Source organism: Burkholderiales bacterium (assembly GCA_015075645.1).
Classification (GTDB): domain Bacteria; phylum Pseudomonadota; class Gammaproteobacteria; order Burkholderiales; family Casimicrobiaceae; genus VBCG01.
The window spans coordinates 115,343-173,013 of the sequence record JABTUF010000005.1 but is presented as its reverse complement, the minus strand read 5'-3'; the positions used below and the strand labels follow the sequence as shown (position 1 = coordinate 173,013).

The window sequence follows — 57,671 nt, the reverse complement described above, 5'->3', positions numbered from 1 at the left end:
GCAGCTCGAGCGCTCGAGCGCGGGCCTGCGGATGGGCGAACTGTCGCGCCGGCTGATGGTGAGCGGCGGCAACGTGACGGGTCTCGTCGCCCAGCTCGTCGCCGAAGGGCTGGTCGAGCGGTCGAGCGAGCCGGGCGACCGGCGCACGAGCGTCGTCCGGTTGACGGTCGCCGGGCACGAGTCGTTTCGCGCGATGGCGCGGGAACATGAGCGCTGGGTCGTGGAGATGACGGGCGGCCTCGACGCGGCGGACCGCGCGCGGCTCCACGCGCTCCTCGGCGGTCTCAAGGATTCGGTCCGCGCGGTCGAACCGGACGACGACGCGCGCGCGGCCAGGCGACCACTCGGGAAGGATCGTCGATGATGATCGGGCCGCCCGTGACGTGGCCGCGCGCGGCCGGGCAGGCGAGGTCGGCGAGACCTGCCGCGGCCGGCCCATCGAGGAGGACGCTCCGATGACCACCGCACACACCGACACGTTCGCGCGCGACCGTCTGCCGCCGCGAGAACAATGGCCGGACCTCGTATTCGACCTGCCGGAGCTCCGCTACCCCGAGCGGCTCAACTGCGCGACCGAACTCCTGCGCGGCGCGATCGCGCGCGGGCAGGGCGACCGTGTCGCGATCCGTTCGCCTGCCGGCGTGCGGTGGAGCTACCGCGACCTCGATGCGCAGGCGAGCCGCATCGCGCGCGTGCTGGTCGAGGACCTGGGCGTGGTGCCGGGGAATCGGGTGCTGCTGCGCGGGCCGAACAGCCCGCGCTTCGCCGCCTGCTGGTTCGCGATCATGAAGGCGGGAGCGATCGCGGTCGCGACGATGCCGCTGCTCCGCGCGAAGGAGCTGACCGACATCGGGACCAAGGCGGAGGTCTCGCATGCGTTGTGCGACGCCCGACTCGCCGACGAGTTGATCCAGGCACGGCCGCAGATTCCGACGCTGCGCCGGGTCGCGCTGTTCGAGACCGACGCGCACGAAGGCGTCGACCGGCGCGCCGCATCGAAGCCCGCGGGCTTCGACGACGTCGCGACGGCCGCCGAGGACGTCGCGCTGATCGCGTTCACCTCGGGGACCACCGGCAAGCCCAAGGGCACGATGCACACGCACCGCGACGTGATCGCCGCCTCCGACTGCTGGCCGAAGTACACGCTGAAGGCGTCGCCCGACGACGTGTTCACCGGCAGTCCGCCGCTCGCCTTCACCTTCGGGCTGGGCGGGCTCCTCGTGTTTCCGCTGCGCATCGGCGCCTCGACGCTGCTGGTCGAGCGGCCCGCGCCCGAGGCGCTCTTCGACGCGATCGCGACCCACGGCGCGACCGTGCTGTTCACCGCGCCGACCGCGTACCGCGCGATGGCGCCGATGGCGAAGGACTACGACCTGTCGCGGCTTCGGAAGTGCGTGTCCGCGGGCGAGGCGCTGCCTGCCGCGACGCGGAAACTGTGGAAGGAGGCGACCGGCATCGACATCGTCGACGGCATCGGCACGACCGAGATGTTCCACATCTTCATCTCGCATCCCGACGACGACGCGCGCGCGGGCGCGACCGGCAAGCCGGTGCCCGGGTATCGGGCCTGCGTGCTGGGCGACGACGGCCGGCCGCTTCCGCCCGGGAAGGTCGGACGGCTGGCGGTCAAGGGGCCGACCGGCTGCCGCTACCTCGACGATCCGCGGCAGACCAACTACGTGCAGGATGGATGGAACCTGACCGGCGACGCGTACTACGTCGACGACGACGGGTGGTTCGTCTACCAGGCGCGCGCCGACGACATGATCGTGTCGGCCGGCTACAACATCGCCGGGCCGGAGGTCGAGGCATCGCTGATGGGGCATCCGGCGGTCGCCGACTGCGGGGTGGTGGCCGCGCCGGACGAGGAGCGCGGCATGATCGTCAAGGCCTATGTCGTGCTGAAGCCCGGGCACGAGGGCGGTGACGCGATGACGAAGCTCCTGCAGGAGCACGTGAAGGCGTCGATCGCGCCGTACAAGTATCCGCGCGCGATCGCCTACGTCGAGACGCTGCCGCGCACCGAGACCGGCAAGCTGCAGCGCTTCAAGCTCCGCACGATGGCGAAGGAGGGTGCGGCATGAGCGCGTGTCGCTGCGAAGATCGCATTGGAGTGTCGGGAGGGGACGGCGAATGAAGATCCTGCAACCGCCCGGGTGGGCGGCCCCGAAGGGCTACGCGAACGGCATTGCCGCGCGCGGGACCTTCGTCGCGATCGGCGGCCAGATCGGCTGGAACGCGGAGCAAGCGTTCGAGACCGACGATTTCGAGGCGCAGGTGCGCCAGGCGCTGCAGAACATCGTCGCCGTGCTCGCGCAGGCGGGCGGACGGCCCGAGCATCTGGTGCGCATGACCTGGTACGTCGTCGACGCGGACGAGTACCTGGGCGCGTTGCGCGAAGTCGGGCGCGCGTACCGCGACGTGATCGGGCGCCACTATCCGGCGATGACCGCGGTGGAGGTGGGCCGGCTGATCGAGCCCCGGGCCCGGGTCGAGATCGAGGCGACCGCGATCGTGCCGGACGCGGAGGCGCGTTAGCGCCGCCGGCGCGCTCCTTCGCGGACGTCTTCTGCGTACAATGGCGCCTCCGCAGCCATGAAGCTCTACGACTATTTCCGCTCGTCCGCGGCCTACCGCGTGCGGATCGCGCTCAACCTGAAGGGGCTCGCGCCCGAGCGCGAATTCGTCCACCTGCGCCACGGCGCGCAGCGCTCGGACGGCTACCTCGCGCTGAACCCGCAGGGCCTCGTGCCCGCGCTCGCGCTCGACGGCGGCGAGGTGCTGACGCAGTCGCTCGCGATCCTCGAGTACCTGGACGAGACGCATCCGTCGCCGCCGCTCCTGCCCGCGGGCGCACAGGCGCGCGCGCGCGTGCGCTCGATCGCGCTCGCGATGGCCTGCGACATCCACCCGCTCGGCAACCTGCGCGTGCTCCAGTACCTGCTGAAGACGCTCGGCGTGTCGGCGGAGCAGAAGGACGGCTGGTACCGGTACTGGATCGACGTCGGATTCGAGGCGCTGGAGCGCCGCCTCGCGCGCGATGCGGCGACCGGGCGTTTCTGCCACGGCGATGCGCCGACGCTCGCCGACGTCTGCCTCGTGCCGCAGATGGCCAACGCCCGGCGCGGCAGCGTCGACCTCGCACCCTATCCGACGCTCGTGCGGATCGACGCGGCCTGCCAGGCGCTGCCGGCGTTCGCGAACGCCGCGCCGGCGAAGCAACCGGACGCCGAATGATTCGCCTGCCGGGCCGCGGGTGCCGGAGTCATCGTTGAAGAGCCCGATTCCGCTCTGGGAGCACCCGAGCGTGCCGGTCGACGGCAGCGACGCGCGCTTTCCGGTGCGTCACGTCTACTGCGTCGGGCGCAACTACGCCGAGCACGCCGCCGAGATGGGCGGCGACGCGACGAAGGAGCCGCCGTTCTTCTTCGCGAAGGCGGCCGACGCGATCCTGCCGGTCGCCGCCGCCGAGGTCGGCACCATGCCCTACCCGCCGGCGACGGAGAACCTGCATCACGAGGTCGAACTGGTCGTCGCCATCGGCCGGGGCGGTGCGAATTTCACGTCCGAGCACGCGCTCGCGCTCGTCTACGGCTACGCGGTGGGACTCGACATGACGCGGCGCGACCTGCAGAAGGTCGCGAAGGACGCGCGGCGGCCCTGGGACACCGCGAAGTCCTTCGCCTGCGCGGCGCCGATCGGCGCGATCCGCACCGTCGAGGCGGGCGGCCACGCGAGGCGCGGCGCGATCACGCTCGACGTCAACGGCGTGCGGCGACAGGTGGGCGACCTCCGCGACATGATCTGGGACGTCGCGCACACGCTCGCGTTCCTGTCGCGCTATTGCGAACTCCTGCCGGGCGACCTCGTCTACACAGGCACGCCGGCCGGGGTCGCGGCCGTGGTCCCGGGCGATTACCTCGACGCGCGCATCGAGGGGCTGCCGCCGCTCACGGTCGGGATCGTCGAGGAGCGGCGATGACGTCCTGGTACGGGATGTCGCCCGAGGAGATCGAGCGCGGCTACAACAACCGCGCGGCGGTGCCCGACCATCCGCAATGGTTCGCGCGCTGGGGCGAGTTGTCGGCCAGGGCGTTCGCGACCGAACACGTCCTGCGCGACCTCCGCTTCGGTCCCGGCCCGAAGGAAACGCTCGACCTGTTCCTGCCGCGTGGTGCGGCTCGCGGCACGTTCCTCTTCCTGCACGGCGGCTGGTGGCGCTCGCTCGACAAGGACGTCCACGCGCTCGTGGCGCCGCCGCTGACCGCGCAGGGCATCGCGGTGGCCGTGGCGAACTACGACCTGTGTCCGCAGGTGACGATCGCGGACATCGTCGAGGAAGCCTCGCGCGCCGTCGCCTGGATCGCGCGCGAAGGGCCGAAGCACGGGACGCCCGCGCGTCCGCTCGTCGTCGGCGGACATTCCGCGGGCGGGCAACTCGCGGCGATGATGCTCGCGCGCGACTGGACCCGCGAGGGTTTCGGGGCGCATCCGGTCGCCGGCGCGGTGTCGCTCTCGGGCGTGCACGACCTGCGTCCGCTCGTGCACTTCTCCGCCAACGTCGACCTCAATCTCGACGACGCGGAAGCCGCGCGCCTGTCGCCGGTCCAGCTCGCGCCGGCCTGCGACGCGCCGATCGTCATCGCGGTCGGCGGGCGGGAAACCGGCGAGTTCCTGCGGCAGGCCGACCTCCTGTGGGAGGCGTGGCCGCGCAATCGCCCTCGCGGGATGCCCGGTCCGCTCGTCATTCCGGACCGGCATCATTTCGACGTGGTCGTCGACCACGCCGAGGCGGGATCCGCGCTTACGCGCGCGACGCTCGCGCTCTTCGACGGGCGTCGCGCGGTCTGACCCGCGCGTTCGACGCGCCCCGCCGGTCGTCAGCGGCGCCCGCCGAAGCGTCCTCCGAAGCCACCTCCGCCCCCGAAGCGTCCGCCGAATCCGCCTCCGCCGAAGCGATCCCCGCCACCGAATCCGCCGAAGCGATCGCCGCCGCCGAATCCGCCGAAGCGATCGCCGCCGCCGAATCCGCCTCCGCCGCCGAAGCGATCGCCGCCGCCGAATCCGCCGCCGCCACCACCGCCGAAGCGGTCGCTGCCGGAAAAGCTCGAGAACCGGTTGTCGCCGTTGTCGCGCGCCTGCGATTCGCGGTTGGCCCACGACGTGTCTCCGCTCGCGCTCGACCAACCGCTCGACGAGTGCTGCTGCCAGCCGCTGCCGTCGTTGTGGTAGACGTTGCCGTTCACGTCCGCGTACTTGTCGTTACCGACCGAAGCGGACGCCCAGGAGTTGGTCTTGCCGGTGTACGCGTTCGTCGACGTTCCTCCGCCGACGTGGGCGTCGCCCATCGGGCCTGCCGTCGTCGCGCCCGCGCGGTTGTACGTGCTGCCGGCGGCGGTGGTGCCCGAGACCGCCGAGCCGGTCGAACGCTGGCCGGTGTAGGTGTTGTAGTTGCCCGCCCGCGCGACCTGCCCCGACCCGCCCGCTGCGCCGTTCACCGTGCGGTCGAAGCCGCGCGTGGCGTTGCCGGTCCACGCGTTGTACTGGCGGCCGGCGTTGATGTTGCCGGTCGTGCCGGTGCGGGCGTTCGCGTAACTGCCAGAGAACGAAGTCCCCGCGACGCCGCCGCCGCCGTACCACGAGCGCGTGCCCGAGTAGGTCGTGCTGCCCCAGTGGCCGTAGACGTTCGCGCTCGCAGTCGCGCAGCAGCCGTAGCCGCCCCAGTACGCGGGGTGATAGTAGGCGCCGCCCCAGTAGGGCTCCATCCACGCGGCGGTGGCGAGCCCCATCGCGAAGCCGAACGTGTATCCGACGTAGGGGTTGTAGATCGGCGCCGCGGCGACGCCGTAGGTGTAGGGCGGCGCGTACCAGACCGATCCGATCCACGGCGTGTAGGCGTAGCCGGTGCCGTAGACAATCGTGCCGTAGGGATTCACCACGGTGCCGAGGTAGCCCGGCGTGTAGCCGACGTACACGACCTGCGGCGTCGAGCCGTAGACGTGGACGTAGGTGACGTAGTAGATCGGCGAGGACGGCGGGATCGAGTAGATCGCGACCGGCACCGAGGTCGCGACCGACCACGGTCCGGTCAGGTTCGACGCGGTGAACCACACGCCGGCCTCGACCGCGTAGAACGCGGTGGGCGTGGCCTCGATGATCGGCACCGAGGAATTCGTCACGTAGGTGAGCGAAGTTCCCGCGATCGACGCGTACTTCGGCGCGCCGTCGAAGCTCGGCGTGAACTTCGGCCCGTTCCTGAGCGGGACCGTGGCGGTCTGCGGGATCGTGTCGGCGATCACCGCCTCCTCGGCCTGAGGCGTGCCGGCCACCGTCGGCAGCACGGCACCCGCGAGCGAATGCGGCGGGATCTTCGCGAAATCCGCCGGAAGCGCGTTGTTCGCGACGAACTGCCACGGACCCGACATGCCGGGTCCGCGGAACCAGCGGCCGGCGAGCAGCGCGTAGGTGCGGTTGTCCGCGGTGTGGACGATCACGTCGCTCGTCGTGTTCGACGCCCACAGGAGCCCGGTGCCCACGATCGGCACGAAATCCGGCGCGCCCTGGAACACGATGAGTTCCGCCGGCTGTTCGCTCGTGTAGATCGTCGGAATGCCGTTGTCGAGCGAGGGTTTCGGGTTGGCGTTCGGCGGCCCGTCGAGGAGATCGACCGTGTGCGCCTTGCCGAGGGTCGAGGCGATCGCGTCCGCATCGGCCTGCAGGAGCATGCCCATCACCGCGCGCGACCAGGGGCCGGCGAGCGAGTCGGCCTGCAGCCAGCCGCCGTGCACATGCAGGAAGTACCGGTCGCCGAGTCCGCCCTGCAGGATCAGCGCCTTGGTGTTGACGACACGCTGGAAGCGCGAACTCTGGGGCACCGAGGTCATCACCGGCGCGCCGTCGATCGGCACGAGGATCGCGGGGGACTGGCTGACGATCACGCGCGGCGGCGTGTTCTGCACGGCGACCGTGGGCGGCTTGACGCCGACGAGCGCGAGCGACGACTCGAGTCGGTCGAGCGCGATCGTGCGCAGGTCGCTCGCGAACCGCTTCTGCAGGTCGGGCAGGTAGGACTGCCCGCGGCCCGGCAGCGTCGGGAAATCGAGCTTCGTGATCTTCAGGTTCTCGAAGACCACCATGCGTCCGATCTTGTCGACCTGCGTACGTGTGGTCACGAACGCCACGCCGAAGGTCTCCGCCGTCGCGCCGGTCGGCTTGATCGCGAGCGCGACGCGGAAATCGAGCTGGTTGCCGGTCCAGCGGTTCACCTGCGGCTGATAGATCAGGACCGCGGCGTTCGCGATGCTCACGTCGCGGGGCCAGGGATCGGCCGGCAGCGGAGCGGCCTGCGCCGGCTGCTGCGCCGTGACCGGGGTGGCATGAGGCAGGACCGCCAGCAGGCAGGCCAGGGCGAACAGCGGGAGCAACAGCGAGCGTGCCTTCATCGTGGAACCCCGGGGAGTGAAGCAGGATGCCCGCGATCGCGGCGCGCGGGTGCGCCCGGAGGTTATCCGGTTCGGGCAAGGCCCGGCTTGTCATTTGGCGTCAGGTCGTCGGCAATCCGGGACACTTGACAACTGACCGGCGGTCATTTACTGTGGGCAACAACTGACTCGCGGTCAGTTGAAGCCGATCCGGCTTCACCGCGAGCGAAGGCGACGATCATGGCGGTTCGGCAGCGCGCGATCCAGGCGGAGGACAAGGAGGAGCGCAACCACGCGCTCCTCGACGCGGCCGAGCGGCTGATGCTGCGCTCGCCCGACCGCGTGCCGAGCGTGGCCGAGGTCGCCGACGACGCGGGGCTCGCGAAGGGCACCGTGTACCTCTACTTCCCGAGCAAGGAGGAGTTGCTGCTCGCGCTGCACGAGCGCAACGTCGGCGGCTTCTTCCGCGCGCTCACCGCCCTGCTCGAAGGCGGCGAGCGCGTCGACTTCGACCGCGTGCTCTCGCTGACGCACGAGCACATCGTCGCGCCGCCGCTGTTCCTGCCGCTGGCGTCGCGCTGCTTCGGGATGATGTCGCAGTCGATTCCCGAAGCGTCCGCAGGCGCGTTCAAGTTGCGGATGGCCGAGCGCCTCGAGCACGCGGGCGAAGGGCTCGAGCGGCACTTCCCGGCGCTCGCGCGCGGGCAGGGGCTCGAACTCCTGCGGCACAGCTACGCGCTGATCCTCGGGCTGTGGCAGATGGCGGGCTCCGCGGTCTGTCCGGCGGGATCGCAAGGCGCGGTGCCGGCCGCCCTCGCGTTCAGCTATCCCGACGACCTCGACCGGGCGTTGCGCGCCCTGTGGCAGGGTGCGATGGGTGCGGCGACGGGGGATGCTTCGCGGGGTGCGCGATGAAACTGCGGCTCGCGTTGCTGCTCGTCGTGGGGTCGCTGCTCGCGTCCTGCGCGCGGCAGGATCCGCCGGTCGAGCCGGTGCGTCCGGTCATGCTCGCGCGTGTCGCGGTGGGCTCCGTGGCTGCGCCGTCGGTGTTCGCGGGCGAAGTGAAGGCGCGGCACGAGTCCGACCTGGGATTCCGGATCGGCGGCAAACTCGTCGCGCGTCCGGTCGACGTCGGCGCGCGGGTCGCGAAGGGCGAGGTGCTCGCACGGCTCGATGCCGCCGACGTCACCCTGCAGGCGCAGGCCGCGAAGGCGGCGGTCGCGGCGGCAACGACCGAATACGACTACGCGAAGGCGGAGCACGACCGCTACGCCAACCTGCACCAGTTGAAGTTCGTCAGCGCGAGCGCGCTCGACCAGAAGCGCAACGTGATGAACGCGAACGCCGCGAAGCTCGACGAGGCCCGCGCGCGACTCGCCGTCGCGAACAACCAGGCGGCCTACGCGACGCTCGTCGCCGACCGCGACGGCGTGGTGACCGCGGTCGGCGCGGAGCCGGGCCAGGTCGTCGCCGCCGGCCAGACGGTGGTGCGCCTCGCTCGCGAGGACGAGCGCGAGGTCGCGATCGCGGTGCCCGAGAACCGGCTGAACGAACTCAGGGCGGCGCAGGGGCTCGCGGTCGTGCTCTGGGCGCATCCGGACCGCGCGTACGCAGCGAAGGTGCGCGAGATCGCTCCCGCGGTCGACGCCGCGACGCGGACCTTCGCGGTGCGCGTGACGATCGAGGCGCCGGACGGCTCGGTCCGCCAGGGCATGACCGCGAACGTCGTGCTGCGGAGCGACGCCGGAGCCTCGTCCACGCTGGTGCCGTCGGCCGCGATCACCCACGCCGCCGATGGCAGGCCCGCGGTGTTCGTCTACGACCCGAGATCGGGGCAGGTGAACCTGCGCGAGGTCACGCTCGGCGCGTTCCGCGAGGACGGCACGGTCGTCGACGCGGGGCTCGCCGACGGCGAGTGGGTCGTCGCCGCCGGTGCGCACAAGCTGCGCGCCGGACAGGTGGTGAAGCCGTGGGAGGCGGACGGCTCGCCCGCGCCCGCGACCGCCGCGTCCAACGCCCCGCGCGGCTGAACGACCGTGGACCGGACCCCGCCGCCCGCGACGGGCGATCGCGCGCGCTTCAACCTGTCCGAATGGGCGCTCGCGCACCGTCCGCTCGTGCGCTACCTGATCGTCGTCTGCGCGATCTTCGGCGCGTTCGCCTACGCGATGCTCGGCCAGTCCGAGGATCCGCCGTTCACCTTCAAGGTGATGGTGGTGAAGACGAACTGGCCCGGCGCCTCCGCCCGCGAGGTCGAGGAGCAGCTCACCGACCGCATCGAGCGCAAGCTGCAGGAGGTGCCCGGCGTCGACTGGGTGCGCAGCAACAGCAAGCCGGGCGAATCGCTCGTGTTCTTCGCGGTCAAGGATTCCGCGCCGGCCGCGCAGGTGCCGGAGACCTGGTACCAGGTGCGCAAGAAGGTCGGCGACATCCGCGGCACGCTGCCCGCCGGCATCCAGGGCCCGTACTTCAACGACGAGTTCGGCGACACCTACATGGCGATCTACGCGATCGCGGGCGAGGGGTTCGCGTACCGCGACCTCAGGACTTTCGGCGACAAGGTCCGCGCCGAGCTCCTGCGGGTCCCGGAGGTCGCGAAGGTCGACTTCATCGGGGCCCAGGAGGAGAAGGTCTTCGTCGAACTGGCGAACGCGAAGCTCGCGACGCTAGGCCTCGCGCCCGCGCAGATCGCGCAGACGCTCGCCGCCCAGAACGCGATCGCGGCGGCGGGAACGCTCGAGACGTCGACCGACCGCATCGTGCTGCGCCCGTCGGGGGCGTTCGACTCGCTCGACGCGATCCGCGAAACCTCGATCCGCGCCGGCGGACGGGTGTTCCGGCTGGGCGACATCGCCACGGTGACGCGCGGCTACGCCGATCCGCCGAAGCAGCGGATGCGGGTGCAGGGCCGCGAGGCGCTGGGACTCGGCATCACGATGGCCGCGGGGGGCGATGTGATCCGGCTCGGGCGTGCGCTCGATCAGCGGATCGGGCAGCTGCGGGCGCAACTGCCGGTCGGCGTCGACATCGTCGAGGTCGCGAGCATGCCGGTCGCGGTCGACCGCTCGATCCGGGAGTTCGTGCGCTCGCTCGCGGAGGCGGTGCTGATCGTGCTCGCCGTGTCGCTCGTGAGCCTCGGCCTTCGCACCGGGCTCGTGGTCGCGGTCTCGATCCCGCTGGTGCTCGCGATGACCTTCCTCGGGATGTGGCTCCTCGACATCGGACTCCACAAGATCTCGCTCGGCGCGCTGATCCTGTCGCTCGGGCTGCTCGTCGACGACGCCATCATCGCGGTCGAGATGATGGCGATCAAGCTCGAGCAGGGTTTCGACCGCGTGCGCGCCGCGGGCTTCGCCTACACCTCCACCGCGTTCCCGATGCTGACCGGGACGCTCGTCACCGTCGCGGGCTTCCTGCCGATCGCGCTCGCGAAGAGCTCGACCGGCGAGTACACGCGCTCGATCTTCCAGGTCTCGTCGCTGGCGCTCGTGGCCTCGTGGATCGTGGCGGTGGTCGTGATTCCGTACCTCGGGTACACGATGCTGCCGTCGGGCGAGGCGCTGCACCGTCCGTCGTTCATGGCGCGGCTTCGCGCGAGGCTCCTGCGGCGTCCCTTGCCCCTGCCCCGTGACCACGGGCCGGGCGACCCGGAAGCGGTGTACCGCACGCCGTTCTACCTGCGACTGCGCGCGACGATCTCGTGGTGCGTCGTCCATCGCTGGATCGTGATCGGCGCGACGCTCGCGGCGTTCGCCGCGTCGATCGCGTTGTTCCGGTTCGTGCCGCAGCAATTCTTCCCGTCGTCGTCGCGGCCGGAGCTCATCGTCGACCTGCGCCTGCCGGAAGGCAGCTCGGTCGAGGCGACGCTCGCCCAGGCGAAGAAGATGGAGCGGATCCTCGAGGGCGAGGACGGCGTCGCGAGCTTCGTCGCCTACGTCGGGGCCGGCAGTCCGCGCTTCTACCTGCCGCTCGACCAGCAGCTCGAGCAGGCGAACCTCGCGCAGTTCGTCGTCGTGGCCGCGACGAACGCCGGGCGGGAGCGGCTTCGCGCGCGGCTCATCGAGCGATTCGCGAGCGACTTCCCCGAGTTGCGCGGGCGTGTCTCGCGGCTCGAGAACGGGCCGCCGGTCGGCTTCCCGGTGCAGTTCCGCGTCTCGGGCGAGGACATCGGCGAAGTGCGCCGCATCGCACGCGAGGTCGCTTCGGTAGTGCGCGAGGATGCCGGAACCTCCGACGTGCAGTTCGACTGGGACGAGCCCTCGAAGACGATCCGGCTCGTCGTCGACCAGGACAAGGCGCGGCTCCTGGGCCTCACGTCGCAGGACGTCGCCGCCTTCCTGAACAACGCGGTGTCCGGCGTCACGGTGACGCAGTTCCGCGAGCGCGACCAGCTGATCGACGTGGTGATCCGCGGGACGCGCGACGAGCGCGCGCGGGTCTCGTTCCTCAAGGACCTCGCGATGCCGTCGCCGTCGGGCAGGCCGGTGCCGATCACCCAGCTCGCGGAGCTGCGCTACGAACTGGAGGATGGGGTGGTCTGGCGGCGCGACCGCCTGCCGACGATCACGGTGCGCGCCGACGTTCGCGGTGACGCGCAGGGACCCGACGTCGCGCGCCGCATCGACCCGAAGCTCGCGGGCTTGCGCGCGGCGCTGCCGCTCGGCTACCGCATCGACATGGGCGGCGCGGTCGAGGATTCGGCGAAGGGGCAGAAGTCGATCGCGGCGGGCGTGCCGCTGATGCTCGTCACGATCCTCACGCTCCTCATGATCCAGTTACGGAGCTTCGCGCGCACGCTGATGGTCGTGCTGACCGCGCCGCTCGGGCTCATCGGCGTCGTCGCGGCGCTGCTCGCATTCGGCCAGCCGTTCGGTTTCGTCGCGATGCTCGGCACCATCGCGCTCTCCGGCATCATCATGCGCAACTCGGTGATCCTGGTCGACCAGATCGACCGCGACATCGCCGAGGGCGCGAGCGCGCGGGACGCGATCGCGTCGGCGACGGTGCGCCGCTTCCGTCCGATCGTGCTGACCGCCGCGGCGGCGGTGCTGGCGCTGATCCCGCTCACGCGGAGCGACTTCTTCGGGCCGATGGCGGTCGCGATGATGGGCGGCCTCGTCGTCGCGACCGTGCTGACGCTCGTGTTCCTGCCCGCGCTCTATGCGGCGTGGTTTCGGGTGGGTGAGGCACCCGCTTCGGCGGACGAGCCGCCGCGCCGGCCCGGCGAGCTGCATCCGGCGCGCCATCCCGCGGCGGCGTGACGCTGGCCGCGGAGTAGAATGAGCGTTGCCCACCGGGGAGTCGCATCATGGCGCTTGCTTCCGTTCCGGAGATCGTGGCCGAACTCAAGGCCGGCCGCATCGTCGTGCTGGTCGACGACGAGGACCGCGAGAACGAGGGCGACCTCGTGTTCGCCGCCGATTTCGTCACGGCCGAGAAGGTCAACTTCCTCGCGAAGCACGGCCGCGGCCTGATCTGCATGCCGATCGCCGCCACGCAGGCCGAGCGCCTGCGCCTGACGCCGATGGCCGCGCGCAACCGCTCGGTGCACGGCACCAACTTCACGCAGTCGATCGAAGCGGCGACCGGCATCGCCACCGGCATCTCGGCGGCCGACCGCGCGCGCACGATCGAGGTCGCCTCGCGGCCGGATGCCTCCGCGGACGACGTGGTCCAGCCCGGGCACGTGTTCCCGTTGATCGCGCAGGAAGGCGGCGTGCTGGTGCGCGCCGGCCACACCGAGGCCTGCTGCGACCTCATGCGGCTCGCCGGCCTCAACCCGTCGGCGGTGCTGTGCGAGATCATGAACGACGACGGCACGATGGCGCGGCTGCCGGAGCTCGAGCGCTTCGCCGACCACCACGGGCTCAAGGTCGGCGCGATCGCCGACCTGATCCACTACCGCAGCCGCACCGAGAAGCTGGTCGAGCGCATGGCCGAGCGGCCGATCACGACGCCGCACGGCGCGTTCCGCCTCGTCGTCTACCGCGACAAGCTTACCGACGCGACCCACCTCGCGCTGGTGCGCGGACCGCTCGCCCCCGACGTCGAGACGCTGGTGCGCGTGCACGAGCCGCTGTCGGTGATCGACCTCCTCGACGTCCACGACACGACCCACTCGTGGACGATCCCGGCCTCGATGGAGGCGGTGGCTGCGTCCGGTCGCGGCGTGATCGTGCTCCTGCACCGGCCGGAGACGCCGCAGGAATTGCGCCGCCGCGCGCTGTCGAGCGAACCGCTGGCCGCGCCGAAGACCGACCTCCGCAACTACGGCATCGGGGCGCAGATCCTGCGCGACCTGAACGTGGGACGCATGCGCCTGCTCGCGAGGCCGCGCAAGATGCCCTCGATGACCGGCTTCGACCTCGAAGTCACCGGTTACCTCGACGCGCCCGCGCGCGCCGCGGGCTGAAGCGGGCCATGGCGCGCCGCATCGCCCCCTCGAGCGCCGGCGCCGGACGCCGCGTCGCGATCGTGCTGTCCCGGTTCAACCCGGCGATCGGCGAAGGCCTCCTCGCCGGTGCGCTCCGCGCGCTCGCAGAAGCGGGCGTCGCCGACGACGACGTGCTGATCGTCTCGGTGCCCGGCGCGCTCGAAGTGCCGCTCGCGTTGCAGCGGCTCGCGCAGGGCGGCGACTACGACGCGCTGGTGGCGCTCGGCGCGGTGATCCGCGGCGAGACCTACCACTTCGAGATCGTCGCCAACGAGTCGGCGTCCGGCGTGTCGGGCGTGATGCTCGAGTTCGGCACGCCGATCGGCAACGGCATCCTGACCTGCGAGACCGACGCCCAGGCCGAGGCCCGCATGGACACGAAGGGCTACGAGGCGGCGCAGGCCGCGCTCGAACTCGCGAACCTCTCCGATGCTCTCGACGACGCCTAGGTCCGCGGCGCGCCGTCGCTCGCGCGAACTCGTGCTGCAGGGCCTCTACCAGCGCCGGCTCGCGGACAACGCGCCCGACGACGTGCGCGTCCAACTCGAGACGAGCAAGGGCTACGAGCGCGCCGACGCCGCGTACTTCGACGCGATGTGGCGTGCCCTCGCCGCGGGGGCTGACGCGCGGGTCGAGCGGCTCGCGCCGCTCCTCGACCGCAAGCCGGCGGAACTCTCGCCGATCGAGCGCGCGATCCTCGCGATCGGCGCCTGGGAACTCGACGAGCGCCCGGAGATTCCCTACCGCGTGGTGATCAACGAGGCGGTGGAACTCGCGAAGTCCTACGGCGGCACCGACGGGCACAAGTTCGTCAACGGCGTGCTCGACCGCCACGCGGCGAGCGTGCGCGCGGCCGAAGTGGCCGCGCGCGCGCGCTGAGGCGCCCGTCATGCGCGCACCGGCGGCGCTCCTCGCCGCGCTCGCCGCCGCGGCCGTGTTCGCGGCGCCGGCCGCGTCGGCGCAACGTTCGCTCGTCGTCACCTGCAGCCACGACGCCGACGCGTGCGAACTCGCGGCGAAGACCTACGAGCGCGAGACCGGGGTGTCGGTCGCGATCACGCGCAAGCCGACCGGCGAGGCCTACGCGCAGATCCGCGCGGAGCGGGAGAACCCCCGTTCCGACGTCTGGTACGGCGGCACGATCGACCCGCTGCTGCAGGCCGCCGCGGAAGGTCTCCTCGAACCCTACCGCTCGCCGCGACTCGTCGAACTCGCGCCCTGGGCGCGGGAGGCCACCGAGCGCAGCGGCTTCCGCGTCGCCGCGATCTACCGGATCGTCCTGGGGTTCGGATCGAATCCCGCGCTCGTCGCGAAGCGGGGCGCCACGGCGCCGCGCTGCTGGGCCGACCTCACGGGCGAGGCGTGGCGTCACGACGTCGAGCTCTCCAATCCGGTGACGAGCGGCACCGGCTACACCATCCTGGCGACGCTCGTGACGCTCTACGGCGAGGACGGCGCGTTCGCCTACCTGAAGCGGCTCGCGCCCAACGTGGTGCGCTACACGCAGTCCGGGACGGCGCAGGGGCCCTCGGTCGCGCGCGGCGAGGTCGCGGTCGGCGTGTCGTTCGTGCACGAGTTCGTCACCCAGCAACTCGCCGGCTTTCCGGTGGAGATCACGATTCCCTGCGAGGGCACCGGCGCCGCGCTCGGCGGCATGGCGATCGTCGCCGGCGCGCCGCATCCGCGCGAGGCGCGCGCGTTCTACGACTGGGCGCTCGGCCGCGACGCGCAGGAGCTCGCCAACCGCACGCGGAACCTGATCGTGCCGGCCAATGCGACCGCGACGATCCGGCCCGAGGCCGCCCGGTTCGCGCAGGTCCCGACGCTCGACGTCGATCCGATGCGCTTCTCGCAGCCGGAACTGCGCAAGCGGCTGCTCGCCCGCTGGCAGCGCGAGATCGGCGACGTCGCCCTCCGGCGATGAACGAGTTCGCGCTGATCGACCGGCACTTCCGGCGCGCGTCGCGCGATCCCTCGGTGCGGGTGGGCATCGGCGACGACGCCGCCGTCCTCGCTCCGTCGCCTGGCGCCGAACTGGTTCTGGCGGTCGACATGATGGTCGAGGGCCGCCACTTCCTCGCCGGCGCGGATCCGGCCGCGCTCGGGCACAAGGTCCTCGCAGTCAACCTGTCGGACCTCGCGGCGATGGGGGCACGGCCGCGCTGGGCGCTCCTCGCCGGCGCGCTCCCGGACGCCGACGACGCGTGGCTCACCGCGTTCACGCGCGGGCTCTTCGCGCTGGCGGGGGAGCACGACGTCGCGCTCGTCGGCGGCGACACGACGCGCGGTCCGCGCAACCTGTGTATCACGATCGTGGGCGAAGTGCCTGCGGGGACGGCGATCCTGCGGAGCGGCGCCGCGTCCGGCGACGACCTCTGGGTGTCGGGGACGCTGGGCGACGCGATGCTGGGACTCGCCGCGCTCAAGGGGCGTGTCGCGCTCGACCACGCGTCGCGCACCTCCTGCATCGCGCGCCTCGAACGGCCGACGCCGCGCGTCGCGCTCGGCATTGCGCTTCGCGGCATCGCCTCGGCGATGCTCGACGTCTCCGACGGACTCACCGGCGACCTCGCCCACCTCGCCTCGGCCTCGCGCGTCGGTGCGATCGTCGAGCTCGCCCGGGTGCCGCGGACCGGCGCGCTCGACCGGCTGCTGCGCGGCGACGATCGTGCGCTCGCGCTCGCCATGGTCCTGGCGGGAGGCGACGACTACGAACTCGTGTTCGCCGCGCCTGTGGCGCTGCGCTCGCGCGTCGAAGCCGCGGGACGGGGCGCGAACGTGGCGGTGACACGCATCGGGCGTGTCGTCGAGGGCGCGGGCGTGGTCGTGCACGACGAGGCCGGCGTGCCGTTCGAAACGCTGCCGCGCGCATTCGACCACTTCGCCGCCGACCGCGCATGAAGGGCGCGCCGCCGACGGCCGCGTTCCTGTTCCGCCACCCCGCGCATTTCCTCGCGCTGGGTTTCGGCGCGGGCCTCGCGCCCTTCGCGCCCGGCACCTTCGGCACCGCCGTCGCGATTCCGCTCGCCTTCCTGCTCGCGCGCTCCGGCGACGCGGGTTACGCGGTCGGCACGCTCGTCCTGTTCGCGGCGGGAGTGTGGGCAGCGTCGGTCACCGCGCGCGACCTCCGCGTGCCCGACCACGGCGCGATCGTGATCGACGAGGTGGTCGCGTTCCTCGCCGTGCTGTTCTTCACCGGCCTCGACCCGGTGTCGATCGGTCTCGCGTTCCTGCTGTTCCGCTTCTTCGACATCGTGAAGCTCCCGCCGGCGCGCGCGATCGACCGCGCGTGGCACGGCGGGCTGGGGACGATGCTGGACGACGTCGTCGCGGCGGGCTACGCGCTCCTCGCGTTCGCGCTCCTCGTGCGCGCGGCCGGCGCGCTGGGGCTCACCCGGTGATCGACGCGCGCCGCATCGAGGAGGCGGGGCTGAACGCGCTGCAGACGCAGCGCCAGCTCTTCTACGACGGCTGGGTCCTGCGCTTGTCGCCGGGCAAGGCGAAGCGCGGACGCAGCGTCAACCCGCAATACGGCAGCACCTTGCCGCTCGACGACAAGATCGGCCACTGCGAAGCCGTGTATCGCGAACGCGAACTGCCGGCGATCTTCCGCATCACGCCGTTCGCCACACCGTCGTCGCTCGTTCCGGCCCTCGAGGCGCGAGGCTACCGGCGCTTCGACCCCACGCTCGTGCAGGTGGCGCCGCTCGACGGCGCCGAGATTCCGGCACCGCAGGTGCCCGACGTGACGGTGGTCGAGCCCGGCGCGGCGGCGTTCGTCGATGCGGTGGCCGACCTGCGCGGATCGCCGCAGGTGCAGCGCGACGCGCATCGCGAACGACTCGCGCAGTCGCCGCTCGACGCGCGCTACGCCGTCGCACGCGTCGACGGCGTCGTCGTGGCCGCGGCCAAGGCGGCGCGTGAAGGGGAGATCGTCGGCGTCTTCGACGTGGTCACGTCGTCCTCGCACCAGCGCCGGGGCATCGCGACGATGCTCGTCGCGCGCCTCCTCGCGCGCGCGTGGGAACGCGGCGCGCGTGTCGCGTACCTGCAGGTCGACGCGGGCAACGCGCCGGCGATCGAGGTGTACCGGCGCTTCGGGTTCGCGACGCTCTACGAGTACGTCTATTTCGGCCGGGACGGCGAATGCCGGTGACCCCGTCGGGCGTGTCCGCGATCCTCTGTGCGGCGAGCGCGCTGGTGGAGGCGCTGCGGTCGCGCCGCTGGTTCCTCGCGACGGCGGAGTCGTGCACCGGCGGCGGCGTCGCCCAGGCGGTGACCTCGATCGCAGGCAGTTCGGAGGTGTTCGACCGGGGCTTCGTCACCTACACCGACCGATCGAAGGTCGAGATGCTCGGGGTGCCTCGGGCGCTGCTCGAAGCCCATGGCGCGGTGTCGGAGGCGGTCGCGCGCGCGATGGCGGACGGCGCGCTTCGCGCGAGCCGTGCGGACGTCGCGGTCGCCGTGACCGGCATCGCCGGACCCGGCGGCGGGACACCCGGAAAGCCGGTCGGCATGGTCTGCTTCGCCTGGGCGACCCGGGACGGAGCGGGGGGGGTGCGGACCCGGCACCTGCCGGGCGGCCGCGGGGCGGTCCGGGAGGCGTCGGTCAGGATCGCGCTCGAAGGGGTGATCGCATTGGCGTCGGGATCGCCGCCGGAATAGCGGCATTCGGGCGACCCCGGGCCAGAGGCGGGCGGCAGGTCCAGCGTCGGTCCGTTCGGCGCCCCGGCCCGATCAGGCACCTCTGGCCAGAAGCGCGCCATCGGCCGGACGGATTAGGCCGGAAGACCCCTTCCATCGAACGATCGTTCCATGGAATAATGGCTGGCATCGGCGGGCACATCCCGCCGGCGGCCCGCGGCAGGGGCCGGCCGGCGCCCCGGCGGACCCTCGTCACCAGGACCCTCGGGAGGCACATCATGGACGACCGGACCCACGGAAAGACGATCATGGACGACCAGAAGAGCAAGGCGCTGGCGGCGGCGCTCCAGCAGATCGAGAAGCAGTTCGGCAAGGGCTCGATCATGAAGATGGGCGACGCGCAGGTGCAAAACGACCTGTCCGTCGTCTCGACCGGCTCGCTCGGTCTCGACATCGCGCTCGGCATCGGCGGCCTGCCCCGCGGGCGCATCGTCGAGATCTACGGGCCCGAATCGTCGGGCAAGACGACGCTGTGCCTGCAGGTCGTCGCGGAAGTGCAGAAGGCGGGCGGCGTCGCCGCGTACATCGACGCCGAGAACGCGCTCGACCCGGCCTACGCAGGCAAGCTCGGCGTCGACGTCGCCGACCTCCTGATCTCCCAGCCCGACACCGGCGAGCAGGCGCTCGAGATCGCGGACATGCTCGTTCGCTCGGGCGGCGTCGACGTCATCGTGATCGACTCGGTCGCCGCGCTGGTGCCGAAGGCGGAGATCGAGGGCGAGATGGGCGACCAGCTCCCCGGCCTGCAGGCGCGGCTGATGAGCCAGGCGCTGCGCAAGCTCACCGCGAACATCAAGCGCGCGAACGTGCTCGTGATCTTCATCAACCAGATCCGGATGAAGATCGGCGTGATGTTCGGCAATCCGGAGACGACCACCGGCGGCAACGCGCTCAAGTTCTACGCGTCGGTGCGTCTCGACATCCGCCGCATCGGCGCGATCAAGAAGGGCGAGGAGGTGGTCGGCAACGAGACCCGCGTCAAGGTCGTGAAGAACAAGGTCGCCCCGCCGTTCCGGGAGGCGCTGTTCGACATCCTCTACGGCGAGGGCATCTCGCGCGAGGGCGAGATCGTCGAACTGGGCGTCACCCACCGGATCGTCGAGAAGTCCGGCGCCTGGTACGCGTACGGCGGCGACAAGATCGGCCAGGGCAAGGACAACGCGCGCGAGTACCTGAAGGAACACCCGGAGGTCGCCGACGAGATCGAAGGCAAGATCCGCGCGGCGGTCGGCGTGCCGGTCCCCGGCCAGATCAAGCCGGTGGCGGACGACGGCGCGTAGCGGGCGGGTCCGGCGGCCACCGCCCATGCGCCGCACGCCGTCGCGAAGCGCGGATCGCACGCCGCCTTCCGCGCTCTCGACGGCGGTGCGCATGCTCGCCCGACGCGAGTACGCCCGCGCGGAGCTGCGCGCCCGGCTCATCGCGCGCGGCGTGAGCGAGGAGGCCGCCGATGCCGCGCTCGACGAACTCGCCGGGCGCGGGTTCCTGTCGGACGCCCGTTACGCGGAGGCGCTCGTCGCCCGAAAGGCCGGCCGCTGGGGCGCTCGCGCGATCGCGCATGAACTGCGCGAGAAGGGCGTCGAGGCAGGCGCAGCGTCGTCGGCGCTCGCATCGCTCGCGGGCCGCGACGAGGTCGTCGAGGCGCTCGCGCTGCTGCGCACTCGCTACGATGCGCCGCCGAAAGACGAGCGCGGGAAGGCGCGCCAGGTTCGCTTCCTGCTCGCACGCGGCTACGCGATGTCGGTCGCGCTGAAGGCGCTTCGCGCCCTCGGCTCGAAGGATCCGGACGCTCGGTGACGTGCGAACCGCATCGTACCCTGGCGCCCCCGGCGCAACGAGTTGCCGCGATTGGCGCGCGTGTCCGCCTTGCCTGACACCCAGTTGCTGCATCGGCGCCCGATGCGCCGCCACCGCAGACTCCGCCGCAGCTGACCTCTGTCCTCTGACTGCTGTCTCCTGATCCCGGCGCCCGATGCGCCGCCACCGCAGACTCCGCCGCAGCTGACCTCTGTCCTCTGACTCCTGTCTCCTGACCCCTGAATCATCCCGGCGGAGCGTTCGTCGCCGGCAGCCCGCGCAAGCGCATGCCGGGAGGCAGCGCGATCAGTTCGAGCTTCACGAGGCGTGCCGTGATCGCGCCCTGGGTGCGGCCGTGGGCACGGGCGAGTTCGGTCACCCCCATCCCCGCGGCATGCGCTTGCGCGAGCAGGGCGTCCTCGGCGGCCGACCACGGCCGGCCGGCGTTCGCCCGGTCGGGCGGCGCGCCGGACAGGCTCGCCGGCCGCGGAACTTCGAGGGCATCGATCGCTGCGCACACGACGCGCAGGAAGTCGGTGCGCTGCGCCGGATGATCGGGCGTTAGCAGCGCGCCGCTGCCCGGGTCGACGCCGTCGCGCCATGCGGCGAGCGAGCGCAAGAGGTCTTCTCGTTCCATCGTCGTTCCCTCATCCGGGTCCGTGCGCGGGACGGGCGGCCCGAAGTGGGCTCCCGTCCGCCGCGCACCACCTGATCCGAGGATGCGCGCCGCGCCATTCGGGCGCCTTCGTCCATCCGGCCGAGCCCTTGGGTACGGCGTGCGCCGCGGAGTAGAATCCAACCCTTTGATTTGCCGGCGCGAACCCTCCACCCCGCGCGCCGCCCGGACCCCCATGACCGCCGCCGAGATCCGCCGCAAGTTCGTCGAGTACTTCGTCTCGAAGGGGCACACGCACGTCGCCTCGTCGTCGCTCGTGCCCGGCAACGACCCGACGCTGCTCTTCACCAACTCCGGGATGGTCCAGTTCAAGGACGTGTTCCTGGGTCACGACAAGCGCGCCTACGTGCGCGCGACGACCGCGCAGCGCTGCGTGCGCGCCGGCGGCAAGCACAACGACCTCGAGAACGTGGGCTACACGGCCCGCCACCACACGTTCTTCGAGATGCTCGGCAATTTCAGCTTCGGCGACTATTTCAAGCGCGACGCGATCCGCTACGCGTGGGAACTGCTGACCGTCATCTACGAGCTGCCGGCGGAGAAGCTGTGGGTGACGGTCTACATCGACGACGACGAGGCGTTCGACGTCTGGGCGAACGAGGTCGGCGTCCCGCGCGAGCGCATCGTGCGCATCGGCGACAACAAGGGTGCGAAGTACGCCTCCGACAACTTCTGGCAGATGGCAGACACCGGTCCCTGCGGCCCCTGCTCGGAGATCTTCTACGACCACGGCCCCGACGTCGCGGGCGGCCCGCCCGGATCGCCCGACGCGGACGGCGACCGCTACATCGAGATCTGGAACCTGGTGTTCATGCAGTTCAACCGCGACGCGCAGGGCAACATGACGCCGCTGCCGAAGCCCTGCGTCGACACCGGCATGGGGCTCGAGCGCCTCGCCGCGGTGCTGCAGCACGTGCACTCGAACTACGAGATCGACCTCTTCGTCGACCTGATCGGCGCCGCGGCGCGCGAGACCGGCACGAAGGACCTGGGCTCGCCCAGCCTGCGGGTGATCGCCGACCACATCCGCGCCTGCGCCTTCCTCGTCGTCGACGGCGTGATCCCGGGCAACGAGGGCCGCGGCTACGTGCTGCGCCGGATCATCCGCCGCGCGATCCGCCACGGCTACCAGTTGGGCCAGCGCCAGCCGTTCTTCTACCGCCTCGTCGACGAACTCGACCGGCTGATGGGCGAGGCCTACCCGGAACTGCGGCGCGAGAGGGTCCGCGTCGCGCAGGTGCTGAAGACCGAGGAGGAGCGTTTCGGCGAGACGATCGTCCACGGCATGACGATCCTCGACGCGGCGATCGGCGACATGCGTCGCGCGAAGCGCACGGTGCTCGACGGCGGGACGGCGTTCACGCTCTACGACACCTACGGCTTCCCGTTCGACCTGACCGCCGACGTGCTGCGCGGCCACGGCTACACGGTCGACGAGCCGGCGTTCGACCGCGCGATGGACGCGCAGCGCGAACGCGCGCGCGCCGCGTCGCAGTTCAAGGCCGGAGGGACGCTCGCCTACGACGGCCCGAAGACGAAGTTCGACGGCTACGACTCGCTGACCGCGGAGGCGCGTGTCGTCGCGCTCTACCGGGACGGCGCGAGCGTCGAGTCGATCTCCACCGGCGATCGCGGCGTCGTGGTGCTCTCGCGCACGCCGTTCTACGCCGAGTCGGGCGGCCAGGTCGGCGACCGCGGCGAGCTCTCGCGAACCGGCGCGTGCCTGACGCTCTTCGCGGTCCTCGACACGCAGAAGATCCAGCCCGACGTGATCGGCCACCTGGGCGAGGTGAAGAACGGCGAGATCAAGGTGGGCGACACGCTGGGCGCGAGCGTCGACGGCGAGGCGCGCGGGCGCACGATGCGCAACCACTCGGCGACGCACCTGATGCACAAGGCGCTGCGCGAGGTGCTGGGCGCGCACGTCCAGCAGAAGGGCTCGCTCGTCGACGCCGAGCGCACGCGCTTCGACTTCGCGCACCACGCGCCGATGAGCGACGACGAGATCCGCCGCGTCGAGGCGATCGTCAACGCCGAGATCCTCGGCAACACCCCGACGCAGGCGCGCACGATGCCGATCGGCGACGCGCAGAAGGAGGGTGCGATGATGCTGTTCGGCGAGAAGTACGGCGACGAAGTCCGCGTGCTCGACATCGGAACGTCGCGCGAACTGTGCGGTGGCACGCACGTCGCGCGCACCGGCGACATCGGCATGTTCAAGGTGACCGGCGAGGGCGGTGTCGCCTCCGGCATCCGCCGCATCGAGGCGACGACCGGCAAGGGCGCGCTCGCGTGGGTCCAGGCGCAGGAGCGCGCGCTCGCGGGCGTAGCGGCCGCGCTCAAGGCGCCGGTCGGCGAACTGGAGGCGCGCATCGCGCAGCTGACCGAACAGGCGCGCGCCGCGGAGCGCGAACTCGCGAAGCTCAAGGCGAAGGCGGCGTCCTCGGCCGGCGACGATCTCGCCGGCGGCGCGGCGGACGTGGGCGGCGTCAAGGTCGTCGCGGCCACGATCGACGGCGGGGATGCGAAATCGTTGCGCGAGACGGTCGACAAGCTCAAGGAGAAGCTAAGGAGCGCGGCGATCGTTCTCGGCAGCGTCGCCGAAGGCAAGGTGACGCTGATCGCGGGCGTGACCGGCGACCTGACCGCGAAGGTGAAGGCGGGCGAACTCGTCAACCACGTCGCTACGCAGGTCGGCGGCAAGGGCGGCGGGCGGCCCGACATGGCGCAGGCGGGCGGCACCGATCCGGCGGCGCTGCCGGCGGCGCTCGAGTCGGTGCGCGGCTGGGTGGCGCAGCGGCTCTGACGCCGCAACGACGAATCCCCGCGTGCTGGCGCGGTGCGACGCCGTGCCGCTTGACCCCGATCAAGGCCCGCGAGGGCCCTGACGCGCGACGATCGCTGCGGCCGCGGCGATGCTGCCGCGGCGCCTCGCGATGCCCGCCGCCGTTTCCCCTTCCGTCCGACGTCCCGAACTCGTGTGCCCCGCCGGCGGCCTGCCGGCGTTGAAGGCCGCGGTCGACCACGGCGCGGACTGCGTCTACGTCGGCTTCCGCGACGAGACCAACGCGCGCGCGTTCGCCGGGCTCAACTTCGACGACGCGACGATGCGCGAGGGCGTCGCCTACGCCCACCGCCGCGGACGCAAGGTGCTCGTCGCGCTCAACACGTTTCCGTCGACCGCGGCGTTCGCGCGCTGGACCCGCGCCGTCGATCGCGCCGCGGATCTCGGCGTCGACGCGATCATCTGCGCGGATGCGGCGCTCCTCGACTACGCGGCGCGCACGCACCCGGATCTTCGCCTTCACCTGTCGGTGCAGGCCTCCGCCACCAACCACGAGGCGATCGAGTGGTACCGCGAGCGCTTCGGCGTGCGTCGCGCGGTGCTGCCGCGCGTGCTCTCGATCGCGCAGGTCGAGCACACGGTCGCATCCACCGGCGTCGAGATCGAGGTGTTCGGCTACGGCAGCCTGTGCGTGATGGTCGAGGGCCGCTGCGCGCTGTCCGCCTATGCGACCGGCGAATCGCCCAACTGCCAGGGCGTCTGCTCGCCGGCGAAGGCGGTGCGCTGGGAGCCGCACGCGAACGGCATGCGCACGCGCCTGAACGGCTTCCTGATCGACGCGTTCGAGGGCGACGAGCGCCCCGGCTACCCGACGCTGTGCAAGGGGCGCTTCGACGTGAACGGCGAGGTGTACTACGCGCTGGAGGAGCCGACGAGCCTCAACACGCTCGACCTCCTGCCCGAACTTCTGCGCATCGGCGTCGCCGCGATCAAGATCGAGGGCCGGCAGCGTTCTCCCGCGTACGTCGCGCAGGTCGCACGCACCTGGCGCGAGGCGATCGACGCCTGCGTCGCGACGCCGGAGGCCTTCGCGGCGCTGCCGCGCTGGCACGCCGACCTCGACGCGCTCGCCGAGGGCCAGGCGCAGACGCTCGGCGCCTACTCGCGGCCGTGGCGATGAAGCTCGCGCTCGGACCGCTGCAGTACTACTGGCCGCGCCGGTCGGTGCTCGACTTCTACGCGGACGTGGCGTCGTCGCAAGTGGACATCGTGTACTTGGGCGAGACCGTCTGCTCGCGCCGCCACGAACTGCGCCTGCCCGACTGGATCGAGATCGCCGGCATGCTCGCGTCCGCCGGCAAGGAAGCGGTGCTCTCGACGCTGCCGCTGATCGAGGCGGAGGCCGACCTGCGCCTAGTGCGCAAGCTCGCGGAGCAGCGGAGCTTCCGCGTCGAGGCGAACGACCTGGGCGCCGTACGCATCCTCGCGGCGCGCGGCGGGGGCCTGCCGTTCGTCGCGGGCGCGTCGCTGTCGATCTACTCGGCCCGGATGCTCGAACTCGTCGCGCGCGAAGGCGCGACGCGCTGGGTGGGCCCGGCCGAATTGTCGTCCACGGCGATCTCCGAGATCGTCGCGGGCGCGCCGGCGGGGGTCGAGACGGAAGTGCTGGCGCACGGACGGCTGCCGCTCGCCTATTCGGCGCGTTGCTTCACCGCGCGCCACCACGGACTGCAGAAGGACGCCTGCGAGTATCGCTGTCTCGGGCTCTCCGACGGCATCGATCTCAAGACCCGCGAAGGCGCGCCGTTCCTGACGATCAACGGCACGCAGACGCAGTCGGCGGGCGTCTACACGCTGCTCGCCGAACTCGACGCGCTCGCCGCCGCCGGTGTCGGCGTCGTGCGCGTGAGTCCGCAGGGCGAGGGCACGTTCGAGGTGCTCGCCGCCTTCCGCGACGCGATCGACGGGAAGCGGCGGCCCGCGGAGGCGTTCGCCGATGTTCGAACGCACTTCCCCGGCGCGCCCTGCAACGGCTTCTGGCACGGCCGCGCCGGCGTCGAGCACGTCGCATGACCGCGCCAGCCCGACCGCCGCGCTTCACCGTTCCCGCGCCGGTCGCGTGGGTGGTCTCGCGACTGCCCGCGATGCCGCCGTCGTTCGCGCTCGCGCGCGCGCTCGACTTCGGCGTCGGGCGCATCGTGTCGCGCGAGCAGGTCGCCCCGCTCGCCGGCAGGCGGTTCGCGCTCGTCGTGCGCGACCTCGACCTCGCGATGCACGTCGCGTCGACGCCTGCGGGCTTCCGCGCGTCATGGCCGCCGCACGCACCCGACGTGACGATCGCGGCCACACTCGCCGACTTCATCGCGCTCGCCCGCCGCGAGGAAGACCCCGACACGCTCTTCTTCGCGCGTCGCCTCTCGATCGAGGGCGACACCGAACTCGGCCTCACGCTCAAGAACCTGCTCGACGGCATCGACTGGGACGCGATCGTCGCGCGCCTGCCGCCGCTCCTCCGCTATCTGCGCCCGGCCCGCTGACGCCGCCCGGGGGATCGCGCGCGCGCCGGGCGCGCGCTACCATCGGCCGATGCGCGCCCGCCCGATCGACGACCCGCAACGGCGGGTCCTCCACGACGAGATCCACGCGCGGCCGCCGGCGCGGCTCCTGACGCCGGAGCGCGTCGGGCACCTGGCGCTGCGCATTCCGCCCGGCGAGGCGGCCGCCGAGGAAGCCGCGCTCCGCTCGCTCGCGCTCCAGCACGGGCTTCCGGAGCCGGCGTTCGCATCCGGGTACCTGTGGCTCGACTGCGGCGCCTACCGGCTCAAGTGGGAGCGGCACACCGAGTACTCCGGATTCACCGTGTTCCGCGCGATCGGCGACGACGCGAGCGCGGATGCGAGCGCGTTCGACGAGGTGCCCGCGGTCTGGCGCGCGCGCCTGCCGGGCACGACGATCGTCCATGCCGAAGTCGACGTGCGCGACGGCACGGGGACCGACATCGCGGCGGAGGTGGCCGCCTTCGGGGACGCCTCGATCATCGGCGCGCGCGTGTCGGGCGGGTCGGGCATCGTGCTCACCGATCTGCGCATGGACGAAGAGGGCTGCACGCGCTTCGCCGTGTACGACGTCTCGCTCACCGGCCGGCAGGCCGGCCGTATCGTGCAGCGCCTGCTCGAGATCGAGACCTACCGGATGATGGCGCTGCTCGCGTTCCCGGTCGCTCGCGAGTCCGGCGCGCTCCTCGGCGACGCCGAGCGCCGCCTTTCCGCGATCACGGCGCGGATGGTCGCGACGACGCCCGCCGACGAGGGCGCGCTGCTCGACGACCTGATGCGGCTCGCGGCGGAGGTCGAGGAACGCGATGCCGCGACGCGCTTCCGCTTCGGCGCGGCGCACGCCTACCACGACCTCGTGCGCCAGCGCATCGCCGAGTTGCGCGAGGAGCGCCTGCCGGGCGTGCAGACGATGCAGGAGTTCATGGAACGCCGGCTCGCGCCGGCGATGGCGACCTGCAGTTCCGCGGCGCGCCGCCAGGACGAACTCTCGGCCCGGATCGCGCGCGCGGGACAACTGCTGCGCACCAAGGTCGAGGTCGCGCTGCAGCGGCAGAACCGGTCGCTGCTCGAGTCGATGAACCGCCGCGCGCGCCTCCAGTTGCGGCTGCAGCAGACGGTCGAAGGCCTCTCGATCGCGGCGATCACCTACTACGTCGCGGGGCTCGTCGGGTACCTCGCCAAATCCGCGAAGGCGCTGGGCGTGCCGGTCGAACCGGAACTCGCCGTCGGCGCCTCGATTCCGATCGTCGCCCTCGCGCTCGCCCTCGCGTTGCGCCGCGTTCGTCGCGGCCTCGACGGCCCCGCGGCCTGATCGGCCGCGCGCCGATCCGGTATCCTGCGCAGTTCGAGTTCACGGGAACGATCGCATGAACGACGCGCACTTCACCCGCATGGCGGCGAGCCTCCGGCAGCGGGGCGACGGACGTCTGCCGGGACTCGTCGGCTTCCGGTTCGTGTCGGTGGCGCAGGGCCGCCTCGACGCCGAGCTCGACATCCGTGCAGACCTCCTCGCGCCCAACGGCTACCTGCACGCCGCGACGGTCATCGCGCTCGCCGACACCGCATGCGGCTACGGCTGCCTCGCGCACCTGCCCGACGACGACCACAACTTCACGACGGTCGAACTCAAGTGCAATTTCCTGTCGACGGCACGCGAGGGCACGCTCGCGTGCGTCGCGACCGCAACGCACCTCGGCCGCACGACGCAGGTGTGGGACGCGGTGGTGACGCGCAAGGCCGATGGCGCGAAGCTCGCGTTGTTCCGCTGCACGCAGATGGTGCTGCCGCCGCGCCGGAGCGCGGCATGACGGGCGGTCCGGTGTCGGGCGACGGCTCGCGCGCGCGGCACGTCGAGTGCCTCGCGGGCGGGAAGCTCCACCGCCTCGCCTACCGCGAGTGGGGCGATCCGGGCAACCCGCGCGTCGCGGTGTGCGTCCACGCGCTGACGCGCAACTCGCGCGACTTCGGGCCGCTCGCGCGCGCGCTTGGCCCCCGCTGGCGGGTCGTCGCGCCCGACATGCCCGGGCGCGGTGCGAGCGACCGCCTCGCCGATCCGATGCTCTACCAGGTGCCGACCTACGTCGCCGACGCGATCACGCTCCTCGCGCGCCTGAACGTCGAGGAGGTCGCCTGGGTCGGGATCTCGCTCGGCGCGCTGATGGGCATGACGATCGCGGCGATGGATCGCACGCCGATCCGCCGGCTGGTCGTGAGCGACGCCGGGCCGGTGCTCGCGCGCGCCGCGCTCGAGCGCATCGCGGGTTATGTCGGCGTCGCGACGTCGTTCCCGAACTACGATGCGGCATTCGCGGCGATCCGCGCGATCAGTGAACCGTTCGGGCCGCACAGCGACGACGAGTGGCGCTTCCTCGTCGACAACGTCCTCGTGCGGCGTCCCGACGGCACCTGGACGCTGCACTACGATCCGGCGATCGCGATCCCGTTTCGCGCGGGGCTCGCGGTTCCGGGCGACGTCGACCTGTGGAGCATCTTCGACGCGATCCGCGCGCCCACGCTCGTCCTGCGCGGCGAGCGCTCGGATCTCCTGTCGGCGGACACCGCGCGGCAGATGACCGAGCGGGGACCGAAGGCCGAACTCGTCACGCTGCCCGGCGTCGGGCACGCGCCGACGCTCGTGCCTGCGGCGCAGATCGAAGTCGTGCGGGCGTTCCTCGAGTCGCGGCGATAGCGAACCGTAGTTTCCGACCGAACGTCATTGATGTTGTGGCAGCCGAAGCCCGGACCGCGCCCCCGCTGCAGCGATTCCGCCCGACGAACGGGTCGATCAATGCGCCCTTCCGCGCTGAAGCGTCCGAACGAACGTCGATGCGGCAAAGCAGATGACGAAGTAGACTGCGCCCGCGAATAGCAGCATCTCCACGATCCGTCCGTCGCGCTCCCCGATGCCGTATGCGCGCCCGAAGAAGTCGGCCAACGCGCTGACGTAGACGAGGGCGGTGTCCTGGAACAGGACCACGACCTGGGTGACGAGCAGCGGGGTCATGTTCCGGAACGCCTGCGGCAGCACGATCAGCCGCATGACCTGGACGTGGGTCATCCCGAGTGCCTGTGCGGCATGGAACTGGCCGCGGGGAATGCTCTGGATGCCCGCCCGGATGATCTCCGAGAAGTAGGCCGCTTCGAACAGCGAGAACGCCACGAGCGCGGACGCCATCCGGACGTCGGTGGTGGGCGACAGGCCGAACACCGATTGCAGGACCTGAGGGACGACGAGGAAGAACCACAGGAGCACCAGCACCAGCGGTATGGACCGGAACGTGTTGACGTAGAGCTTGGCCGACGCCGAGAGCGCGGTCCAGGGCGCGAGGCGCATCAGCGCGATGGCGGTCCCCAGCATGACCCCGACCAGCACCGCGACGCCGGTGATCTTCAGCGATACCAGCATGCCCTCCCCGAGCAGGGCGAGGGTGTTCGCGTCGATCTTGCTGAAGTCGAGCTGGTAGGCCATCGGATCACCGCTCTCGCGTGCCCAGCAGGCCGGGAATGCGGCTCCTCCTCTCGACCCAGCGCATCGTGGCGAGCGCTCCCATGTTGACGGCGAGATAGAGGAGCGTCACCGCGAGGAACGATTCGTAGGGCTGCGACGTGTAGTCGACGAGCTGCCGGCCCTGGGCCGCGAGTTCCAGCAACCCGATCATCGACGCGACGGCGGAGTTCTTGAAGATGGTCATGAACTCGGAGGTCAGCGGAGGCAGGATGATGCGCAACGCAACAGGCAGGATCACGAACCGGTAGGTCTGGACCCGAGTGAGGCCGAGCGCGAGACCGGCGAGGGCCTGTCCCCCGGACACGGACTCGATGCCCGCGCGCACCTGCTCGCAGATCCGCGCCGCCGTGAACATGCCCAGGCACAGGATGGCCGCGAGGAGCTGCTGCATCAGCGGATTCAGCGCCTTGACGCGTTGTCCGAGATCGCCAGGCAGGAACTCGGGAGCGACGAAATACCACATGAACAGCTGCACCAGCAGCGGAACATTGCGGAACAACTCGACGTACGCGACGGCGAGACCCGATGCCAGGCGGCCGGGGAGCGTGCGCAGCACGCCGAGGAATGTTCCCAGCACGAGGGCGATCAGCCAGCCTCCGAGGCCGATCGTCAACGTCAACTCCAGTCCCGACAGCAGCCAGTCGAGGTAGGTGGTCCCGGGCATCGGTTCCTGGAGGAAGACCGACCAATGCCAGTGATAGTTCATGCGGCTCGAGGGGGCGTGGGATCAGCGGGCGGCAAACGCCCCGGTGGCTCGGCGCTGCGCCCTGATGGAGCCCCGGCACGAGGCACGCCGAGGTGGGCGCCGCGCTCCCATCCGGCGTTGCTGCTACCTGCCCAGGCCGCGCGCTTCGAGCGCGGCATCGACCCAGGAACGGTCGACGGTTCCGGCGAGGATGTCGCGCATCACGCGATCTTCGCGCTCCCGGTGCTTCGCCGCCAGCGCGAGGACCTGCTCGGCCTGCGCGAGCGGGACCGCCACCACACCGTCCTCGTCCCCGACGATCACGTCTCCCGGCGAGACGACCATGCCTCCGATGGCGACCGGCGCGTTGATCTCGCCCGGACCGTCCTTGTACGGACCTCGATGGGTGACCCCGAGCGCATACACCGGGAACGAGTCGCTCCGGATCGTCGCGCTGTCGCGTACGGCCCCGTGGATGACGAACCCGGCCACCAGGCGCTTCTGCGCGTGACGCATCATCAGTTCGCCGACGATCGCCTGGGTCAGGTCGCCGCCCGCATCGACGACGATCACGTCGCGTGGTCGGGCAATGTCGATGGCCTTGTGCACCATCAGGTTGTCGCCCGGGCGCACCCGCACCGTGAGCGCACTTCCGACGAGCTTCCCGCCGCCGTGCATCGGCCGCAGCGCGGCGCCTCCGGCGAACATCCGGTGCATGCAGTCGCTGGCGTGCGCCGTGGGAACTTCGGCGAACCGGTCCAGGAGCCCGTCGTCGGCGCGCGCCGCGGCGACCGCGATTCGAAATCCTATCGTCATGTTCTTACTCCGACATCTGGCAGGCGTTGATGGGCACGCGTCGCGCCGGGCTTCCGCGACCGAAGGTCAGCGCCGCAGGCGTTCGCAGGCGCGCGCAAGGCGATCGCATCCGGTGTCCAACTTCTCCATCGACGTGGCGAACGACAACCTGAAGTGGGACGGGACGCCGTATGCCGAACCCTGCAACACGGCCAGCCCTTCCGCGTCGAGCAGATACGACGCGAACGCGTCGCCGTCGGCGACCTCCCGCCCGTCGGAGGTGCGCGTCCCGAGCAGGTGCTCGCAGGAAGCGAAGGCGTAGAAGGCGCCCTCGGGCACGTGGCAGCGAATCCCCGGGATCGCGTTCAGACGGGCGACGAGCCTGTCCCTGCGGGCCTGGAAGGCCGCGGTGCGCTCCTCGATGAAGGACTGCGGTCCGGTCAACGCCTCCACTGCCGCCGCCTGCGCGATCGAGCAGGGATTCGACGTACTCTGCGACTGCAGCTTCGTCATCGGTTCGATCAACTCGGCCGGTCCGCCGCCGTAGCCGATTCTCCATCCGGTCATCGCGTAGGCCTTGGAGACGCCGTTGATCGTCAGCGTGCGGTCCCTCAGGTCGGGCGCGACCTGTGCCATGGTCACGAACTCGCGTCGATCGTAGACGATGTGCTCGTAGACGTCGTCGGTCATCACCCAGACCTGGGGATGGCGCAGCAGGACGTCCGCCAGCGCCCTCAGTTCGGCCCGGCTGTACAGGGCTCCGCTCGGATTGTTCGGCGCATTGAGCACGAGCCAGCGGGTCCTCGGCGTCAGCGCACGTTCGAGATCGTCCGGGCGCAGCTTGAATCCGCCCGCCGCGTCGCAGGCGACGAACACCGGCGTTCCTCCCGCGAGCCGCACGATATCCGGATACGACACCCAGTAGGGCGCAGGAACGACGACCTCGTCGCCGGCCTCGATCGTGCACATCAAGGCGTTGAAGATGACCTGCTTGCCGCCCGCGCCCACGATGATCTCGCGGCGATCGAACGCCAGTCCGTTCTCACGGCGGAACTTCTCGGTGACCGCGTGCTTGAGCTCCGGCGAGCCTCCGACATCCGTGTACTTCGTCTGGCCCCTGGACAGTGCGCGGCTCGCGGCTTCCTTGATGTGCTCCGGCGTGTCGAAGTCGGGTTCGCCCGAGGTCAGCCCGATGATGTCGCGGCCGGCCGCGCGCAGTTCCCGCGCGCGTTGTCCAGCCATCGAACTGGGCGACGGCTTGATGCGATGGAGCCTGTCGGCGATGCGCAGCATGTCGTGTCTCGTCGGAAGCGGGTCGGGTCGATGTCCCGGGACGGTCGTCGGCACGCGCCGGGTGCGCGGCGCGCGAGGCGTCCGGCCCCGGAGCGGGCTACTTCGGGGCGTCGTCGTAGGATTCGTCGTTGGGCTTCGCGAAGAGCGCCTTCATCTCCGGACTCAGCGGTGTGTTCAGCACGACGCCGTCGGGCGGGATCGGCTGCTGGAACCACCGGTGGTAGAGCTTCTCGGCCGCGCCGGAGGTCTCGAACGCGGCGATCTCCCGGTCGACGAACGCCTTGAACTGCGGATCGTCCTTCCGGAACATGCACGCCAGCGCTTCCTTGGTTTGCGGTCTTCCGGTGACCACGTAGTCGGCGGAATCCCTGGCCTTCGCCAGGAGGGCGCCGAGGACGTCGCGATCCATGAAGAACGCGGCGACGCGGCCGGATTGCAGCATCACGAACGATTGCGAATGGTCCCGGGCGCTGACGATGGTCACGTTCATCTTGTGGTCCTGGACGAAGCGACGAAGATAGCGCTCGGACGTGCTCCCGGCGGTGACGACCACCGATTTCCCTTCGAGATCCTCGATCTCGCGCACGCCTGAATCCTTTCTCGTCAGCAGTTGCGTCTGGGTCAGCGCGATGGTGTAGGAGAACGCGACCTGCTTGCGCCGCTCGGCGGTATTGGTGGTCGCGTTGCATTCGAGGTCGATGGTCCCGTTCTGCATCAGCGGGATCCGGTTCTGCGCGGTGATGGGAATCTTGCGCACCTGCAGGTCGGGGAGCTTGAGCTCCCGCTTGATCGCGTCGACCAGCCGCAGCGCGACCTCGTAGGAGTAGCCGACCACCTCCTGGTTCGCGCCGATGTACGACCAGGGAACCGACGACTCCCGGTAGCCAATCACGATCAGGTTGTTGTCCTTGATCTTCTTCAAGGTGCCGGTCGTCTCCCCTCCTTGCGCGAATGCGGCCGGCGTCGACAGGATGCCGAGGCCCAGCAGGATCGCGATCGCACGACGTACGGTTCTGGTCGATTTCAAGACAGGCCTCCTTGGGTTCGGTTGTTGCATCGGATTACGCGAGGGGTGGCGGCGGAGCGCCCGGAGCGGCGAATCGGCCGTGTTGTCGCAGGTACGGGACGAGTCCGCCGACTTCGAGCATCGTCCACATCCAGCCCGGAAGCGGCTCGCAGCGGATCGGCCCGGACGCGCCGATTCGCAGCTCCGGGGTGCCCGCTGGATTGATCGACAGGTGCAGCGGGTCTCCCTCCCGGATGTCCGAGGTGTCGGCGGTCAGCGGAAGGAGACCGTTGTTGATCGCGTTGCGCAGGTAGGTCCGGGAGAAGCTTCCCGCGATGACGGCCGCGAACCCGGCGGCCTTGACCACGGTCGCCGCGACCTCCATGGCGGATCCGCAGCCGAAGTTCCGACCGGCGACGAGAATGTCGCCGTGCCGCACGGTCGATGCGAAGTTCGCGTCGATTCCTTCGAGGAGGAAGCGTCGCAGTTGGTCCGGGTCGATGCTGTCCTTCTTTCGCCGGGAGGAAACGATGGCGTCGGTGTCGACGTCGTCGCCGAGCACGCGCGCGCGTCCCGAAAGCGGCAACAGGGTCACCGGCCCTCCGGAGGCCGGGGAGGCCCGGTGCGGTCCGACCCGACGAAACCCGAGGCCGCCGCGCGGCCGCACAGGCGCGGAGAGGCGAGGAAGATCGACGCCTTGCCGTTTCCCATGCGGCCACGGAAGTTGCGGTTGGCGGTCGACAGCACGTTGTCGCCGTCGCCAGGCACCACGCCGGCGGTGCCGCAGCAGGAGCCGCAGCCGGGAGGCTGGACGATGGCGCCCATACGCTCGAACTCGGCCAGGAGTCCCGAAGCGCGCATCTTCGCCTCGACCTCCGCCGATGCCGGCGTCACCACCAGCTTCACGTGCGGCGCCACGCCGCCGGCCACCCGCAACTCCTCCAGGGCGTCCGCGTAGTCTTTGAAGCGCCCGCCGGTGCACGTGCCGAGATAGACCAGATCGATCTTCGTGCGCGGCAACGCGCTGTCGGCGACGACGCGGTCGACCCGATGGGGCAGAGCGACCTGTGAGGTAATCGAGCGCAGGTCGACGTCGATGGAATCCGCGTAACCGGCGCCCGGATCGGCCGCGATGCCGCCCGGTGACACGACGCCCCGCTTCGCGAGCCAGGACGTCGTGACGCCATCGCATGGAAAGATGCCCGCCATGGCGCCCGCTTCCACGGACATGTTGGCGAGAACCATGCGGTCGTCCATGTCCAGCGAAGCCACGCCGGGACCGCAGAACTCGAGTGCGCGATCGTTCGCGCCCCCTGCGCCGAACGCGCGAACGAGGTGGAGGGCGACGTCCTTCGCACCGGCTGGCCTCGCGAGCGCACCTCGGAGCTCGACCCGCACCGACTCGGGCACCCGGAGCCACAGTTGTCCGCACAACATCACGCCGGCGAGGTCGGAAGATCCGACGCCGGTTGCGAGCGCGTTGACCGCACCGTAGGTGACCGTGTGGGAGTCCGCGCCGACGATCAACGCTCCCGGGCGGGCGAGGCCCCGCTCCAGCAGGACCTGGTGGCCGATGCCCTCACCGACCTCGACCAGCTGGATCGCGTGTCGATGGGCGAATTCGCGGACCCGGGACTGCAGTGCCTGCGCCTTCGACCCCGACGTCGGGCCGTAGTGGTCGAGGGCGAACAGGAAGCGCGAGGCAGGGCTGAGGCCGGCCGGCTCCCGTTGCATCGCAGCGAGGCCGTCGAGCGCCATGGGTACCGAACCGTCGGTGCCCATGGCGAGGTCCGGCGAGCAGACGACGAAGTCGCCGGCGCGCGCCGGACGCCCCGACGTGCGCGACAGGATCTTCTCGGCGATGGTTCGCGGCGTCATGACGCCGAAGTATCGCGAGAGTGAGGCAGGAAAAAAAGAGAGTTAATTTCCCCTCAATTGTTTCCTGCAAGTCATCTATTCCGGGCGCGACGCCCGTCGTCCGAGGCGTCCAGGCGGGGACGGGAGAAATCGCAATGGTCGACGCACAGCCGGGCCACCTTGGCATTGAACGACGATGCTCCCCCCTCGTTGCGGTAGACCGCGTAGTAGCGGATCGGCGGCAGCGCCGCCTCGGTCTCGAACGTCTGGAGAATGCCCCGCTCGACGTGGTCGTGGAAATAGAGCGCCGGAAGAAAGCTCACCCCGAAACCGGATGCGGTGAGCGCACCCAGCGCGACGAGGCTGTTGCCGGCATACAGGCGCCGGATGCTCAGTCCCTGGTGCCGCAACCATCGATCGACGACGACGTCCACGCCGGAACCTCCGATCTGCATCAGGATGGGGTGCCGGGCCACCTCGGCCAGCGGCACCCGGCGGCACCTGCGAACGAGCCCGGGCCGGCACATCCACGAGAGCTTCATCTCCTGCAGCGGAGCCGAAATGCTTCCGTCCCGCTGGAACACCGGTGGCACGATCACCAGATCGAGTTGGCCGAGTTCCAGCTTCTGGCACAACTGCGTGCTGAGGTCGATCTCCGGTTCGAGGAGCACATCGGGGTATTGCGTGCGCAGGGTCTGCACCAGTCGGGGAAGCCAGGTCAGCGCCACGAGTTCGGTGACGCCGATCCGGAAACGCCTGACGACCGCGGATTCGCGGCCCATCTGCTCGAGCAGGCGGTCACGCGCTCCGAGGGCATCCGCGGCGAGTTCGAGGAGCTTGCGTCCTTCCGCAGTGGGCCTCGCGGTGCGCCTGCTGCGATCGAACAGTTCGACGCCGAAGAAGCGCTCGAGCTCCGCGATGCGCTTGGAGATCGCGGACTCGGTCGTGTTGAGCTTGGTCGCGGCGGAGCCGAACGTCCCCAGTCGACAGACCCAGTGCAGCGCCTCGAGTTGCTTGAACGTCACCATCATGACCCCGGAGAAGTTCGAGAAGCGCGTCGTCCGTTCGGACGATCGCGACTGGATCCCCGTCGCGCGAGCATCGCGCCATGCGCATATCGCAGATCGGCGCGCCCGCGTCAATGGTTCCAGCCGTACCGACCGCATTCGCAGGCGGCGTCGGCGTCCTGCAGACCTGCGCGGATCTCCCGACAGCGCCGTGGCTGTGGCTCGCGGCGGGCGTCGGCGTCGCCATCGCCACGATCCTGGCCGCGAGAGCGCTCGAACGAAGCGAGTCCGGCCGCGGGTTGCGCGTCGTCGCCGTCTGTCTCGCCACGGGCCTCGCGGGGTTCGGCTACGCGGCGTGGCGTGCGGAAACGCGCCTCGCCGACGCGTTGGCGCCCGAGTGGGAGGGCCGCGACGTCGCGATCGTCGGTGTCGTCGACGACCTGCCGGACGTCTCGCCGCGCGGCGTGCGCTTCGCCTTCGCGGTGGAGCGGGTCGAAACGCCCGACGCGATCGTGCCGTCGCGCGTCTCGCTGTCGTGGATGGCCGCGGGCGAAGTCGAGGCGAGGGCTCGGGCTCTCCGGGGCGAGATGCGCGAAGGCGCGGCCCGCGCACACCCGACGGCGACCGGACCGGACATCGAGGGGCGCAACGACGCGCCGGAGGTCGCGCCGGGCGAACGCTGGCGACTGGTCGTGCGGCTCAAGCGCCCGCACGGCTACGCGAACCCCGGCGGCTTCGATCTGGAGGCATGGCTCCTCGAGCGCAACCTGCGCGCGACCGGCTACGTCCGGACGAGCGGCGGGAACGAGCGGCTCGACCGCTTCGCCGCACGCGCGCGCGACTTCGTGCAGCGCGCGCGCGAACGCGTGCGCACGCGCATCGCCGCCGCGCTCGAAGGGGACCCGCACGCAGGCGTGGTCACGGCGCTCGCGATCGGCGACCAGCGGGCGATCACCGACGCGCAGTGGACGGTGTTCAACCGCACCGGCGTCGGACACCTCGTGAGCGTGTCCGGCCTGCACGTGACCGCGCTCGCCGCGCTGGCGGCCTTCGCGGTCGCCCGCATCGCGCGATGGTCGGTGCGGTTGACCGATCTGCTGCCCGCCCGCAGCGTCGGGGCGATCGCCGGTGTCGTCGCGGCGGGGGTCTACACGTTGCTCGCCGGTGCGGAGGTGCCGGCGCTGCGCACCTTCGCAATGTCGGCGACCGGGGCCTGCGCGCTCCTGTTGCTGCAACAGGGAAGCTTCGCCGTGGCCTGGGCGTGGGCGCTCGCGGCCGTGCTGTTGTTCGATCCCTGGGCGGTGCTCGCGCCGGGATTCTGGCTCTCCTACGGCGCGGTCGCGGTGCTGATCTACGCCGGCGCCGGCCGCGTGACACCCGACCGGCCCGCGTCGTGGCGCGCTCGTGCGGCCATGACCTTGCGCGAAGGGGCGCGCACGCAATGGGCGGTGACGGTGGGCCTCGTGCCGTTCGCGCTCGCGCTGTTCGGGCAGGTGTCGGTCGTCTCGCCGGTCGCGAACGCCGTCGCGATCCCGGTCGTGACCTTCGCGGTGGTGCCGTTCGCGGTCGCGGGCATCTTCCTGCCTTTCGACGCGTGCTTCCACGCGGCGCACGTCTTCCTCGTGCCGTTGATGGCGTTCCTCTCCGCGCTCGCCGCCATGCCCGGCGCCGCGTGGGTGCAGCACGCTCCCGCGGGCTGGACGCTCGCCGCCGCAGCCGTCGGCGTCCTCTGGCTCCTCGCGCCGCGCGGCGTGCCGGGGCGTGCGCTGGGCGCATTGTGGCTGGCGCCGCTCGCGCTCGTGACGCCCGAGCCGCCGCCGGCGGGCGTGGCGCGCATCACCGTGCTCGACGTGGGTCAGGGGCTGTCGGTCGTCGTGCGGACGCGCTCGCGCACGCTGGTCTACGACACCGGGCCGGGCTGGACCGAGATCGCCGACGCGGGCTCGCGCATCGTCGCGCCGTTCCTCCGGCGCGAGGGTGTCGCGCGGGTCGATGCGCTCGTCGTGAGCCACGGCGACGCCGACCACGCGGGCGGCGCAGCTTCGTTGCTCGCGATGGTCCCGGTGTCCCGGATGCTCTCGTCGCTCGCCGCCGATCATCCGTTGTGGTCGTCCCCGCTTCCCGACGACTTTCGTGGCGAACGTTGCGTCGCCGGGATGCACTGGTCGTGGGACGGCGTGGACTTCGACCTGCTGCATCCGCCGCCCGCCCGCTACGACGATCCGCGCGTCAAGGCCAACGACCTGTCCTGCGTGCTCCGCGTGCGCACCGCCGGAGCGCGTGTGCTCCTCGCGGGCGACGTCGAGGCGCGGAGCGAGGCGTGGCTCCTCGCCACCGACCGCGATGCGCTGCGCGCCGACGCGATCGTCGTGCCGCATCACGGCAGCCGGACCTCGTCGACGCGCGCGTTCGTCGCGGCGGTCGATCCCGTGCTCGCGGTCATCGCCTCGGGCTACCGCAACCGCTTCGGGCATCCGCGCTCCGAGGTGGTGGCGCGCTACGTCGGGAGGGGGGCCGCGATCGCGCGCACGGACCGCGACGGCGCAGTCGCGTTCGATGCGGGAGCGGACGGCCTGTCCGCGGTCGCGCGCACGCGCGCGGCCGACGCCCGCTACTGGCGTGAACGGTCGCCGTTCCCGGAAGGGTCCCGAGGGGCGGCCGCGAGCACGCGCGCGCGCAGCTCTCGCGTCGAGATTCCTGAGGTGTAGGGCACGAGTTCGAGCCCGTGAGACGCGAGGATCTCGCCGTACATGCGATCGCGCGCCGCCGCGTCGATCTCGTCGGCGTGGCACACGACATCGACGCCGAGCGCGTCCAGGTAGCGCGGCGACACCTCGAGAGGGACGCCGGGCACCACCTGGTCGACGTGGCGGCAGGCGGCAACAGCCGCCACGCGCTCTTCGAGCGTCTGCACCGGCGCACCCTTGTAGCCCGCGATCGTCGCGTCGTCGTGGATGCCGACGACGAGCCAGTCGCCGAGCGCGCGCGCTTGTCGGAGAAAGTTGACATGGCCCGCGTGGAACAGATCGGCGCACATGTCGGTGTAGACGACGCGACCGCGCCTGGCACGCCTCGGCCGCCACGATGGCAGAGCGAGCCGCTGCAACAGCCCCGATGCGAACAGGCGCCCGCAGAGCGCTGCGATCGGTGCGCCGGGCATCGGCGTGGTGGCCATGGGCGGGTTCGCCGCAGGGTTCCAGCGGACGAGCTGCCGCTTCTCGCGCGGACGGTCGTGGCGGTGATCCCATCCGCCCGAATCGAACTCGATGCGCCAGTTCGAGAACATCGCGTCGAGCACCCGGTCCGCTCGCGCGGGGCACGCGACCATCACGCCTTCGAAGGTCGCGTCACGCAGCGGCAGGACATCGCTCCGTTCGACCGCGAGCGTCGCCCTGCCGCTCGCGTAGAACCGGACCTTCGCGCCCTCGACAGCGAAAGGAAAGAGGTCTACCGCCGGCCAGTGCGCTCCAGCGCCCGCGGCACCGGCCCCGGAGCGCCGGACCTGGGCGAAGGTGCCGTAGCGGGCGTTGGCGACGACCTGCACCGACAGGCCAGGTTCCCCGCCAATCGCCCGGACGCAGGGCTCGAACATCTCGCGGTCGACCGCGAGGTCGAGATCGTCGTCCCAGGGGATGACCGCCTCCCGATGTCTCACGTGCCCGAGGAGCGTGCCGCCTTCGAGCATCGGTGCGGCCCCGCCGGCACGCGCGGCACGGACGGTCGCGTCGAGCAGCGTTCTCGCCGCGGCGAGCGACTCGGGCGTCCAGCGGCCGGCGAACGCGGGGAGCGGCAGGTCGGGGGGCAGCATGGCGGCGCGATACGATCGATCGCGCGGACAGTCTAATTCAGGGAGAACGCGGGCGCTCGACTGCTAGACTGCCGCGGATGCGGATGGGAGCACGGAAACGATGGAATCGATGCCCGACCCGGGCGATGGCGGTTATCGTGCTGATGCTCGCGACCTCGTCCTGCCAGTCGCAGGCGGTCGACCCGTCCCTGCCCGAACTCAAGTTGTCGGTTGCGGTTGCGCCGGCGTTTCCGCTCGGTGCCGCAGCCAAGGCGTGGGTGGAGGCGATGGCGGCTGCGTCCGCTGGCCGCATCGTCGCGAAGGCGCATCCCGGCGCCTCGCTCGCGCAGCGCGACCCCGCGCGCGAGTTCTTCGCGCTGCGCGACGGCGGCGCCGACCTCGCGGTGGGCTCCGCGCTCGCGTGGTCGGCGCAGTTTCCGGCGGGAGGCGTCTACGCTCTGCCCTGGATCGCCCCGGAACCGGAGGACCTCGCCGCGCTCGTCGCCGAGCCGGAGGTCGCCGCGATCGTCATGAAGCGCGCGGTGGATGCCGGAGTGGTCATTGTGGCGATGGCGCCGCTCGGACACCGCGCGCTGGCCACCGTCGATCGCGCCGTGCGCGCGCCTGCCGACCTCGCGGGACTGCGCCTGCGCGTGACCGGCGGCGCACCGGTGATCGAGACGCTGGCCGCGCTCGGCGCGCGTCCGGAGGCGATGAGTTTCCTGCAGGCCCAGGAAGCGCTCGCCGCGGGGAAGCTCGACGGCCAGGACGGCATGGCGACCGGCTTCGTCGCGGCGCGCTTTCCCGCGACCGGCTACCGCCAGCTCGCGCACCTCGGCGCGTTCGGCGACGCGATGCTGTTCGCGGTGCGCCGGCCGGTGTGGGACGGATGGACCGACGCGCAGCGCGCGAGCGCGCTCGCGACTGCACGGGCGGTGGCGCGCGAGAGCGGCGCGCAGGCGCGCGAGGCGGCCGCGGAGCGCGAACTCGTGGCCGCCGGCATGGGCGAGACGCGGTTGACGCGCGCCGGGTTCGACGCGTTCGCCGCTGCCGCCGCGCGAGCGCGAGCGATGCGCGAGCAGGTGATCGGCGCCGATCTCGTCGCCGCGGCGAAGCGGGCGGTCGCGCTGTCGCGCGAGACGCGGGAGGCTGCGATCCCGGTGCCGGCCGCGGCGAAATGACCGCGGATCTCGTCGTCGCGGACAGCGTCACCGCGCTGCCCTCGCGTGCACCGGGCGCGGTGCTGGTCACCGGGTCGCACGGGGGCCTGATCGCGGCGCACTACGCGTTCGCGGCCGGCGTGCGCGCGGCGATCTTCAACGACGCGGGATGCGGCCTCGATGACGCCGGCATCGCCGGCATCGAGGCGCTCGAGGACGCCGGCATGGCCGCTGCCGCCGTCGCGCACACGTCGGCGCGCATCGCCGTCGCCGCGGACACGCTCGAACGCGGGGTGATCTCGTACGCGAATGCACCTGCGCGCGCTCTCGGGGTCGGCGCCGGCATGTCCTGTCGCGATGCCATCGCGCACCTGCACGCGGCGGCGATGCCGAGCGGCTCGCTCCCCGCGCAACGCGAAGCGCGCGTCGTGCTCGCCGAGGGCCGTCCCGATCGGCGCGCCATCGTCGGCCTGGATTCCATCGGCGGTGTCGTCGCTGCCGACGCCGGCTGCGTGCTCGTCATCGGCTCGCACGGCGGCCTGCACGGCGGCGATCCGGCCAGTGCGCTTCCTGTCGACGCGTCAGCGGCGTTCTTCCACGACGCGGGCATCGGCCGCGACGACGCCGGATGCTCGCGGCTGCCGGTGCTCGATGCACGGGGCATCCCCGCAGCTTGCGTCGATCATCGCAGCGCGCGGATCGGCGACGCGCGCTCGATGTGGGGGAGCGGCGTGCTGTCGCGCGTCAACGCCGCGGCGCTCGCGCGCGGTGTCGAGGCGGGGATGCGCGTGGACGCGGCGGCGACGCGGCTCGCGGACGTGATCCGCTGAGTCCGACGAGCAGCGCCGCGGATCGACTGGCGACCGTCGGCCGGAACCCCCGATCAGACGAACCGGCCGAGTCGTACCGCCGTTTCGCCGATCTTCGGCCGGCGCGTCGGCATGATCAGGACGCAGTCGTCGTGCGACGTGGCGATCTCCTCCGCGCCGTCGTGCGCGATCACCGTCCCGGCTGTCGGCACGACCATCAGCCCGTGGACCGGCAGCGTGAACGCGAAGGCTTCGGTCGCGATCGTGACGACGCGGGTGATCGCGATCGCGCGCTGCGGCGGGGGCGTGGCTGTGCCGACGCGCGCATCGAGTGCGGACCGCGGGATCGTGCCGAAGTGGGCGAGGAAACGCAGCGTCGATTCGAGCGCGACCTCGGGAGCGGCGCGCTCCCAATGCTGGCCGCATTCGACCAGGAGCGCCGCGCGCGGGTCGGCGGGGTCGTCGAAGAATGCGTAGTCGCGCAGGCGTTTCCCGGCGGCATGGCCGGCGTCGATGATGATCCACGGCGGCACGCCGACCGCGCGCGCGAGCGCGAGGCCCTTGTCGCGCGTGCCGGCGAGCGCGAGCGGAGGGCAGGGGTCGGTCATCGAGTGGAGGTCGAGGAGCGCATCGGCGCGGTCGATGACCGGACGGAGTTCGCGCGCGCGCGCGAGATCGCGCGTCTGGCGCGTGCCGCCGAGCACCTCGGCGGACCAGACGCGGTTGAAGTCCTCGTCGAGGCAGCGTGACGCGAACGGGTCGGCGCGGTCGAACGAACGGTACGCTCCGACGTTGGCGAACACGAAGCTCACCGTCCCGCGCGCGGGGCGCAGGCCCTCGTCGAGCAGGCGGTCGACGGCGATCGCGCCGCACACTTCGTTGCCGTGGGTCAACGACTGCACGACGACGTGGGGGCCGGGTTCGCGCGCGGAGAACGTCCACACGAACGGCACGCCGGAGTTGCCGGCAGCCCAGCGCGAGAGGTCGGGAAACGGGATCTCGATCGGCGGCGTGCCCGTGAACGGCGGCGGCGAACCGGCGCCGGAGGCCGGACCCGCCTTCACGCGGCGTGCAGCCGCGCCGCGAGCCGGCGCATGAAGCGTTCGCAGCGCGCGAGTTGCTCGACCGCGCACCACTCGTTCGGCTGGTGGGCCTGCGCGATGTGGCCGGGGCCGCAGATCACGGTCGGGATGGCGGCGGCATGGAACAACGCCGCTTCGGAGCCGAACGAGACCTTGCCGGTCCCCTCGGCGCCGCTGCATGCGTGCGAGAGCGTCGCGACCTCGGTGCCGTCGGCCGTGTCGAAGCCGGGCATCGTGGAGAGCGTCTCGAACGCGATGCCCGTGTCCTGCGCGACCGCGTGCATCTCGGGCAGGAAGGTCTGCGCGTAGTCGCGGATCTCGGCGAAGACCGCGTCGGGGTCGTCGAACGGCAGATGGCGCACCTCGAAGTCGAACGTGCAGTCGCGCGGCACGATGTTGAGCGCGGTGCCGCCGCGGATCGTGCCGACGTGCACGGTGGTCCAGGGGACGTCGTAGCCTTCGTCGCGACCGCCGGACGCGCGGAAGCGTTGCGCGATGTCGGCGAGGCGGGCGACGAGCCTCGCGCCGATCTCGACCGCGTTGACGCCGTGCGGCGTGAGCGAGCTGTGGGCCTCGTGGCCGCGCACCCGGCAGCGCCAGCTCTTCTTGCCCTTGTGCGCGACGACGAGCCGCATGCCGGTCGGCTCGCCGACGATGCAGCCGGCCGGATGCACGCCCTGCGGCGCGAGTTCGGCGATCAGCCGGCGCACGCCGATGCAGCCGACCTCCTCGTCGTAGGAGAGCGCGAAGTGCAGCGGGCGCGCGAGCGGCTTCGACAGGAACAGCGGAACCAGCGCGAGGGCCGTCGCCGAGAAGCTCTTCATGTCGGTGACGCCGCGGCCGTGCACGCGATCGCCGACCGGGGTGGCCGTGAACGGATCGGTGTCCCAGGGCTGCCCGTCCACCGGGACGACGTCGGTGTGCCCGGAGAGCACGATGCCGTTCTCGCGCACGTTGCCGTCGCGCGCGGGCAGCGTCGCGAACAGGTTCGCCTTGCGGCGGGTGTCGTCGTAGGTGAGCGAGGACGCGATGCCGAAGCCCGCGAGGTAGTCCCGCACCCACTCGATCAGCGCGAGGTTCGATTCGCGGCTCGTCGTGTCGAAGGCGACGAGCCGGACGATCATGTCCCACGCCGCGAGGTCGCGGGCGTCGCGCACGGCCATTTCGCCCGCCTCGGGGACGTCGAGCCGGCGGTCGGGAGCGTTCATCGCCTGTGGGGCAGGGCGTTAGCGGGAACGGGCAGCATAGCACCGTTGCCGGCGCCGATGGCGTGCTGCGATGATGGCGGCATCGCGCCTCGAGGAGGGGTCATGCGTCGCTCCCGCTTCGCCGCCCTGCTTGCCAGTGTCCTGGGCTGCGGCGCCGCGCTCGCGCAGTCGCCGTTGCCGCTCGAGAAGATCCGGCTGCCTGCGGGCTTTTCGATCGAACTCGTCGCGCGCGTGCCCAACGCCCGCGGCATGACCTTCGGCAGCGAGGGGACGCTGTTCGTCGGCAGCAACAACGGATTCGTCCACGCGGTGTCGATGCCGGCCCGCGGTCCGGCGGTCGTGCGCGTGATCGCGCGCGGCCTGCGCGAACCGGCCGGTGTCGCGTTCCGCGACGGCGCGCTCTACGTGTCCGCGGTGAGCCGCATCCTGCGCTACGACGGCATCGAGCGCCGACTCGACGATCCGCCCGCGCCGGTCGTGGTCACCGAGCGATTCCCCACCGACGGGCACCACGGCCGCAAGTTCATCGCGTTCGGACCCGACGGCAAGCTCTACGTGCCGGTCGGCGCGCCGTGCAACGTGTGCGACCCGGATCCGGAGCGCTACGCGAACATCGGCCGCATGAATCCGGACGGCAGCGGCTACGAGGTCATCGCGCGCGGCGTGCGCAACAGCGTGGGCTTCGACTGGCATCCGCGCACGAAGGATCTGTGGTTCACCGACAACGGCCGCGACTGGATGGGCGACGATCTGCCGCCCGACGAACTCAACCGCGCCGCGCGTGCGGGCGAGCACTTCGGATTCCCGTTCTGCCACGGCGGCACGATCGCCGATCCGCAGTACGGAGCGCGGCGCGCGTGCAGCGAGTTCGTCGCGCCCGCGCAGAAGCTGGGCCCCCATGTCGGGGCGCTCGGCATGCGCTTCTACGACGGCACGCAGTTTCCCGCCGCGTACCGCGACCAGGTGTTCATCGCCGAGCAGGGGTCGTGGAACCGCTCGACCAAGATCGGCTACCGGGTCACGCTCGTGCGGTTCGACGGCGAGGGCCGCGCGATCGCCTACGAGCCGTTCGCCGAGGGTTGGCTCGACAGCGGCTCGGTGTGGGGACGACCGGCGGATGTCGCCGTCGCACCGGACGGGTCGCTCCTGGTCAGCGACGATTCCGCCGGTGCGGTCTACCGGATACGGTACGTTCGGTAGTCAGTTGTCAGTTGACAGTTGACAGTTGACAGGGGCGACGGAGTCTCCGGTGGCGGCGCATTGGGCGCCGTTGCACGGCCCGCGCGGATCTCGCTGGGGCCCGAACCCGTACCACCCAGCTACCAGCCCCGATAGACGACGCGGTGCGGCCGGTGGACCGGCACCGGACGCACCCACGGGCGCACGACCGGACGCCAGACGACCGGCGGCGCGACCATGACCGGGGGTGCGACCACGACCGGCGGCGCGACCACCACGGGTGGAGCGAACACCGGCGCTGCCACGACCACCGGCGCGACCGGCCGCACGACCGGCCACGGCGCCCATCCGCGGGTCGGCTGGCCGGCATAGATCGAGAAGCCCGGAACCCCGACCGACACGCCCCAGGAGACGTTGCCGGCATGGACGGGAAGTGCGACCAACCCGGTCGCAACGGCGATCGTGGCGGCGAAGACGGTCGATGAGACGGTGCGGTTCACGGAAGCTCTCCTTGCCGAGGGGCATGCGCGTTGCATGCCTGTCGTCGCCTCAACGGGCGCTTCGCGCTCCCGGTTGACGGTCCGGGCGGCCCGACACGGCCTGTTACAAACGCTCGGCCGCTTGCTATCCTTGGCGCCCGCGCGGCGCGTCGGTGCCGCGGTCCACTCGCCGGAGTCCCGCATGAGGTCGATCCGCAAGCTCGCCGTCGTGGCCGTTGCGTCCGCGGCGCTGTCCGTCCATGCCGCGAATCTCGTCGTCGGGCTCGGCGCCGACGTGACGTCGATCGATCCGCACTACCACAACCTGACGCCGAACAACGCCGTCGCGGCGCACCTGTTCGACACGCTGGTGCGGCGCAACGAGAAGTCGCAGCCGATGCCCGGTCTCGCGACCGAGTGGAAGGCGGTCGAACCGACGGTCTGGGAATTCAAGCTGCGCCGCGGCGTCAAGTTCTCCGACGGCAGCGACTTCACCGCCGCGGACGTCGTCGCGTCGATCGAGCGCGTGCCGAACGTGCCCAAGAGCCCGAGCCCGTTCACCGCCTACACGAAGCAGATCCGCAAGATCGACGTCGTCGATCCGTACACGATCCGCTTCCACACCGCGCAGCCCTACCCGCTGATGCCCACCGACATGACGCAGATCGCGATCGTGTCGAAGGAGGCTGCGAAGGGCACGACCGAGGAGTTCAACAGCGGCAAGGCCGCGATCGGCACCGGACCCTACAAGCTCGTCCGCTACGCGAAGGGCGACCGCATCGAACTCGCGCGGAACGACGCGTGGTGGGGCGGCAGGACGCCGTGGGAGAAGGTGACGCTGCGCCTCATCACCAACGACGCCGCGCGCGTGGCCGCGCTCCTGTCCGGCGACGTGCAGGCGATCGAGAACGTGCCGACCGCGGACGTCGCGAAGCTCGCGTCCGACAAGCGCCTGTCGATCTTCCGCCAGGTCTCCGACCGGCTGATGTACGTGCACATGGACAGCGACCGCGCGGTCACGCCGTTCGTGACCGCGAAGGACGGCAAGGCGCTCGACCGCAATCCGCTCAAGGACCCGAACGTGCGCAAGGCGCTGTCGATGGCGATCAACCGCCCGTTGATCGTCGAGCGCGTGATGGAGAAGGAGGCGGTGCCCGCGGGCCAGTTCGTGCCCGACTTCCTGTTCGGCGCCACGAAGAACCTGAAGGTGGAGAAATACGACCCGGAGGGCGCGAAGGCGCTGCTCGCGAAGGCCGGCTATCCGGACGGCTTCGCGATGACGATCCACGCGACCAACAACCGCTACGTCAACGACGCGAAGATCGCGCAGGCGCTCGCGCAGATGTGGACGCGCGCCGGCGTGAAGACCGAGGTCGTCGCGATGCCCTCGGCGACCTTCTTCCCGCAGGCGACGGAACTCAAGTTCAGCGTGATCCTCGTCGGCTGGTCGACCGGCACCGGCGAGGCGTCGTCGTCGCTGAAGGCGCTGGTGATGACCTGGAACCGCGACAAGGGCTTCGGCACCGCGAACCGCGGCCGCTACAGCAACGGCAAGGTCGACGCGCTGACCGAGGACGCGCTGATGACCGTCGACGACATCAAGCGCGAGGCCTACCTGCAGCGCGCGGCCGAGATCGCGATCGGCGACACCGGCATCATCCCGCTGCACTTCCAGGTGAGCCTGTGGGCGACGCGCGACGGCATCGCCTACACGCCGCGGGTCGACGAGAACACGCTCGCGCACAAGTTCGTGCCGAAGAAGTGAGCCGCGCTGCGGCGATCCGATGGCAGAGTGAACCCGAGAGGCGTCTGCAGGAGCGGTCGAGGCCGTTCGAATCGACTGCGCAGCGTGCAAGGAGCGCCATCAAGGGGAATGCAATGCCATTGCGCGTAAGAGGCGTGCCCGGCACGACACTTGCCGGTGTTGTCCGATGCGTTTGCAGGACGGCATTTGTGTTCTCAGCACTGGTGCTTGCAGCGTCATCGGGTGCGCAAGTCATCTCCGGCAAAGTCAAGCCAATCCAAACCTGGTGTACCGCCTGGGGAGGCGGGTTCGACTCTCCTCAGCAGGCGTGTGATTACCTTGGGTTTGGAACGAGGACACTGACCTATATTCCAGACGACACCCGCCCCGCTTATTTTCCAGGGGGTGCGTGTCGCGATCTAAGCGCGCCTCCCTACAACCCATACCAGCAGTTCACACAGAAGCCGAAGTATTGTCCACTGCCGGGCTACCAGGTGAAGGAGTTCGTCTCGGGCGTGCCATGGGCCGGTTGCGTGCAAGGATGGACCGACTCATTCAGTGGTACGGATGCGATGTACTGTCAGCGTGTTGGGGTAGACCCGAACAAGAACAAAGGGCCATGCGACAGCACGGGTGCTAGCGTCGGAGTCGGGAATCCAATTCATACGGGCATCTTCAACAAGTTTGAAGTCGAAGTCGACTTCGCAATCGGCTCGGGTTCGATGTCCATGGTGTTCGCGCGGACCTACAACAGCGCGGGCGCTCCCACAGGCCTCGAGACAGACGGGGTGCCAGTTCCAACTTACTTCGGCCGAAGGTGGGCCAGCACGCTCGACCGGAATCTGATCCACTACGACTATGGCGCCGACGGCACGGTGTGGGCGGTGCGCCCTGACGGAAAGATCTACTTCTTCAATCGAGTTGGCTCAGCGTGGTTGCCCGACCCCGATGTCATTGATCGACTGACGGTCGTCGTCGATGGGGCGGGAGTACAGACCGGCTGGAAGTACGTAAGCGGCCGCGACGAAGAAGTGGAAACGTATGACGTAAACGGGCGGCTGACGTCACTGTCCAATCGTGCCGGCTATCGATTGGATCTGCATTACGTCGCTGAGCGGCTTTCAAGCGTCACGGACGTGTTCGGACACGCTATTGACGTGACATTCGGCACCAATGGATTGGTGGCGTCGATGACTGATGCCAGTGGCAATGTATTCGGCTACGTGTACGACGACCAGAACAACTTGACGGAGGTGAACGGTCCAGGGCCGACGACGCGTCGATATCACTATGAAAACGCCACATTCAAGAACGCGCTCACTGGAATCACGGACGAGTTGGGCGCGCGATATGCGACCTACACCTACGATAGCTATGGAAGCGCGGTTGTCACAGCGTTGGCGGGAGGTGTGAATCGCTGGTCAATCGCGACTGTGGCCGGCCCGAAGTTGCGGGTGACCGATCCGCGCGGATATACGAGCGACAGAACATTCATTGAGCTGCACGGCGTAACGAAGCTTGCGAGCGCTACTCAGCCCTGTGCGTCCTGCGGGGTATCTGGAGCCGCAAGTGCCATGACATACGACGTCAATGGCAACCTTGCCTCGAGCACGGATTTCCGCGACAAGAAGACCTGCTACGCCTACGACACGACACGCAATCTGGAGACTTCGCGGCTGGAGGGCGCGAGCTCGGCCGAGGTTTGCTCTGCGGTCCTCGCCAGTCCGCCCAACCGTCCGGATGTCCGAAAGGTCACCACGACGTGGCATGCGACGTGGAGGTTGCCCGCCACGATCGTCGAGCCCGCGCCTGGCGGCACCAAGACGACCGCGTTCACGTACGACGCGTCGGGCAACCTGACGCAGAAGCGGATCACCGCGCCGAAGAACGACGGGACGGCGACCACGATCACGCGGACGTGGAAGTGGACCTACGGCACGTTCGGCCGGGTGCTCACCGCGACCGACCCCAACAACAAGGTCACGACGACCACCTACCATTCCGACACCGACCCCGACCTCGGCAAGCGCGGCCAGATCGCCACGCTCACCAACCCGCTCGGGCACGTGACGCAGTACACGTCCTACGACGCCGGCAATCGACTCGTCTCGATGACCGACCCGAACGGGCTTGTGACGACGATGACCTACGACGCGCGCGGCAGGCTCACCTCGCGCGACGTCGGCGGCGAGCTCACCGTCTACGCCTACGACCTCGCCGGCCAGTTGACCGGGGTCGAGATGCCCGACGGCGCGACGCTCTTCTACGTCTACGACGCCGCGCATCGGCTGACCGAGGTGCACGACGGCTTGGGCAACAAGGTCGTCTACACGCTCGACGGGATGGGCAATCGCACGGCGGAGCAGGCGTTCGACCCGGCGGGATCGCTGGCCCGCACCCGCACGCGGGTCTACGACAGCCTGAACCGGCTCGCGCAGGAGGTGGGGGCGCAGTCGCAGGCCACGGTGATGACCTACGACGGCAACGGCAACCGTCTCACCTCGACCGACCCGCTCAACAACGCCACGACGTCCACGTACGACGCGCTCAACCGCCTGCTGACGGTCACCGATCCGGGCAACGGGGTCACGCAATACGCCTACGACACGTCGAGCAACCTGACCTCGGTCACCGACCCGCGCAATCTGGTCACGACCTACGGCTACGACGGCCTGGGCAACCAGGTGAGCCAGGTCTCGCCCGACACCGGGACGAGCGTCCGGACTTTCGACAACGCCGGCAATCTCAAGACCTCGACCGACGCGCGGGGCGCGAAGGCGACCTACACCTACGATGCGGCGGGTCGGGTGACCAAGATCGCCCACACGCAGACCGGCTTCACCACCGAGACCCACACCTACACCTGGGATGGTGGGACGACGGGGGCGCCGAATGCGAAGGGGAGGATCACGAAGCTGGTCGATCCCTCGGGCACCACGAACTGGACCTACACGACGCAGGGCCGCGTGGCGAGCCGTTCGCAGGTGTCGGGGTCGGTGACGCTCACGCAGACGTACACCTGGACCGACGGGCGCCTGACCGGGATCACGACGCCCTCCGGCCAGCAGATCGGCTACGCGTGGGACAACGGCCGGATCACGGGGGTCACGCTGAACGGATCCCCGCTCATCTCGGCGGGGGCCTACGAGCCGTTCGGCCCGGTGGCGGCGTGGCAGTGGGGGAACGGCCACATGACCTACCGGGACCACGACGCGGACGGCCGGCTCGCCTCTTGGGAGTACCGTAACGGCACGAGCATTCTCAGGCGCGATCTCACCTGGGACGACGGCAACCGCATCACCGCGATCGGCGACCCGGCCGATGCGGCGAACAGCCACGCCTATGGTTACGACAACCTGGACCGGCTGACCACGGCGCAAAGCGGCGCTGCGGTCCCGACGACGAGGCAGTACGCCTACGACGCGATCGGCAACCGGCAAAACGCGACCGTCGACGGGGCGCTCACCAACTACGGCTACGCGACGGGCAGCAACCAGTTGCTGAACCTCACCGGTGCGACCAGCCGCAGCTACACCTACGACGCGGCGGGCAATCCCACCCAGATCGACGGGCGGACCGCGACGTACAACCTCGCCAACCGGCTCACGAAGCTCGCTGACGGCGCGACGACGGTGGCGAGCTACAAGCTCAACGGGCTGGGCCAGCGGGTGGCGAAGACGATCGGGAGCACGACCACGCGCTACTTCTACGACGACGAGGGGCGGCTCGTGGGGGAGTACGCGAAGAACGGGGCGCTGATCCAGGAGACCATCTGGCTCGACGACCTGCCGGTGGCCACACTGAGGCCGACGGGGAGCGGGAGCCCGACGCCGGTGGCGGTCTACTACGTGCACGCGGACCAGCTCGCCACGCCCAGGGCGGTCACGCGGCCGAGCGATGACGCCATCGTGTGGCGGTGGGACCACGCCGACCCGTTCGGGGCGAACCCCGCGAACGAGAACCCCGGCGGGCTCGGCACGTTCAGCTACAACCTGCGCTTCCCCGGCCAGCAGTACGATGCCGAGAACGGCACGCACTACAACTACTTCCGCGATTACGACCCGGCTATCGGCAGATTAACTGAGTCCGACCCTATCGGGTTGAATGGAGGCATCAACACTTACGGCTATGTCGGCGCCAACCCTGTGGCGCGTTCTGATCCGGATGGCCGACAAGTAGTACTGCCACCACCGCCTATCGTGGCGCCGATTTCGCCGCCACCCATACCCGGACTACCGGGGACTCCGCCACCGGGTTTCCACATTCCCGAGTTCCCCATCCCGAGCCCGGGTGAGCTATGCATGATTTCGCCTGCACTATGTGCGATGACGATAATCGTGCGGAATGCATGTGCCCCGGACAATTTCTGTCATGACCGTTGGGAGCGTGAGGACGGGAAATGCAGCAAGTGGACAGGATTTGGCTACCGATGGGTACAAGCGTGCAGGGATCGTGCCGCGTATCGGCGAGGTCTCTGCATTCGCAACGGTGGTAAGCCTGATCCTGATGAACCGCCGGAATGGACGCCGGACCGGGGCTAAGAATGACTACGAGCCTAATCAATGAGATCGAGACGCAAATTGGCGAGGCACGCGGAAAGGATGCTCACGCCGACATCAAGCCACTTCTTCGAAGGGCAATATCTCGTGCCCAAACGGAAGATGAAATCAGCTTTGTTCATGGATCGCTATGCTCGGAATTGATCCGAGAACTCTCGGAAAACGAGAGCGCAACGACGGATCGCGATAGGATTAGCCGCGCTGAGGAAGCCATCCGCACTTGGACTTCGGCTGCGCCGCAGGACCCTTACCCTTGGATCAGCCTTGCTGATTTGTACGCTTACTACGAAGGGGATTTCGCGCGCGCAAAGACCGCCATAGATAGCGCCATCGACAGGGCAAATGAAGTGAAAGGGTTCTACCGGCAGGCGCACGGAACGCGAATCCGAATTGCATTGAAATTGGGCGACCTGCGCACGGTCGAAGCGTCCTTGAAAGCGCTGGTTGATTGGAAGCCCGCGACTGGAGTTCCTGACGTGGGTCTTGAGACGGATTTCTTGTCGAGGATTCCCGCAGGCGCAATTGATAAGCGCGTTCTAGACCTGTATTTGATGCGTGCTGCTGATCACGGAAAAACAGGGTCAGCCCCAGCCTCTGGACAATAGGAAAGCATCCGACGCGACTTCGTGTGTGGCCAAAATGTGGCCCAACAAAATCGCGTTCGGTGAGCTTCCCCTCGAATTTCGTCCTCCAAGGGTCTTTGGATAGGATAGGCGAAATGGAGGTTGGGAATGTTCAAGGTACCGAAGCAGGAGTTCACGGCGGAGTTCAAGGAACTGGCGGTCAATTGGGTTCGCAGCGGCCAGGGGGTCGCGGTCGTGGCGCGCGACCTGGGGCTGGTCGAGCAGACGCTGCGAAACTGGGTGAAGGCGGCGAAGGCGGGGAAGCTCGGTGGCGGCATGGCAGTGGGGGAACGGCCACAAGACCTACCGGGACTACGACGCGGACGGCCGGCTCGCCTCCTGGGAGTACCGCAACGGCACGAGCATCTTGAGGCGCAATCTCACCTGGGACGACGCCAACCGCATCACCGCGATCGGCGACCCGGCCGATGCGGCGGACAGCCACGCCTATGGTTACGACAACCTGGACCGGCTGACCACGGCGCAAAGCGGCGCTGCGGTGCCGACGACGAGGCAGTACGCCTACGACGCGATCGGCAACCGGCAGAACGCGACCGTCGACGGGGCGTTGACGAACTACGGCTACGCGACGGGCAGCAACCAGCTGCTGAACCTGACCGGTGCGACCAGCCGCAGCTACACCTACGAAACGGTGGGCAATCCCACCCAGATCGACGGGCGGACCGCGACGTTCAACCTCACCAACCGGCTCACGAAGCTCGCTGACGGCGCGACGACGGTGGCGAGCTACAAGCTCAACGGGCTGGGCCAGCGGGTGGCGAAGACGATCGGGACCACGACCACGCGCTACTTCTACGACGACGAGGGCGCCGCCAAGCGAGTATCGTGATGGTGGAACAGTCGACGCCTTAGTTCGCCGTGCGCTTGCCGAGTAACTATGGAGGTCAAAGGGGTCAGACTCGATTGATGTGCAGGACGCGATCGGAGGGGCTGGACTCCATTGATTGCGCGTGGCGCGGCGCGCGGTCATTGCTTCAATCGAGTCTGACCCCTTTGGACTGCTGGCCTACAATGGGCGCATGAACGCCCCCCATCCGCCGCTCTCGATCCGCACCCCCGCCCGCCACTTCATCGCCGGCGCCTTCCGCGCGCCGCTGACCGGCGAGGAACTGCCGGTGATCGACCCGTCGGACGGCAAGCCGTTCGCGGCGATCGCGCGAGGTGACGCGCCCGACATCGACGCCGCGGTGAAGGCCGCGCGCGCGGCGTTCGACGGCGCATGGGGAAAGCTCGCGCCCGCCGAACGCGGGCGGAAGCTGATGGCGCTGTCGCGCGCGATCGCGGATCACGCCGACGAACTCGCGTGGATCGAGGCGCGCGACTGCGGCAAGCCGATGAAGCAGGCGCGGGCCGATGCCGCCGCCTGCGCGCGCTACTTCGAGTTCTACGCGGGGGCGCCCGACAAGCTGCACGGCGAGACGATTCCCTATTCGCCCGGTTACACGGTGCTGACCTGGCGCGAGGCGCACGGCGTGACCGGGCACATCATCCCGTGGAACTATCCGATGCAGATCTTCGGGCGCAGCGTCGGCGGGGCGCTCGCGGCGGGCAACGCCTGCGTGGTCAAGCCGGCCGAGGACGCGTGCCTGTCGCTGCTGCGGATCGCGGAACTCGCGACGGAAGTCGGATTCCCCGAGGGCGCGCTCAATATCGTCACCGGACTCGGGCGCGAGGCGGGCAGCGCGCTCGCCGCGCACGCCGGCATCGATCACCTGTCGTTCACCGGGTCGCCGGCGACCGGTTCGATGGTCGCGCAGGATGCGGCGAAGCGGCATTGCCCGGTCACGCTGGAATTGGGCGGCAAGGGCCCGCAGGTCGTGTTCGCCGACGCGGACCTCGACGCGGCGGTGCCGGTGATCGTCAACGCGATCGTGCAGAACGCCGGGCAGACCTGCTCGGCGGGGAGCCGGCTCCTGGTCGAGCGTTCGCGCTATGAGGAACTCGTCGAACGGCTCGCAGGCGCGTTTCGCGCGCTCACCGTCGGCCCGGCGCTCGACGACCGCGACTGCGGCCCGCTGATCCGCGCCTCGCAACTCGACCGCGTGCGCGGCTTCCTCGCCGACGCCGCGCGCGACAAGCTTCCGGTGGCCGGGCAGGGGACGGTGGCGGCGAATGCGCCGTCGTCGGGCTACTACGTCGCACCCACGCTCGTGCGCGATGTGCCGCCGGGCGCGCGCCTCGCGCGCGAGGAGGTGTTCGGCCCGGTGCTCGCGGCGATGCCCTTCGACGACGAGGCCCATGCGGTGACCCTCGCCAACGGCACCGACTTCGGCCTCGTGGCCGGCCTGTGGACGCGCGACGGGTCGCGGCAGTTGCGCCTCGCCCGCGCGATCCGGGCGGGACAGGTGTTCGTCAACAACTACGGCGCGGGCGGCGGCGTCGAACTTCCCTTCGGCGGCGTCGCGCACTCCGGGTACGGGCGCGAGAAGGGGTTCGAGGCGCTCTACGGCTTCACGACGCTGAAGACCGTCGTGCTGCAGCACGGTTGACGGCGGCGCGCGGAAACCGTGCGCGCGGGCGACTCGAGCACCACACGAACGATGACATGTCCGGGCGCTCCGCGCGCGGCGATGGGGGATCGATGAGACTCGACGGCAAGGTTGCGATCGTCACCGGCGCCGGTTCCGGTTTCGGCGAGGGCATCGCGAAACGCTTCGCGCAGGAAGGCGCGAAGATCGTGGTGAACGATCTCGACGCCGCCTCCGCCGAGCGGGTCGCGCGCGAGATCGCCGCCGCGGGCGGCGCGGCGCGGGCGGTCCCGGGGGACGTGTCGAGCGACCGCGACGTGTCGCACCTCGTCGCGAGCACGCTCGCGGCGTACGGCGACCTGCACGCGGTCGTCAACAACGCGGGCACCACGCATCGCAACCGCCCGATGCTCGAGGTGACCGAGGACGAGTTCGACCGGATCTACCGGGTCAACGTCAAGAGCCTCTACCTGACCGCGAAACACGCGGTGCCGCACTTCCGCGCGAAGCGCGGCGGCGTGTTCGTGACGATCGCCTCGACCGCGGGCGTGCGGCCGCGGCCCGGGCTCACCTGGTACAACGGCAGCAAGGGCGCCGCGATCGTCACCTCGCGCTCGATGGCGGCCGAACTCGCGAAGGACAACATCCGCGTCAACGTGATCAACCCGGTCGCGGGCGAGACCGGCATGCTCGCGCAGTTCATGGGCGAGGACACGCCGGAACTCCGCGCGAAGTTCGTCGCGACGATTCCGCTCGGCCGGCTGTCGCGGCCTTCCGACATCGCGACCGCGGCGGTGTTCTTCGTCTCCGACGAGGCCTCGTTCATCACCGGCGCCTGCCTCGAGGTCGACGGCGGGCGCTGCGTGTAGCGCCGACGCCTGAGTCGGACGCCCGGGGGAAGCGCGCGGACGGCGGGCGGGCCCGCAGCGAGCGAACCGTCCCGCAGGACCGCGGCGGCGGACGGTGCGACGATGCGCACGATTCTCCTCTGGAACGACGACTGGCGTATGGCCGGGCCGCCGCGCGTCCTGGGTGGCGAGGGCTGCGAACTCGTGCACGATCGGCGAACCGCGGCGCTCGCCGACGCGATCGTCTTCCACCTGCCGACGCTCGATCGCGCAGACCTGCCGCGCGGACGCCGTCCCGGCCAGCGCTGGGTCGCGTGGTGGCTCGAAAGCGAGACGAACTATCCGTGGGTCGACGACGCGGCGTTCATGCGGAGCTTCGACCTCACGATGTCGCACCGGCGTCCAACCGATGTCTGGACGACCTACCTGCCGTCCGCCGAGGAACTCGCGCGTGCCCCGGTGGCGAAGACCGGGTCCGCGCCGGTCGTCTACGTCGCGTCGAACGCGCGCGTGTCGAGCGGACGCGACGCCTACGTGGCCGAATTGATGCGCCACGTCGCGGTCGACGTGTACGGCAGAACGCTCGACGGCCGCGCGATCCCGGACGACGACGGCCCGCCGGCCAAGCTCCGCACGATCGCGCGGTACCGCTTCACGCTCGCGTTCGAGAACTCGATCGCGCGCGACTACGTGACCGAGAAATTCTTCCACCCGCTGTGCGCGGGGTCGGTGCCGATCGTGCTGGGAGCGCCGAACATCGCGGAGTTCGCGCCGTCGCCGGGGTGCTGGCTCGACGTCGCCGACTTCTCCGGTCCCGCGGCGCTCGCGGAGCGCATCGACGCGTTGTGCCGTGACGACGCGGCGTACGCGGCGATGTTGCGCTGGAAGACCGCCGGCGTGTCGGAAAGCTTCCGCTCGCTCGTCGCCGCAGGCGGCGGCGATCCCTGGCTCCGGCTCGCGCGCCGGCTCAGATCGACTTGACGAGCGAGGGCAAGTCCTTGAGGTCGATCGAGCGCGCGCGCTCGGCGATCTCGCCGCCGTAGCGTTGCACCAGCGTCTGCCCCTGTTCGAGGAGCGGCGCGAACGCGGCCTTGAGCTTCGCCGCGTCGAGCGTGCGGCCGCCGCCGTAGTACTGCTTCGCGACCTGGCCGATCGCCCAGGTCGTCGCGAACGCCATGCCCG

The 57,671-nt window shown here is 70.5% G+C and carries 52 protein-coding genes and 1 pseudogene (2 of these 53 running past the window's edge); 38 read left to right on the top strand and 15 right to left on the bottom strand.

Annotation, left to right across the window (positions count from 1 at the left end; genetic code table 11):
- From HS109_14040 to HS109_14015, 6 genes are all read left to right on the top strand, one after another.
- Positions 1-364, top strand: partial view of a MarR family transcriptional regulator gene (locus HS109_14040; protein ID MBE7523490.1) — the 3' portion only. 179 nt of this gene lie to the left of the window's left edge; only the last 364 of its 543 coding nucleotides appear in the window; its start codon lies beyond the left edge, outside the window; its stop codon occupies positions 362-364.
- 91 nt (positions 365-455) lie between these two features.
- On the top strand, positions 456-2,084 hold the full coding sequence (locus HS109_14035; GenBank protein ID MBE7523489.1) for a benzoate-CoA ligase family protein: 1,629 nt from the start codon (positions 456-458) through the stop codon (positions 2,082-2,084).
- Positions 2,085-2,133: 49 nt separating this feature from the next.
- Positions 2,134-2,538 (top strand): RidA family protein, encoded by a 405-nt coding sequence (locus tag HS109_14030; protein MBE7523488.1) that lies wholly within the window; start codon positions 2,134-2,136, stop codon positions 2,536-2,538.
- Positions 2,539-2,595: 57 nt separating this feature from the next.
- Positions 2,596-3,237, top strand: coding sequence for a maleylacetoacetate isomerase (gene maiA / locus HS109_14025; protein MBE7523487.1), 642 nt, complete (start codon positions 2,596-2,598; stop codon positions 3,235-3,237).
- A 34-nt stretch (positions 3,238-3,271) separates the two neighbouring features.
- A complete protein-coding gene (locus HS109_14020) occupies positions 3,272-3,982 on the top strand; it encodes a fumarylacetoacetate hydrolase family protein (protein ID MBE7523486.1) in 711 nt (236 codons plus the stop codon).
- Positions 3,979-4,851, top strand: coding sequence for an alpha/beta hydrolase (locus HS109_14015; protein MBE7523485.1), 873 nt, complete (start codon positions 3,979-3,981; stop codon positions 4,849-4,851). The genes HS109_14020 and HS109_14015 overlap by 4 nt, the downstream gene beginning before the upstream one ends.
- Before the next feature lie 29 nt (positions 4,852-4,880).
- Here the strand turns inward: HS109_14015 and HS109_14010 are convergent, their stop codons facing one another.
- Positions 4,881-7,442: a hypothetical protein gene (locus HS109_14010; GenBank protein MBE7523484.1), complete on the bottom strand. Its 2,562-nt coding sequence runs from the start codon at positions 7,440-7,442 to the stop codon at positions 4,881-4,883.
- A gap of 219 nt (positions 7,443-7,661) precedes the next feature.
- Between HS109_14010 and HS109_14005 the strand changes: the two genes are divergently transcribed.
- The 13 genes from HS109_14005 to HS109_13945 all read left to right on the top strand — a co-directional run bounded on the left by HS109_14005 (position 7,662) and on the right by HS109_13945 (position 20,355).
- The gene (locus tag HS109_14005; GenBank protein MBE7523483.1) at positions 7,662-8,336 is read left to right on the top strand and encodes a TetR family transcriptional regulator; all 675 of its coding nucleotides are present in this window, start codon (positions 7,662-7,664) and stop codon (positions 8,334-8,336) included.
- Complete coding sequence (locus HS109_14000; GenBank protein ID MBE7523482.1) at positions 8,333-9,451, top strand: efflux RND transporter periplasmic adaptor subunit; 1,119 nt, start codon at positions 8,333-8,335, stop codon at positions 9,449-9,451. The genes HS109_14005 and HS109_14000 overlap by 4 nt, the downstream gene beginning before the upstream one ends.
- 6 nt (positions 9,452-9,457) lie before the next feature.
- Entirely contained in the window at positions 9,458-12,682 is a 3,225-nt protein-coding gene (locus HS109_13995) for an efflux RND transporter permease subunit (GenBank protein ID MBE7523481.1), read from the top strand.
- Between the two features lie 47 nt (positions 12,683-12,729).
- Entirely contained in the window at positions 12,730-13,833 is a 1,104-nt protein-coding gene (gene ribB / locus HS109_13990) for a 3,4-dihydroxy-2-butanone-4-phosphate synthase (GenBank protein MBE7523480.1), read from the top strand.
- An 8-nt stretch (positions 13,834-13,841) separates the two neighbouring features.
- Positions 13,842-14,303 (top strand): 6,7-dimethyl-8-ribityllumazine synthase, encoded by a 462-nt coding sequence (locus tag HS109_13985; protein MBE7523479.1) that lies wholly within the window; start codon positions 13,842-13,844, stop codon positions 14,301-14,303.
- A complete protein-coding gene (gene nusB / locus HS109_13980) occupies positions 14,284-14,733 on the top strand; it encodes a transcription antitermination factor NusB (protein ID MBE7523478.1) in 450 nt (149 codons plus the stop codon). The genes HS109_13985 and nusB overlap by 20 nt, the downstream gene beginning before the upstream one ends.
- Before the next feature lie 10 nt (positions 14,734-14,743).
- Positions 14,744-15,778: an ABC transporter substrate-binding protein gene (locus HS109_13975; GenBank protein MBE7523477.1), complete on the top strand. Its 1,035-nt coding sequence runs from the start codon at positions 14,744-14,746 to the stop codon at positions 15,776-15,778.
- Positions 15,775-16,755 (top strand): thiamine-phosphate kinase, encoded by a 981-nt coding sequence (gene thiL / locus HS109_13970; GenBank protein ID MBE7523476.1) that lies wholly within the window; start codon positions 15,775-15,777, stop codon positions 16,753-16,755. The genes HS109_13975 and thiL overlap by 4 nt, the downstream gene beginning before the upstream one ends.
- Entirely contained in the window at positions 16,752-17,255 is a 504-nt protein-coding gene (locus HS109_13965) for a phosphatidylglycerophosphatase A (protein MBE7523475.1), read from the top strand. Before thiL ends, HS109_13965 begins: the two co-directional genes overlap by 4 nt.
- A complete protein-coding gene (locus HS109_13960; protein MBE7523474.1) occupies positions 17,252-18,010 on the top strand; it encodes a GNAT family N-acetyltransferase in 759 nt (252 codons plus the stop codon). Before HS109_13965 ends, HS109_13960 begins: the two co-directional genes overlap by 4 nt.
- Positions 18,001-18,519 carry a CinA family protein gene (locus tag HS109_13955; protein MBE7523473.1) on the top strand — a complete coding sequence of 173 codons (519 nt, stop codon included), beginning with the start codon at positions 18,001-18,003 and terminating at the stop codon, positions 18,517-18,519. The genes HS109_13960 and HS109_13955 overlap by 10 nt, the downstream gene beginning before the upstream one ends.
- Positions 18,520-18,806: 287 nt before the next feature.
- The gene (recA, locus tag HS109_13950; GenBank protein MBE7523472.1) at positions 18,807-19,838 is read left to right on the top strand and encodes a recombinase RecA; all 1,032 of its coding nucleotides are present in this window, start codon (positions 18,807-18,809) and stop codon (positions 19,836-19,838) included.
- Between the two features lie 25 nt (positions 19,839-19,863).
- Positions 19,864-20,355 (top strand): regulatory protein RecX, encoded by a 492-nt coding sequence (locus HS109_13945; protein MBE7523471.1) that lies wholly within the window; start codon positions 19,864-19,866, stop codon positions 20,353-20,355.
- A gap of 244 nt (positions 20,356-20,599) precedes the next feature.
- Here the strand turns inward: HS109_13945 and HS109_13940 are convergent, their stop codons facing one another.
- Positions 20,600-20,992 carry a hypothetical protein gene (locus HS109_13940; GenBank protein ID MBE7523470.1) on the bottom strand — a complete coding sequence of 131 codons (393 nt, stop codon included), beginning with the start codon at positions 20,990-20,992 and terminating at the stop codon, positions 20,600-20,602.
- Positions 20,993-21,206: 214 nt separating this feature from the next.
- On the opposite strand from HS109_13940, the gene alaS reads away from it, so the two are divergent.
- From alaS to HS109_13905, 7 genes are all read left to right on the top strand, one after another.
- Entirely contained in the window at positions 21,207-23,837 is a 2,631-nt protein-coding gene (gene alaS / locus HS109_13935; protein ID MBE7523469.1) for an alanine--tRNA ligase, read from the top strand.
- 130 nt (positions 23,838-23,967) lie between these two features.
- On the top strand, positions 23,968-24,996 hold the full coding sequence (locus HS109_13930; GenBank protein MBE7523468.1) for a U32 family peptidase: 1,029 nt from the start codon (positions 23,968-23,970) through the stop codon (positions 24,994-24,996).
- Positions 24,993-25,889, top strand: coding sequence for a U32 family peptidase (locus HS109_13925; protein MBE7523467.1), 897 nt, complete (start codon positions 24,993-24,995; stop codon positions 25,887-25,889). Before HS109_13930 ends, HS109_13925 begins: the two co-directional genes overlap by 4 nt.
- Complete coding sequence (locus HS109_13920) at positions 25,886-26,353, top strand: SCP2 sterol-binding domain-containing protein (protein ID MBE7523466.1); 468 nt, start codon at positions 25,886-25,888, stop codon at positions 26,351-26,353. Before HS109_13925 ends, HS109_13920 begins: the two co-directional genes overlap by 4 nt.
- Before the next feature lie 49 nt (positions 26,354-26,402).
- Positions 26,403-27,683 (top strand): DUF3422 domain-containing protein, encoded by a 1,281-nt coding sequence (locus tag HS109_13915; GenBank protein MBE7523465.1) that lies wholly within the window; start codon positions 26,403-26,405, stop codon positions 27,681-27,683.
- Positions 27,684-27,738: 55 nt separating this feature from the next.
- Positions 27,739-28,179, top strand: coding sequence for a PaaI family thioesterase (locus HS109_13910; protein MBE7523464.1), 441 nt, complete (start codon positions 27,739-27,741; stop codon positions 28,177-28,179).
- Positions 28,176-29,060 carry an alpha/beta hydrolase gene (locus HS109_13905; protein ID MBE7523463.1) on the top strand — a complete coding sequence of 295 codons (885 nt, stop codon included), beginning with the start codon at positions 28,176-28,178 and terminating at the stop codon, positions 29,058-29,060. The genes HS109_13910 and HS109_13905 overlap by 4 nt, the downstream gene beginning before the upstream one ends.
- 96 nt (positions 29,061-29,156) lie before the next feature.
- On the opposite strand, the gene HS109_13900 is transcribed toward HS109_13905, so the two are convergent.
- From HS109_13900 to HS109_13865, 8 genes are all read right to left on the bottom strand, one after another.
- A complete protein-coding gene (locus tag HS109_13900) occupies positions 29,157-29,840 on the bottom strand; it encodes an ABC transporter permease subunit (protein ID MBE7523462.1) in 684 nt (227 codons plus the stop codon).
- Positions 29,841-29,844: 4 nt separating this feature from the next.
- Positions 29,845-30,585, bottom strand: coding sequence for an amino acid ABC transporter permease (locus HS109_13895; GenBank protein MBE7523461.1), 741 nt, complete (start codon positions 30,583-30,585; stop codon positions 29,845-29,847).
- A gap of 123 nt (positions 30,586-30,708) precedes the next feature.
- Positions 30,709-31,380 carry an RraA family protein gene (locus HS109_13890; protein MBE7523460.1) on the bottom strand — a complete coding sequence of 224 codons (672 nt, stop codon included), beginning with the start codon at positions 31,378-31,380 and terminating at the stop codon, positions 30,709-30,711.
- A 66-nt stretch (positions 31,381-31,446) separates the two neighbouring features.
- Complete coding sequence (locus tag HS109_13885) at positions 31,447-32,652, bottom strand: pyridoxal phosphate-dependent aminotransferase (protein MBE7523459.1); 1,206 nt, start codon at positions 32,650-32,652, stop codon at positions 31,447-31,449.
- Between the two features lie 97 nt (positions 32,653-32,749).
- Positions 32,750-33,709 (bottom strand): transporter substrate-binding domain-containing protein, encoded by a 960-nt coding sequence (locus tag HS109_13880; protein ID MBE7523458.1) that lies wholly within the window; start codon positions 33,707-33,709, stop codon positions 32,750-32,752.
- A 4-nt stretch (positions 33,710-33,713) separates the two neighbouring features.
- Complete coding sequence (locus HS109_13875; protein ID MBE7523457.1) at positions 33,714-34,253, bottom strand: alpha-IPM isomerase; 540 nt, start codon at positions 34,251-34,253, stop codon at positions 33,714-33,716.
- Entirely contained in the window at positions 34,250-35,536 is a 1,287-nt protein-coding gene (locus tag HS109_13870) for a 3-isopropylmalate dehydratase large subunit (GenBank protein ID MBE7523456.1), read from the bottom strand. The genes HS109_13875 and HS109_13870 overlap by 4 nt, the downstream gene beginning before the upstream one ends.
- Before the next feature lie 71 nt (positions 35,537-35,607).
- The gene (locus HS109_13865) at positions 35,608-36,543 is read right to left on the bottom strand and encodes a LysR family transcriptional regulator (protein ID MBE7523455.1); all 936 of its coding nucleotides are present in this window, start codon (positions 36,541-36,543) and stop codon (positions 35,608-35,610) included.
- 80 nt (positions 36,544-36,623) lie between these two features.
- On the opposite strand from HS109_13865, the gene HS109_13860 reads away from it, so the two are divergent.
- Positions 36,624-39,230, top strand: coding sequence for a DNA internalization-related competence protein ComEC/Rec2 (locus HS109_13860; GenBank protein ID MBE7523454.1), 2,607 nt, complete (start codon positions 36,624-36,626; stop codon positions 39,228-39,230).
- On the opposite strand, the gene HS109_13855 is transcribed toward HS109_13860, so the two are convergent.
- Positions 39,134-40,330, bottom strand: coding sequence for an adenylyltransferase/cytidyltransferase family protein (locus HS109_13855; GenBank protein MBE7523453.1), 1,197 nt, complete (start codon positions 40,328-40,330; stop codon positions 39,134-39,136). The genes HS109_13860 and HS109_13855 overlap by 97 nt on opposite strands.
- A gap of 125 nt (positions 40,331-40,455) precedes the next feature.
- Between HS109_13855 and dctP the strand changes: the two genes are divergently transcribed.
- Both dctP and HS109_13845 read left to right on the top strand, forming a co-directional pair.
- The gene (gene dctP / locus HS109_13850; GenBank protein ID MBE7523452.1) at positions 40,456-41,490 is read left to right on the top strand and encodes a TRAP transporter substrate-binding protein DctP; all 1,035 of its coding nucleotides are present in this window, start codon (positions 40,456-40,458) and stop codon (positions 41,488-41,490) included.
- Positions 41,487-42,299 (top strand): hypothetical protein, encoded by an 813-nt coding sequence (locus tag HS109_13845; protein ID MBE7523451.1) that lies wholly within the window; start codon positions 41,487-41,489, stop codon positions 42,297-42,299. The genes dctP and HS109_13845 overlap by 4 nt, the downstream gene beginning before the upstream one ends.
- A gap of 53 nt (positions 42,300-42,352) precedes the next feature.
- Here the strand turns inward: HS109_13845 and HS109_13840 are convergent, their stop codons facing one another.
- Positions 42,353-43,342: a succinylglutamate desuccinylase/aspartoacylase family protein gene (locus HS109_13840; GenBank protein MBE7523450.1), complete on the bottom strand. Its 990-nt coding sequence runs from the start codon at positions 43,340-43,342 to the stop codon at positions 42,353-42,355.
- Positions 43,339-44,568 (bottom strand): acetylornithine deacetylase, encoded by a 1,230-nt coding sequence (gene argE, locus HS109_13835; GenBank protein MBE7523449.1) that lies wholly within the window; start codon positions 44,566-44,568, stop codon positions 43,339-43,341. Before argE ends, HS109_13840 begins: the two co-directional genes overlap by 4 nt.
- A 102-nt stretch (positions 44,569-44,670) precedes the next feature.
- Between argE and HS109_13830 the strand changes: the two genes are divergently transcribed.
- Complete coding sequence (locus tag HS109_13830) at positions 44,671-45,768, top strand: sorbosone dehydrogenase family protein (protein ID MBE7523448.1); 1,098 nt, start codon at positions 44,671-44,673, stop codon at positions 45,766-45,768.
- 119 nt (positions 45,769-45,887) lie between these two features.
- Here HS109_13830 and HS109_13825 read toward each other — a convergent pair whose 3' ends face one another.
- Positions 45,888-46,247 (bottom strand): hypothetical protein, encoded by a 360-nt coding sequence (locus HS109_13825; GenBank protein MBE7523447.1) that lies wholly within the window; start codon positions 46,245-46,247, stop codon positions 45,888-45,890.
- A 181-nt stretch (positions 46,248-46,428) separates the two neighbouring features.
- On the opposite strand from HS109_13825, the gene HS109_13820 reads away from it, so the two are divergent.
- The 8 genes and pseudogenes from HS109_13820 to HS109_13785 all read left to right on the top strand — a co-directional run bounded on the left by HS109_13820 (position 46,429) and on the right by HS109_13785 (position 57,470).
- Positions 46,429-47,991, top strand: coding sequence for an ABC transporter substrate-binding protein (locus HS109_13820; GenBank protein ID MBE7523446.1), 1,563 nt, complete (start codon positions 46,429-46,431; stop codon positions 47,989-47,991).
- A 473-nt stretch (positions 47,992-48,464) separates the two neighbouring features.
- Positions 48,465-52,511 (top strand): RHS repeat protein, encoded by a 4,047-nt coding sequence (locus tag HS109_13815; GenBank protein ID MBE7523445.1) that lies wholly within the window; start codon positions 48,465-48,467, stop codon positions 52,509-52,511.
- A gap of 2 nt (positions 52,512-52,513) precedes the next feature.
- Entirely contained in the window at positions 52,514-53,134 is a 621-nt protein-coding gene (locus HS109_13810) for a hypothetical protein (protein ID MBE7523444.1), read from the top strand.
- Positions 53,135-53,260: 126 nt separating this feature from the next.
- A pseudogene (locus HS109_13805) lies at positions 53,261-53,416 on the top strand (transposase).
- 4 nt (positions 53,417-53,420) lie between these two features.
- Complete coding sequence (locus HS109_13800) at positions 53,421-54,002, top strand: hypothetical protein (protein MBE7523443.1); 582 nt, start codon at positions 53,421-53,423, stop codon at positions 54,000-54,002.
- Between the two features lie 190 nt (positions 54,003-54,192).
- Complete coding sequence (locus HS109_13795) at positions 54,193-55,662, top strand: aldehyde dehydrogenase family protein (GenBank protein MBE7523442.1); 1,470 nt, start codon at positions 54,193-54,195, stop codon at positions 55,660-55,662.
- Positions 55,663-55,754: 92 nt separating this feature from the next.
- On the top strand, positions 55,755-56,510 hold the full coding sequence (locus tag HS109_13790) for a glucose 1-dehydrogenase (protein ID MBE7523441.1): 756 nt from the start codon (positions 55,755-55,757) through the stop codon (positions 56,508-56,510).
- 102 nt (positions 56,511-56,612) lie between these two features.
- Complete coding sequence (locus HS109_13785; GenBank protein MBE7523440.1) at positions 56,613-57,470, top strand: alpha-1,3-fucosyltransferase; 858 nt, start codon at positions 56,613-56,615, stop codon at positions 57,468-57,470.
- Here the strand turns inward: HS109_13785 and HS109_13780 are convergent.
- Positions 57,457-57,671: the final stretch of a DUF533 domain-containing protein gene (locus HS109_13780; protein ID MBE7523439.1), read on the bottom strand. The gene runs 733 nt beyond the window's last position; only the last 215 of its 948 coding nucleotides appear in the window; the start codon falls outside the window, past its right edge — the gene reads right to left on this strand; the stop codon is at positions 57,457-57,459. The two genes, HS109_13785 and HS109_13780, sit on opposite strands and share 14 nt — an antisense overlap.

Bases quoted from the DNA above. Each gene is read 5' to 3' on its own strand.
- HS109_13910 (MBE7523464.1), top strand. From the start codon at position 27,739: ATGAACGACGCGCACTTCACCCGCATGGCGGCGAGCCTCCGGCAGCGG.
- HS109_14000 (MBE7523482.1), top strand. From the start codon at position 8,333: ATGAAACTGCGGCTCGCGTTGCTGCTCGTCGTGGGGTCGCTGCTCGCG.
- HS109_13865 (MBE7523455.1), bottom strand. From the start codon at position 36,543: ATGGTGACGTTCAAGCAACTCGAGGCGCTGCACTGGGTCTGTCGACTG.
- HS109_13870 (MBE7523456.1), bottom strand. From the start codon at position 35,536: ATGACGCCGCGAACCATCGCCGAGAAGATCCTGTCGCGCACGTCGGGG.
- HS109_13945 (MBE7523471.1), top strand. From the start codon at position 19,864: ATGCGCCGCACGCCGTCGCGAAGCGCGGATCGCACGCCGCCTTCCGCG.
- HS109_13985 (MBE7523479.1), top strand. From the start codon at position 13,842: ATGGCGCGCCGCATCGCCCCCTCGAGCGCCGGCGCCGGACGCCGCGTC.
- HS109_13830 (MBE7523448.1), top strand. From the start codon at position 44,671: ATGCGTCGCTCCCGCTTCGCCGCCCTGCTTGCCAGTGTCCTGGGCTGC.
- HS109_13795 (MBE7523442.1), top strand. From the start codon at position 54,193: ATGAACGCCCCCCATCCGCCGCTCTCGATCCGCACCCCCGCCCGCCAC.
- HS109_13845 (MBE7523451.1), top strand. From the start codon at position 41,487: ATGACCGCGGATCTCGTCGTCGCGGACAGCGTCACCGCGCTGCCCTCG.
- HS109_13855 (MBE7523453.1), bottom strand. From the start codon at position 40,330: ATGCTGCCCCCCGACCTGCCGCTCCCCGCGTTCGCCGGCCGCTGGACG.
- HS109_14005 (MBE7523483.1), top strand. From the start codon at position 7,662: ATGGCGGTTCGGCAGCGCGCGATCCAGGCGGAGGACAAGGAGGAGCGC.
- recA (MBE7523472.1), top strand. From the start codon at position 18,807: ATGGACGACCAGAAGAGCAAGGCGCTGGCGGCGGCGCTCCAGCAGATC.
- thiL (MBE7523476.1), top strand. From the start codon at position 15,775: ATGAACGAGTTCGCGCTGATCGACCGGCACTTCCGGCGCGCGTCGCGC.
- HS109_13860 (MBE7523454.1), top strand. From the start codon at position 36,624: ATGCGCATATCGCAGATCGGCGCGCCCGCGTCAATGGTTCCAGCCGTA.
- HS109_13940 (MBE7523470.1), bottom strand. From the start codon at position 20,992: ATGGAACGAGAAGACCTCTTGCGCTCGCTCGCCGCATGGCGCGACGGC.
- HS109_13820 (MBE7523446.1), top strand. From the start codon at position 46,429: ATGAGGTCGATCCGCAAGCTCGCCGTCGTGGCCGTTGCGTCCGCGGCG.
- maiA (MBE7523487.1), top strand. From the start codon at position 2,596: ATGAAGCTCTACGACTATTTCCGCTCGTCCGCGGCCTACCGCGTGCGG.
- dctP (MBE7523452.1), top strand. From the start codon at position 40,456: ATGGCGGTTATCGTGCTGATGCTCGCGACCTCGTCCTGCCAGTCGCAG.
- argE (MBE7523449.1), bottom strand. From the start codon at position 44,568: ATGAACGCTCCCGACCGCCGGCTCGACGTCCCCGAGGCGGGCGAAATG.
- HS109_13785 (MBE7523440.1), top strand. From the start codon at position 56,613: ATGCGCACGATTCTCCTCTGGAACGACGACTGGCGTATGGCCGGGCCG.
- HS109_14010 (MBE7523484.1), bottom strand. From the start codon at position 7,442: ATGAAGGCACGCTCGCTGTTGCTCCCGCTGTTCGCCCTGGCCTGCCTG.
- HS109_13915 (MBE7523465.1), top strand. From the start codon at position 26,403: ATGCGCGCCCGCCCGATCGACGACCCGCAACGGCGGGTCCTCCACGAC.
- nusB (MBE7523478.1), top strand. From the start codon at position 14,284: ATGCTCTCGACGACGCCTAGGTCCGCGGCGCGCCGTCGCTCGCGCGAA.
- HS109_13925 (MBE7523467.1), top strand. From the start codon at position 24,993: ATGAAGCTCGCGCTCGGACCGCTGCAGTACTACTGGCCGCGCCGGTCG.
- HS109_13885 (MBE7523459.1), bottom strand. From the start codon at position 32,652: ATGCTGCGCATCGCCGACAGGCTCCATCGCATCAAGCCGTCGCCCAGT.
- HS109_13905 (MBE7523463.1), top strand. From the start codon at position 28,176: ATGACGGGCGGTCCGGTGTCGGGCGACGGCTCGCGCGCGCGGCACGTC.
- HS109_13920 (MBE7523466.1), top strand. From the start codon at position 25,886: ATGACCGCGCCAGCCCGACCGCCGCGCTTCACCGTTCCCGCGCCGGTC.
- HS109_13900 (MBE7523462.1), bottom strand. From the start codon at position 29,840: ATGGCCTACCAGCTCGACTTCAGCAAGATCGACGCGAACACCCTCGCC.
- HS109_14035 (MBE7523489.1), top strand. From the start codon at position 456: ATGACCACCGCACACACCGACACGTTCGCGCGCGACCGTCTGCCGCCG.
- HS109_13895 (MBE7523461.1), bottom strand. From the start codon at position 30,585: ATGAACTATCACTGGCATTGGTCGGTCTTCCTCCAGGAACCGATGCCC.
- HS109_13930 (MBE7523468.1), top strand. From the start codon at position 23,968: ATGCCCGCCGCCGTTTCCCCTTCCGTCCGACGTCCCGAACTCGTGTGC.
- ribB (MBE7523480.1), top strand. From the start codon at position 12,730: ATGGCGCTTGCTTCCGTTCCGGAGATCGTGGCCGAACTCAAGGCCGGC.
- HS109_13965 (MBE7523475.1), top strand. From the start codon at position 16,752: ATGAAGGGCGCGCCGCCGACGGCCGCGTTCCTGTTCCGCCACCCCGCG.
- HS109_14030 (MBE7523488.1), top strand. From the start codon at position 2,134: ATGAAGATCCTGCAACCGCCCGGGTGGGCGGCCCCGAAGGGCTACGCG.
- HS109_14015 (MBE7523485.1), top strand. From the start codon at position 3,979: ATGACGTCCTGGTACGGGATGTCGCCCGAGGAGATCGAGCGCGGCTAC.
- HS109_13975 (MBE7523477.1), top strand. From the start codon at position 14,744: ATGCGCGCACCGGCGGCGCTCCTCGCCGCGCTCGCCGCCGCGGCCGTG.
- HS109_13890 (MBE7523460.1), bottom strand. From the start codon at position 31,380: ATGACGATAGGATTTCGAATCGCGGTCGCCGCGGCGCGCGCCGACGAC.
- HS109_13810 (MBE7523444.1), top strand. From the start codon at position 52,514: ATGACTACGAGCCTAATCAATGAGATCGAGACGCAAATTGGCGAGGCA.
- HS109_13880 (MBE7523458.1), bottom strand. From the start codon at position 33,709: ATGCAACAACCGAACCCAAGGAGGCCTGTCTTGAAATCGACCAGAACC.
- alaS (MBE7523469.1), top strand. From the start codon at position 21,207: ATGACCGCCGCCGAGATCCGCCGCAAGTTCGTCGAGTACTTCGTCTCG.
- HS109_13790 (MBE7523441.1), top strand. From the start codon at position 55,755: ATGAGACTCGACGGCAAGGTTGCGATCGTCACCGGCGCCGGTTCCGGT.
- HS109_13955 (MBE7523473.1), top strand. From the start codon at position 18,001: ATGCCGGTGACCCCGTCGGGCGTGTCCGCGATCCTCTGTGCGGCGAGC.